The organism is Streptomyces sp. NPDC001204, assembly GCF_053598035.1.
The window spans coordinates 1-57,671 of the sequence record NZ_JBSFJL010000040.1 but is presented as its reverse complement, the minus strand read 5'-3'; the positions used below and the strand labels follow the sequence as shown (position 1 = coordinate 57,671).

Here is a 57,671-nt window from a genome sequence, read left to right as displayed (position 1 = left end):
GTTCCTCCGGCAGCTCATCGCGTGCTGTGGCGACAGCCAGCCACTGCAGCAGCGTTGTCTTCCCGCTGCCGGCGAGCCCCCGCAGAAGTACCCGTCGGCAGTCGGCCAGCGCGTTCTCCGCACGCTTCACCAGGACGGAGGGCCGGTCTGCTTCCTCGCTGCCTGCAGGCCAGCCTGTCGGCCGCTCCGCCAGTTCTAAGCTCAGGTACGCCGCGTCCAGCGGCCAGTGCGCACGTTCAGGCCTGCTCAGGTCCAGCCCTACGACGGTCAGCTGAGAATGCCGCTCTGCCACGTAGCCGAGGTACCGTTCCTCGAACGAAGGCTGCACCGTCGGCCGCCGTGGCCTGCGAACCACTCTTCTCGGAGAGTCCTCACGCGCCTGCGGTGCGCGCGCGGCTGCTTCGCGCAGGGCCAGCATGGGCTCTACATCCGCACCCAGTGCGTTCGCCAGGGCCACCAGCGTGGCTTCGGAAGGCACCACCTGGCCGTTCAGCGCTTGGCTGACCGTTGTCCGCCCCAGCCCGGTCCGCTGCTGCAACCCACCCATCTGCAGACCCCGCTGCGCCCTGAGCGTGCGCAGCCGTATCGCGAGTTCCGCCAGCGGATTCTCGTGCACGTCCCCCATGTCCTGCTTCTCCGTCCCCCGGGCGACCGTCTTCGTTCATCTTTGTTCGGGCTGAACCCCGGTGAACACCGGAACCGCGAAATTCACCGAAGTCGCTGTCGTCATTCGTCCGGGGAGAAGCCATGAACACCTCATCCATCCACCTGATGCTGCTGGTCCTGCTTTTGGCGGTCGTCGCGCTCTTCTGCACTCTTATAGGAGCAGCGGCCGGCCTACTCGCCCGCGTCGACGGAGCCACTTACGCCACCGCCCTGCTGCGCGGAGCCGTGGCCTTCGCGGGCAGTGCCACACTGTCACTGGCGTTGCTGACGTTCGTCCTCGCGGCACTGTGAGCCGAGGACACCCTTCGCACTGCCACCAGGCCAGAGTGTGACGTCCGCCGTGGCGGGTGCTGTCGGTCGTGGACGCCGAGAGCTGGCCAGTGCCAAGGAGTCGGCTGCAGGGTCTCTGTTTATCTGGGGGTGCCCTGGGTGTGGGGGACATATGGTACGCGCCTCGACCTGCAGCGGAGGGGTGTTCGGGGGAGCCCGGCACCGATGGTCTGGGTGGGAGTTACGTTCGGCACGTGGCTCCTGGCTTCTTGGCGTTCCGGTCGATTTCTGCCGATGGTGGGGTGCGGTGGGTGGTGGTCGATGCCGGCACCTACGCCCTGCACCCGCAGGCCACCGCCTATCTGGCGTCGCTGCGGTCGCGGGGTTGTTCGGTGAACACCGAGCGTGCGTATGCGGGTCGTGTGCGCTGTACCTGACCTACTCTCAACGCGATGCTCGTCGCCGAGATGGTCCAGGATCTGGTGCCCGCAGGGGTGGTCAACGTGCTGGGCGACGGCGGCGACCTCGGGCCGTACCTGAGCGCCCACAACGCAGTCGACAAGGTCTCGTTCACCGGGTCCACCGCCGCGGGCCGCAAAGTGATGGCCAGTGGCGCCGGCACCATCAAGCGAGTCGTCCTGGAGCTGGGCGGCAACGACGCAGCCGTCGTGCTCGATGACGCGGACATCCCGCAGGCCGCCAGGGGTATTTTCGAGTACGCCTTCTGGAACTCGGGCCAGGTCTGTATCAACATCAAGCGGATCTTCGTGCACGCCTCGCAGTACGACGAGTTCTGCGACGAGCTCGCCCGTCTGGCGAACAACGCCAAGATCGGCCCCGGCCTCGATCCCGGCAACGAGTTCGGCCCGCTGCAGAACGCAAGGCAGCTAGAAGCCGCCAAGAAGGCGCTCGACCTCGCAGCGCGTGACGGGAAGGTCATCGCCGGAGGGAACCTGGTCGACGCGCCCGGATACTTCGTCCAGCTCACCGTCGTCCGGGACATCGGCGACGACAGTCCGCTCGTCGCCGAGGAGACGTTCGCTCCGGTGCGCAGCGTCTTGAAGTACGAGGACCTCGACGAGGTGGTCGAGCGGGTCAACGCAACCGAGTACGGCCTCGGCAACTCGGTGTGGGGCAGCGACGTGGAGCGTGCCGCCGCTGTCGCTCAGCGCCTCGAGAGCGGGACGGTCTGGGTGAACACGCACTGCGCGGTTGCACCCGACGTCCCGTTCGGTGGGCGTAAGCAGTCGGGTCTCGGCGTCGAGTTCGGGATGGACGGGCTGCTGGAGTTCACCGACAGTTGTGTGATCCACATCGCCAAGTAGGCGGTCCGCAGCGGCCGAGCCGTGCCGGGCTGGTATCTCCGGCGACCGGGCGCCGGCCCGGCCGCGAAAGAACTCCGACAGGCAGAGGACATAGGAAAGAAGGAGGAAAGCGCAGTGATGGAACCCCCGGTCGGACCGAGGACCTGAGCGCGCCCGGGGTCACCGCGTGGGGGAGTCGCTGGACCCTCGCGTCCAGCGTCCCGTGGAGGACGTCCGAGGGACGGCTCCGGGTCCGGCGTCCGCGCTTACCGGGAGTTCCGAGCACAGGTCTTCGGCCGCCGCATCCGGATCCGTCCGGAAGCGGGCGCCGGCCTGGCCGCCGGCGCCCACGCAGGCGGAACGAACACGTCCTCGGATCCGGGTGCCCACCCAGTCCCCGGGCCTCGACGCGGGGACGCGCCGCCAGGTCTGCCGCGTAACCTCCCCACACCAAGCCGCCGACCGGCCGAGCAACAGCACATTCACCACAGAAGGACTTCTGTATGACCGCGAATGCAACTGGCCGCCACAGGCTCGCCAAGACGCTCACCTGGCGCGACGGTATGGCGCTGGCTCTGACGCTGCCCACAGGGTTGTTCGTGACCTTCGGCTATCTGCTGGGAGTCGTCGGCGCTTGGACCGCGATCACGGTCTGGTTCGTCGGGGCCGTCGTCAGTTTCCTGCAGTGCTTCGTCTTCGCCGAGATGGCGGCAATGTTTCCGCGCGACTCCGGAGGGGTCGCCCGCTATGCGATCGAGGGCTGGAAGCGGTACTTCGCGCCGCTCGGCGCGATCGCGGCATTCGGCTACTGGCTGGGGTGGTCGTTGTCGATCTCCATGGCAGCCGTCGTATTCGGCGAGCTCATCACCGCGACCTGGTTCCCGAGCAGCGATCTGGCCTTCAGCGTCTTCGGCAACCACCTCGGGCTCGAACACATCTTCGCTCTCGGTGCCATGCTGTTCGCCTGGGCGTTCAACTACTTCGGGCTGAAGTTTGGCGCGACGGTGAACAAGGTCCTCGGACTCCTCGTCATTTCCGGCCTGGCCGTGGTCACAGTGGCCTGCCTGGTCAGCCCCTCGGTCCATTGGTCTGCCGGCAACATGTCCTGGTTCGTCAAGGGAGACTGGCGAACCGTCGTCGTCGTGCTGTACGTGACCGCCTGGGCGGTCTACGCGGCAGAGATCGTTGCTTCCTTCGCACCCGAATACAAGAACACGGCCAGTGACACTTCCAAGGCGATGAAACGGATTTCGCTGTTCATGATCGTGCTCTTCGTCGTGGTTCCGACCGTACTCGCCGGCGGCCTCGGCGAGGGCGTGGTCCGCGACAACCCCGTGACCTACGTCTCGGTGGCATTCGACAAGGCATTCGGGGGCGGCGGCTGGATCGGAACCGTTGTCATTTCGTCGTCGCTACTCATAGCCATCATCTCCACGACCGCCGACGGAGGACGTGCCCTCTTCGGGCTTGCCCAGGAAGGGCTGACCATCAAGCAGCTCGACTGGGTGAACCGTTGGGGCGTGCCGGGCCGGTCCCTGACCTTGGACGTGCTCCTGAACGCGACCGTGATGGTGCTCGTAGGCGCGCCGGTGAGCATTCTGCTCGCGAGCAACCTCGGCTACCTCCTCGCGATCATCCTCGGCCTGTCGGCCTTCCTGCTGCTGCGCAAGGACCGCCCCAACTGGCCGCGGCCGATCCGGCGGGGTCGAGCATGGATCCCTGTCGTGGCCGGACTCCTGGCGTTCAACTCGTTCATCACGGTGATCGGCGTCCTGAATCCCGGCCTCATCGGCTACGGAGGTGTGCGTAACACCCTCGTGGCAGTGGCCGTGCTCCTGCTGTCCGTCGTCCTCTACGTCTACCGCCGTGTGGTCCAGGACAAGCTCCCACTGATCTGGCGACTGCCGGCTCCCGCCATGCCCGAGGGCGCCGACGCAATTGCCCTCGAGCAGGAGATGCGGCAGACGCGCTCGCAGCGCAGGCGCGGGCACGAGGTGACCCCGGTAGAGGCCGAGACGGAAATGGCCTAGCGGGTCGTAGCGGAACCCCGCGTCCGAACCCCGACCGCACCAGCAGGACTGCCCGGGTCCGGACCACCGATCAGGCTGGACCCGGCACCCCCCGGCTCGCTGTGAACGGCCCGACGGCATCCCGCCCGGGCCGCGATCCCGGCCGGCCTGCGCACAGACGCGAACCACGCTGATCTGCGAAATCTGCAATAACGCACAGCCGTTTGCAAAACCGCTGCTTGTGCGCTCTTCGTGCTCCTCTTTACGGTTCCCCCGGATCGATTGGAAAGGTGGCATTGTGGCCCGGAACGTCTCGCCCTCTTCGATTAACGGCCTCATTCCCGCGCACATTGTTCCGATGTCGACGAGCGGAGAAATCCACTGGGATGCGCTCACCACCCACCTCAGATGGCTTGCAGGAATACCAGGGGTCACGTGGCTCACCACCACCGCACACGCCTCCGAGGTTGCGACCCTCAGCCAGAGCGAGCGACTGCGCATGATCGAGCATGTCGTCTCGGTGGTCCCCGAGTCCATCGGCGTGGTAGCCGGGGTCTACGACGACGGCAGCACCCGGGCCGCCGCCGAGGCGCGGCGAGCGGTCGACTCCGGCGCCCAGGCACTGCTGGTGTTCCCCTCTGGCGTCTTCGCCGGAGGGTCGCAGATGCGCCCCGAATCGCAGCGTGCGCACTACGAAGCCGTCGCCGAGGCCGTGGACGTCCCCCTCATCGTCTTCAAGTACCCGGTCGGCAGCCCGTTGGCCCTGCCGCTTGCGACCACCCTGGAGATCTGCCGGACCGTCCCCAACGTGGCGGCCATCAAGGAGTGGTCCTACGACATCGTGGAGTACGAAGACACCTGGCGCACGATCAAGACCGAAGCCCCACAAGTCTCCGTTCTCAGCAGCTTCAGCCGATCCCTCTTCGCCTCCCTGCTGGTGGGCAGCGACGGTATCCTCAGCGGCCACGGCAGCCTGGTCGCCGACCTGCAGGGCCGGCTCCTCGCAGCGGTCCGGGCGGGCGACCTGGCCGCGGCGCGTACGGTCTGGGACCGCATCTACCCGCTCGCTGTCGCCTGCTACGCCGAACCCCTCTTCGACCAGCACAACCGGATGAAGGCCGCCCTCGGCCTCCTGGGGCGGATCCCCCGGGATACCACGCATGTACGACGCCCCTTGGTCGAGGTCGGCGCCACTGAGCTTGCCACGCTCAAGGCGGCCTGCGCCGACGCCGGGATCGGGTAACAGCGATGTCCTACCCGCACCTCTTCAGCCCGAGCGCGATCGGCGGCATCGAGGTCCGCAACCGGGTCGTACTCCCCAGCATGACCACCCGGCTGGCGGACCCATCCGGCGAGGTGACGCCGGAACTCGTCAGCTACTACCGGGAGCGCGCCCGGGGCGGCTGCGGCCTGGTGATGGTGGAGATGGCCTCCCCTCAGCGACACGGCCGGCACCGGGCCCGCGAACTGGGTATCGACGCAGACGAGTACCTGCCGGGACTGCGCACCCTTGCCGAGGCCGTCCAAGCAGAGGGTGCCCGTGCCGGCATCCAGCTGGGACACGGCGGCGCCCGGGCGCTCCCGGCAGAGCGGGGCGGGCGGCCCATGGGCGTCACGCCGGGTCCGGTGCCCGTCTACGAGGCGGGGCGCTACACGAACCACCCGGACCTCTTCGACGATCAGACGCTGGAGCAGCTGGTCGTGGACCATGTGGCAGCAGCCCGACGAGCCGAGGACGCAGGCTTCGACGTCATCGAGCTCCACGGCGCCCACGGCTATCTCCTCGCACAGCTCACCAGCGCGGACGAGAACCGGGTACTGACCGACGCAGCGGATCGGTACGCGTTCATCGCCTCGCTGGTGCGACGGGTCGTCGCCGCGGTCCGGATCCCCGTCTGCTACCGGTTCAGCGGTCAGGAGTACTACGCGCTCGGCCAATCGCTGGACGACTCGTTCGACCTGCTCCGCCAACTGGAGGACGCAGGCGTCTGCGCTGTATCGGTCACCGGGGGCCACTACAAGTCGGTCGACCCGGAGATCATGATCCCCCCGATGCCGTACCAGGACGGAGTCTTCCTCGACGCGGCGCGCGCGGTCAAGGCACGCACGCGGCTTCCCGTGATCGCGGTCGGACGACTCAACGTCCCGGACGTCGCCGAGAACGCCCTCGCCCAGGGCTGGGCGGACTTCGTCGCCGTGGGGCGCGGTCAGATCGCCGATCCGCACTGGGCGCGCAAGACCCAGCAGCACCAGCGCGTACGCGCCTGCCTGGCGTGCAACCACTGCGTGCGCACCATGCGTTCGGGTGGACAGCTCGCCTGCGCGGTGAATCCCACGGTGACCACCGCCGACAGGCCCGCTGCACGAACTGCGACGCAACGGCGGCTCGTCCTCGGCGCCGGTCCAGCCGGTCTGACCTACGCGCTGGAGTCAGCCCGTGCGGGGCACGAGGTGTACGTCGTCGCGCAGGACCGGACCTGGAGGGCGGCAGCCGCGCCCGCGTTCAACGGCTACCGCCCGGACCGGCAGCGGATGCACCGCTACTTCGACGGGCTGTGGGAGGAAGCTGTCGACGCCGGGGTCACCTTTTCCCCGCCGGGAGAGCTGGAGCCCCCAGCCGCGTGGCGCTCCGACGTGGATGTCGTGGTCGACGCCAGGGGCGCCGGCTACGTGGCCGGGCTTGGCCTCCTCTTCCGCGTCCTTATCCGTGTCCTGTCTGTCGTCCCGCTGCCGAAGCGGCTCATGAAGAGCGACAGGCTCCACCACCTCCTGCTTCATGACCTGCGTAAGCCCCGGCCCGACGATGCGTTCCGCGTCACCGGAGCGCGCACGATCCGCATCGGGGATGCGGCGCGACCGGGCGAGCTCGCGGCAGCCGTGCTCGACGCACACATTAAAGCGTGGAAGGAAGACGAAGATGACCAATGAACCGATGCGTTGCATCGTGACCGGGGGCAGTCAGGGGATCGGGCAGGCGATTGCCGAGAAGCTCCTTGAAGACGGAGGCCGTGTCGCGGTGATCGACCGGCAGGAGCCCTCGGGCCGGCTGCACGGCCGCGTTGCCTTCGTTGCGTGCGACGTGAGCGATGCCGCCGCCATGGAACAGGCAGCTCTGGCACTGGCCAAGGAGCTGGGCGGTCCGGCGGACACCGTGGTCGCCAACGCCGGCAGGTGCGTGTCCGGTCGCCTGGCAAGCGACCCGGTCGACAACCTGGTCAGCCACTTCCAGGTCAATACGGTGGGGGTCCTCAACACCTTCCGTCCGCACATCCCCCACATGCGCGCCCAGGGGCGGGGTTCGCTGATCGCGATCACGTCGAACTGCGCCCACAAGGCGCGTCTCGACCTGGGGGCCTACTGCGCCACCAAGGCAGCCACCAAGATGATGCTCGAATGTCTGGCCCTGGAACTCTCGGCCGATGGCATTCGCGTCAACGCCGTCGCTCCGGGGTCGTGTGACACCGAGATGCAGCGTCGGCAGTGGGAGGAGCTCGGTGTTCCGAACGACAGGCAGATCGTCGGCGATCTGGCGTCGTATCGATCCGGCATACCGGCGGGCAGACTTGCCGTACCCCGTGACATCGCCGAAGCGGTCGGCTTCCTGGCTTCGCCGGCCGCCGACTTCATCCGAGGCGTGACCCTGGTCGTCGACGGCGCACAGTCGCTGTAAGCGACCGCCTCTCGGAGTCGCGAGATCGGGGCCGACTGGGCGTCTCTCCACGTGAGTACGAGGGTGAGAGTCATAGTGGACGCGAACCAGGCCTTCACCGCCGCCGAGGCCGTACGTCGCGCGGCTCTCCTTGAACCGTACGACGTGGGCTGGTTCGAGGAGCCGCTGCCCGCTGGCGACGCGGCCGGGCACGAGCGCCTCGCTGCCGCGACGACCGTGCCGGTGGCGGTCGGCAAGTCCATGTACTCCTTCGGCCACTTCCGTGAAGTACCTGCAGCGCGGGGCCGCAAGGATCGTGCAGCCCGATGTGGCACGGACCGGTGGCATCACACCCTGGCTGAAGGTCACCCATCTTGCGGAGGCCTCAACGTCGACGTCTGCCCGCACTTCCTGATGGAGATCCACGTCAGCCTCACGGCGGCCATTCCCAACGCCCGCTACGTCGAGTACATCTCCCAACTGCGTGCCGTGACGGCACGTCAGCTGCGCATCGCCGACGGGCTCGAGCATGCCCCCTCCGAGCCCAGTCTCGGTATCGCCTGGGACCGCGACGCGTTCGACGACCGACGCGTCGCCTGCCCCGCGCCCAGGTCGCTTGCCTACACCCAGTACGACACCGGTCCCGTCCCGCTGTCCGTTCCAGCACTCCGAAGGACGACGATGTTCACCCTGACCACGGTCAAGCCCGTCCATACGGCGGCCGCGCACCGCCGCAGAGTCCTGTTGGCCTCGCTCGTGGGTTCCGCCCTCGAGTGGTACGACTTCTACCTCTACGGCGCCGCGGCGGCCCTCGTCTTCAACAAGATCATCTTTCCGTCGTTCGACTCCACGGCGTCGCTGCTTGCGTCGTTCGGCACGCTGGCCGTCGGCTACTTCGTGCGGCCGCTCGGTGGCGTCATCTTCGGCCGCATGGGCGACCTGTTCGGCCGTAAACGCGTCCTGGTCCTCACCCTGTTGGTGATGGGATCCTCGACCGTCGGCATGGCGCTCGTTCCGACGTACGAGCAGGTGGGCGCGCTCGCCCCGATCCTGCTGGTGGTGCTGCGCGCGATCCAGGGGCTGGGGGCCGGTGCTGAGTACGGTGGGGCCGCCGTACTGGCCGTGGAGTTCTCCGAACCGCGACGGCGCGGCCTGTTCGGCGCAGCACCCGGCGCCGGCGTCTACATCGGCATCCTCATGGCGTCGGGTGCCTTCGCGCTGGCGACGCAGCTGCCGGAAGACCAGTTCCTGGCCTGGGGATGGCGGATCCCGTTCGCGGCGAGCGTGGTGGTCATCGGCGTGGCTCTGCTCATCCGGCTGCGGCTGGCGGAGAGCCCGGCGTTCAAGGCGGCACAGGAGCGTTCAAAGACGGCGGAGGTCTCGCCGGTGCGGGACGTGGTGCGTCACGAATGGAAGGCCGGCCTGGTCGTGTTCGGTTTGCAGGCCGCGCAGTGCGTCGTCGCGTATCTGAACCTGACGTTCCTGACCGCCTACCTCACCGACACCCTGCAACTGTCCAGCTCCACGGGACCTGTGGCGGTCACGGTCGGCACGGCGGTGACGGCCGTGTCGCTGCCGCTGTTCGGTCGGCTCACCGACCGCATCGGCCGCAAGCCGGTGGCCCTGGCCGGAACCCTCTTCTCCGCCGTCTTTGCCTTCCCGTACTTCTGGGTGATCGACCACGTGCACACCTCGCTCGCCGTGACCCTGGTTGTCGTGGTGAGCATGGGCATCGGCGTGGGCTGCATGTTCGCCCCGCAGGCCGCCTACTTCAGCGAGCTGTTCACGGCGCGCTCCCGCTTCACTGGGCTTGCCCTGTACCGGGAGGTGGCCGGCGCCGTCGCGGGTGGACTGACCCCGCTCATCGCCATCGCCCTGGTCGCCGCGGCGGGAGACCGCTCCTGGGGCGTCGCGCTGTTCGTCATCGGATCCTGTGTTGTCGGCGGCGCCTCGGTGGCCCTCGGACCCGAGACACGGGGCCGCGACCTGGCCGCGACGACCGTCACCGAACTCCGTGCCTCGACCGGCACGTACCGCTGAACCAACTCTCAGGAAAGTCTTCAGCAAGGCTTTCAGGAAAGGCATCATGCGTATCGCCCGCCTCGGCTGTCCAGGCCAGGAGATTCCCGTTGTCCCCGACGGTGACCGCGTACTCGATCTGCGCGCAGCGCCCCCGGACGTGACGCCGGAGTTCCTCGAACTCGGCCTGCCCACCTTCGACGTGATCGCCCTGCCGGAGCTCCCGGACGCTGAGGGCCTGCGCTTCGGCCCGCCGGTCACCCGGCCCACCGCGGAACCGGCATGAGTGTGGATGCGGAGGACGTGCGGTACTTCCACGTCCTGGCCGAGGCGAAGACCCTGGTCCGTGCGAGTCAGGAGATCGGGGTCGACCATACGACGGTGAGCCGCCGGATCGGCCGACTGGAGAAGGCTCTCGGCGTGCGTCTCTTCAGTCGGACCAGTACGGGGTGGAGACTCACGCCGAGCGGCGAAGGCCTCTTGCCTGCTGCCCGTCTGGTGTCCCTCGGGACGGATGCGTTCGCTAAAGGCGACCCGATCGTCCCGGTCCCGGAGGAGTGGACCATCCTGGCTCCGGACGGGTTCGCCGCGGCGGTGCTGGCGCCACGGTGCGGGCGCGCGATCACCCAGGAGCGGGCCGTCCTCCGGATCGTGACCGTGGCGTCGCTGGCCAGCCGCGAGGGTGTTTCGTACGACGTCGCGGTGGTCCGGACCAGGCCCACATCGCCCCGCGTCCGATCTCAGGAGCTCGCCCGGTACGAGATCGGGCTCTACGCAACCCGTGACTACCTCCGCCGCCACCCCGAGATCAGCCGGATCGAGGACCTGCACGAGCACGTGCTGTGCTGGTACGAGGAGGACCCACTCGCCGCCGTTCCGGACTTCGAGGCCCTGAGGCCGATGCTTCCGAACGTCATTCAGTTGCAGTCCAACAACCTGCTGGTGCATGAGGAAGCCGCGCTCGCCGGGGTCGGCATCGCGGTGATGCCGTCGTTCATCGCCGGCCGACACCCCTCCCTCGTCCGGGTGCTTCCGGATGAGGTCTCGTACGCAGGCCGCTACTGGGTCGTCCTGCCGGCAGCTCAACTGCGCTGGGAAATTACGCAAAAGGTGCTGCAGTTCCTGCGGCACGCAGTCGCCGACGCCGGTCTCGCGCCCTGCTCCCGGGAACGCCGCCGGCAAGGGAGCCACGATGAAGGAAGCCACGATGAGTGAGCGACGCAGAGCCCGGACGCAGACGGCGCAGAGTGGACGGTGGGACCGATGAGAGTGGCGGTCATGGCGACCTGCCTCAACGACGCGCTGTTCCCCGACGCGGGGAAGGCGGTGGTCACCGTGCTCCGCCGCCTCGGCGTCGACGTCGACTTCCCCGCGGCGCAGACCTGCTGCGGCCAGCCGATGGTCAACACCGGGTACCTCGACGAGGCAGTGCCGGTCGTGCGGACGTTCGTCGACGCGTTCGCCGGCTACGACCACGTCGTCGTTCCCTCCGGGTCGTGCGCCGGGTCCGCGCGGCACCAGCACGCCATCGTCGCTCGCCGGTCGCGCGACGCCGGCCTGGCAGCGGCCGTCGTCGGCATCTCGCCGCGCGTGCTGGAGCTTTCGGAGTTCCTCATCGATGTCCTCGGCGTCACCGACGTCGGTGCGGTCTTCCCGCACACCGTCGCCTACCACCCCACCTGCCACTCCTTGCGGATGCTCGGCGTCGGCGACCGTCCGACGCGACTGCTGGGGGCGGTGCGGGGGCTCGAGCTCGTCGAACTCCCGCAGGCCGAAACCTGCTGCGGCTTCGGCGGCACCTTCGCGGTCAAGAACGCCGACGTCTCGGTCGCCATGGGCCTGGACAAGGTGGCCTGCGTCGAGGCGTCCGGTGCCGAGGTGCTCGTCGCTGGTGACTCCTCCTGCTTGATGCACATCGGCGGACTGCTGTCCCGCCGGGGCTCCCGGATCCGGGTGATGCATCTGGCCGAGGTCCTCGCCGCGCAGTCGATGGTGAGGGCCTCGTGACCGGGACGTTCGTCGGCATGCCGGCGTTTCCCAGCGCAGCCAAGGAGGCGCTCGCCGACGACCGGCTGCGCCGCAACCTGGCCCACGCCACCGGCACCATCCGCCGCAAGCGGGCCGACGCGGTCGCCGAGGTCGACAACTGGGAGGAGCTGAGGCTCGCGGGGGCCGTGATCAAGGATCGCGCGCTCCGCCACCTCGACGAGCACCTGCTCCGGCTGGAGGAGTCCCTCACCGCCCAAGGCGCCACGGTGCACTGGGCCCGCGATGCCGACGAGGCCTGCGCGATCGTTGCCGAGATCGCCCGCAGCCACGACATCGACGAAGTGGTCAAGGTCAAGTCGATGGCCACCCAGGAGATCGGCCTCAACGAGGCGCTGGCCGCACAAGGCATCAGCGCCTGGGAGACCGACCTGGCCGAGCTCATCGTGCAGCTCGGGCACGACCTCCCCTCCCACATCCTGGTGCCCGCGATCCACCGCAACCGCACCGAGGTCCGCGACATCTTCGCCCGCGAGATGGGCCTGGTCGGCAGGCCCGCACCCGCCGACCTGACTGACGACCCCGGCCGGCTCGCCGAGGCCGCCCGGCTGCACCTGCGCGAGAAGTTCCTCTCGGCACGCATGGCGGTGTCAGGCGCGAATTTCGCCGTCGCCGACACCGGCGCTCTCGTCGTCGTCGAGTCCGAGGGCAACGGCCGGATGTGCCTGACCCTGCCGGAAGTGCTGGTGTCCGTCGTCGGCATCGAGAAGGTGGTGCCGACCTGGTCCGATCTCGACGTCTTCCTGCGGCTGCTTCCGCGGTCGTCGACCGGGGAACGCATGAACCCCTACACCTCGATCTGGTCCGGCGTCACCCCGGGCGACGGACCGCAGCACATGCACGTCGTGCTCCTCGACAACGGGCGCAGCCGCGCGCTGGCCGACGAGCTCGGCCGCCAGGCGCTGCGCTGCATCCGCTGCTCGGCCTGCCTCAACGTGTGCCCCGTCTACGAGCGCACCGGCGGACATGCCTACGGCTCGGTCTACCCTGGGCCGATCGGCGCGATCCTCAACCCTTTGCTCAAGGGCGTCGGCGTCGACGAGCAGAGCGACTCGCTGCCGTACGCCTCCACCCTGTGCGGCGCCTGCTTCGAGGTGTGCCCGGTCCGCATCGACATCCCGTCGGTTCTGGTCGACCTGCGGGCGCAGGTCGTCGACGCCCACCGGGCCGCCCCTGCCGGGCATCGCGGCGAGTCCGCCGCCATGAAGGGCGCCGCCTGGGCCCTTGGCCGATCCGGCCGGCTGCGCCGCCTGGAACGCCTCGCGGCCATCGGCGGTCGCCTGATCGCCCGCCGAGGCCGGCTGACCGCGCAGGGCCGGCCGGCGATCACCGCAGCCCCGGGACCTGGCAGGAACTGGACGACACACCGGGACCTGCCGGCCCCCGCCGCGGAGTCGTTCCGGCGCTGGTGGAAGCGCACGAACGGAGGCCGCGCGTGAACGCCCGCGACGACATCCTCGGCGCCGTACGGCGCGCTGTCGCGGCCGGGCCCCCGGTGGGCGCGCCGCCGGCCAGAGTGCCCGGCCGACCTGCCGCGCCCGACCTGCTGGACCGATTCGTGGAGCGGGTCGAGGACTACCGCGCGACCGTGACGCGGTGCCAGGACGCCGAGGTGGCTGCGGCGATCCTGGCCGCGCTTGCCGGGGCGACCTCGACGATCCTGCCCGAAGGATTCGGCTGGCCGGTACCCGGCGCGGTGGCCGACATCGGCCAGTCCGCGTCAGGACTCGACGCTCTCGACGCGGTCGTCACCGCAGCGACAGTGGCAGTCGCCGAGACCGGCACGCTGGTGCTCACCCATGGCCCCGGAGAAGGCCGCCGTGCGCTGTCGCTCGTGCCCGACCTCCATGTCTGTGTGGTCCGTGCCGACCAGGTCGTGGCCGACGTACCCGATGCGATGGACCGACTCGACCCGCTCCGGCCACAGACCTGGATCAGCGGCCCCAGCGCCACCAGCGACATCGAGCTCAGCCGGGTCGAAGGCGTCCATGGACCACGGACCTTGCACGTGATCGTGGTCGTGCCCTGACTCTTTGAGTAGGCCGCAAACCGCGGCGAGACCGCGATCCGAGCCTTCCGCATCGCTGAGGAATCCAGTGCCCGGACCGTGGCGGTCTTCGCACGGGGAATGCAGGCATGCCCCGGGCGGCTTCCGTGTGCAGGGCCACCTGGGGAATTACGTGACCGTCCACACTCGGGACTTCGTCTCGCAGGCTGTCGTTCAAGGGATCGCCAGCCCCTACAACTCCGGCGTCAACGAGGGCCGCATCACCGACCTGGAGCTCCAGAAACACCTGATGGGAGGACGCGCCGGAGTCCCCCTCCTCCGCCACTGCGTCGCCCTGATCGCCCACCTCCGCCGTTCCGCGGATCGTTCGACCATGGGACCACCGAGATGATCTCCGGCTACGAAAATTTTGCCAGAGCCACGTTCGCGTGTACGCCGACAACTGGTCCAGCAAGCGCGAAGCCCGCCTCTACGCGTTCCGCTGGCTGCACGGCTACAACACCCGACGCCGTTACTCCCGCCTCGGGCACCGCAGCACGATCGCCTACGAGACCAGGGCTCTGTCGTTCTCGCGGTGTGTCCGGATTGGTCATGTAATCCCGAGGGTGGCCAGGGGCCGGACCATGTCTCGACCGTGGTGTCGCAGGCCCTCGGCGATGTTGTCCCACCCCGTCAGGCGGAGCGCGCTGATGGCGAGGTTCCGCAGGCTGGCCATCGCTCGCGGCGCGCTTCCGGTGCGGATGCGTGATGCATCCTCCCCGAACGTCGTATCCCTCACATAGTGCTCCCGATTCTCGATGCCCCAGTGTCCTCGAACGCGTTTGGCCAGGTCGGCGGCGGTTGCCTGATGCGCAGCCAGGCTGGTGACCGCGTAGACGCGTTCGATCGACACCTTTCCGGTGCGTACGGCTCGCCGGCGGCGGACGATCTGCAGAGCCTGGGTGGCGTGCGGGAAGGGCAGGCCGGAGACGGTAGCGGCCTTCAACCGCCGGATCTCGTCCCGCCCGTGGGCGGTCTTGCGGGTCTTGTCCATCAGTGGCACATCCCTCCAGGGCAAGCCCTTCAGCAGCGCATGCAGGGTGGGGTGGTTGGCCTTGACCACGGCGATGTAGTGCGCCTGCTTCTCCTCCACCAGAAACGTCGCGTGGTCGGTCTGGGTCAGCAGGGCGTCGAAGGTCACCACCGTGTTGGCCAGGTCCAGTGGTGCGAGCAGTGGCCGGAACGCGGTGATCTCGTTGCTTCTGGCGGCGACCTCGCGCTGAGCGAGGACCACTCCGTCGCCCCGCAGTGCAGAGATGAGGTGGACCGGGCGGCCGTTGGGGCGCACCGCGCCGCGCAGCGACTTGCCGTCCACCGCGACCGCGATGCGGGCCGGGCGGCCTTGCGATGACTCGCCCAGGTGGGCGGTGCGCAAGGCAGCGGAGCGAACAGCGAGCCAGGCGCCGATCGCCACGTCGAGCGCATCGCCGTCGACACGTTGCAGTAGGCGGCGGACGGTCGCTTCGCTCGGTGCGGACAAGGGCCGGTCCGGATCGCGCAGGGTACCGCCGCACCAAGACAGCACCTGGTCGGGAGCATCAGCGGCCCACTCAGCGATCGCGGTCAGCGACTTCGCGCCGGCCAGGACCGCGCACGCGGCCAGGGCCAGGACGAAGGCCAGGGGGTGGCGTCTGCCCTGACGGCGGCGTGGGTCAGGTAAGCGGCGGAACCGGTCCAGGAGGCCGGTCAAGTCCTTGTGACAGGCAGGGGCTGCGCCGACGAGTTGTCCCAGCCCGGCGGGGATGGGTGATGAAGGCAGAGCAGGCACGCACGGTCTTCCGTTGTGGTGATCAGGGACTTCGGCACTTCATGATCCTGGAAGCCCGTACTTGTCTCCGTGCTCCCCCAGAGTCCGCCAACCGCGAAGCGTTATCGAGCTGACGTAGAGTCGGCTCTCTGGTAGGAAACGACGCGGGGGAGAGGTGGGGGGTTATGGGTGCGGACGCCAGGGTGGTGCCGGGGTTCCCGGAGGGGGAGTTTGTCCACACCGGTGATCACAGCCGGAATTACCGCCTAGCCGTGGAGCGGCCGGAGGCCGGCCGGCCTGCGCTGCTGCACGTGGTGAAGCGCGGCGAGGGCGAGTTTGTCCTGCATGGACAGGAGAGGGGTGTCGGTGCCACCCGTAATGCGCCGCCCAACCTGTACTCCGTCCAGGAAGATTGTGAAGCGCGGCTCTTGCTGCCGGTCAACACTACGCACGTGAAGGTCCAGTCGAAGGGGGACGAGCCCTTGTCCTGGTCGATGCGGATGCTGCCGCTGGGGGAGGCAGCGGTGTTCACCGGGGAGCACCTGGGGGAGTGTTCGGACGTCCTCTACCGGTTCGACGCCGTGCCGGGCCTCTTCGAGGTGGAGGTGGACGCCGAAGACGGCTGGGACTGGCAGCTGTCGTTCGTCTGCGACCACCAGCTGGGCGGTTCTCTTTACGTCGATTCCTTGTGCTGGAAGTGCCAGGAGATCACCGTCCGGGAGGCCGAGCGGATGGGCACGGATCTCAAGGACTGGCTGGAGGGGACCGGCGAGGACGGCGGGCGCTTCTTCCTGCCCACCAGCGGGTTGATCACTTTCGTCTCGGAGGGCAATTGCCAGTGGTCGGTGCGGGCCGCGCGACTCTGAGCGCCGGGTGAGCTGCCCCGGGCGTCGGAGGGTGCCCGGGGGCTTCGTCTGCCTTCGGGCCGGCCGGCGCGCGGACCACCAAGCGGCTGCGAAACGCCACAAGTTGCCAGATCACCCAGTAACCGGGGCGTTTTACGAGAACGACGGAGCCCTGCCTACGAGACAGCGTCCGAAACAACATCAACTACGCAGGCACCAGCCGCATAACCCCTGACCAGGATTCGGGGTCAAGGCCCGGTGTTGCCGGAGCAGTGATCGCTCGCTTTCCGTCGAGTGGCGATGGCTCAGGGCGAATTTCTTGTCCAGCAGAGGGAGCCGATCGGAGCCGATAGTCCTCCAACGTATCCATCGTGATGTCCGGAGCTCGTACAGTTAGTGGCGACCCAATGGGCCGATCATGCGGTGATCGAGTCGTCTGCGGCCACATCGCGGCCGGTGGTGAGCAAAATAGATATAGGCGGCTGCAACGGCCATCGCCAACTACCCAAGCCAAGATGAGGAAGCGATTGTGACCAACGCAAAAGTGAGTGCTGACCGCAGCGTGATCGTCACCGGAGGCACCAAGGGCATCGGCCGTGCGTGCGCAGAACTGTTCGCCCGCCGGGGACACCGGGTGCTTATTTGCTCCCGCAGTGCCGCCGAGGTCGATGCAGTGGCCGCAGAACTGAGTCAGCACGACGGTCAGGTTGCTGGCACTACCGCTGATATGGCAGATCCGGACGTGGGCAACAGGGTTGTCGGTCGGTGTCTCGACTTGTTCGGCAAAGTGGACTACTTGGTAAACAATGCAGGCATCTTTGACTCCACCGCAATGATCGACATCACGGCTGAGGCATGGGACGCCACTTTGCACACCAACCTGAGGGGGGCAGCCCTCACATCCGCTGCGGCGGCGCGTTCAATGCAGTCCAACGGCGGCGGTTCGATCGTCAACATCGCCTCGATCAACGGTCTGGCTCCCGAGGCCAACTTCGCGGCCTACAACGCCTCAAAAGCCGGACTGATTTCCCTCACGCAGACAAGCGCCATCGAATGGGCCGACGCCAACATCAGAGTCAACTGCATTGCTCCCGGCTTGATCCGAACGCCGATGGCTGAGCCATGGATCGCCGGGCTATCAGATGAGGCCGTCGCACGGTGGGCACCAATGCGCCGCTTTGGTATGCCAGGCGAGATCGCAGCCGTGGTCGCTTTCCTTCTCTCCGACGAAGCAAGTTATGTCACAGGGCAGACCGTCACGGTCGATGGAGGCACCCTGGCACGCCAGCCACTGCTGGGGTGAGCCGGGCCTTACCCCGTGAAGGTGGACACGTATTCGTATGTCATGCGTCGATCGCAACGCTTAAGAGGTCGTTTTCACCTGGAATAGGGATTTATGTAGCAGTTTCTTCCGTGCCAACGTTTGCTGCTGGTGGGATCGCCGAGGTGGTGGCTGCTACGGGGACACATGATGTGACGTATGAGGCCGGAGGCAGCTTGTGCCTGTCTCATTCCAGGACGCCGCATTCATCCCGTGCTTCCACAAGGTACAACGCGCGCCTGGACGCACATGGCTGCAGCGCGGTACGCCCTGAGTCATGGCGGAACGACGTGCGCATCCGAGTGATCTGTCCGATGCTCGCTGGGAGTTGACCGAGCCGGTGCTGGCGGCCTGGCGCTTCGAGCGCCGAGGCCGGGCCCTGGACTTCGGCCGGCCGCCCGAGCACGAGCTGTGCGAGATCATGAACGCGATCTTGTATGTCGACCGCACCGGTGTGCAGTGGCGTTACCTGCCACACGACTTCCCGCCCTGGGAAACCGTCTACGGCTACTTCGCCAAGTGGCAGAAGGAAGGCATCTTCGCCTAGCTCAACGGCCTTTTGCGGGAGCGGGTGCGGCAGAGGGAGGGCCGAAGCGCACAGCCATCGGCCTGCGTGATCGACGCGCAAAGCGTCAAAACATCGACCAGCGTTCTCGCCGCGAGCCAGGGCACGGATGCGGCGAAGAAAATCGTCTGCCGAAAGCGGAGCATCATCACCGACACCCTCGGCCTCCTGCTCGCGGTGCTGGTCACTGCAGCCAGTGTCCAGGACTCCGCCGCAGGCCAGGCCCTCCTCGACCAGGTGGCCGCCGCACATCCCACGATCCGCAAGGTCTGGGTCGACGGCGGCTACCGCAAACACTTCGTCGAGCACGCCGCCACCCTCGGCATCGGCCTCGAAATCGTCCAACATACCCCTCAGGCCAAGGGGTTCACGCCGATCCCGAAACGCTGGACGGTCGAGCGAACCTACGGCTGGCTCATGCTCAACTGCCGCCTGGCCCTGGCCCTGGCCCCTGGCCCTGGCCCGTGACTACGAAACCCTCCCCACTCGCTCCGAAGCCATGATCCACCTCGCTATGACGGACCTCATGGCCCGCCGCCTTACCGGCGAGAGCACCATCTCCTGGCGCGACCCGACATCGCCGGACCAAGCCCGCATCACGGGATGAAACAACGAGAGGAAACGACCTCTTAGGAGCGCAGAGCGTCGACGGGCTCCATGCGGGAGGCTCGCAGCGACGGGTAGAGACCGGCCAGGAGTCCGACGAGGGCTCCGGCGACCGGGGCTCCCAGAGCGAGGCGGACGTCCAGGACCGGGGTCCACTCCCTGATGGCGGACACGGCCACCACGACGACCATGCCCAGGGCGGCGCCGATGACGCCGCCGAGGAGTCCGATGGTCGTCGACTCCACCAGGAACTGGCCGGCGACCTGTCGTCGTGAGGCACCGAGGGCGCGTCGCAGTCCGATCTCCCCGATCCGCTCCATGACCGTCACCAGCGTCACGTTGGCGATTCCGATGGCCCCTACCACCAGCGAGACCAGTCCGAGAACCAGGAACAGGCCGTTGACGTCGCCCTGCACTCCCTTGCGTGCCTTGGCCGGGTCGGGCGGTGCCGTGACGGTCAGGGCGTTCTCGGCTCCGGGAGCCAGTGCGATCGGTGCCTGGTGGGCAACCTGGTTCGCCGCGCCGAGCGCGGTGTTGATCAGTACCCGGGTTACCGTGCCCAGGCCCAGTCGGTCCTCGGCTGTCGTGGGCGGCAGGATCACCGCGGTGGCGAGCTGCTGTTCCCGTTCTGCTCCGCCGAGAATCCCGATCACCGTGTATGCCTGGCCCTTCAGGAAGACTGCGGGGGAGTCCTGTATCGCGCTGATGCCGAGGAGCCGTGCGGCCTGGTCGCCGAGCACCGCCACCCGGTCGTGTCCGGCGATGTCCCCGTCGTCGAAGAATCGCCCGGCGGTCATCCTGCCTCGCACCGCGGCGGGCAGCGTGGGGGACGCGGCGACGACGGCCATGGTCTGGCCGGTGACCTCGCCGGGGGCTACCACATCGTTCCCACGTACCTGAACGCTCGCGGTTGTCTGGGAGTCGGCGATCGCCGCCACCGAATCGACCCCGGCCAGCCGACGGACCGCGTTGACACTCGACCAGTCCACGAGCGGGACGGGGTCGGCCGACGGCGGCGGCGGGGGTACCACCACCGTGACCGAGGTGGCGGTGAGGGCGTCGAACCGGCCGACGATCTGATTGCCCGCCGTGGACGAGACCCCGATGGTGATGACCAGGGTGGCGATGCCCAGAACGGTGCCCAGTGTGGTCAGGGCGGAGCGCATCGGACGGGCGAGTACCCCCGCCAGCGCCTCGGTCCACAGGTCCCTGAAGTCCATCCAGGGATGCTCGATGCCCCTGGCCTTGTTGCGGCGCCGTGCACGTCCCCGGCGAGCGGTGTGCCGTCCGCCGGTTTTCCGGTCGGCGATCGGCGGGTCCACTGGGTGTGCCGGATCCACTGGGGCCGCCGGCTCCAGCACGCGTGCTCGGGCCCTCATCGGTTCTCCTCGGTGAGTCGTCCGTCGCTGATCCTTACCCGCCTGTCGGCCCGCCGGCTGACCGCCTCCTCATGGGTGATCACGACCAGGGTCATGCCCTGTTCGCTCAGTTGGTGGAAGAGGTCCAGCACCGATTCGGTGTTCTCGCTGTCGAGGTTGCCGGTGGGCTCGTCGCAGAGCAGCAGAGCAGGCTCGCTCATCAGTGCCCGGGCGATAGCGACCCGCTGTCTTTCACCACCGGAGAGCCTGTCCGGCCGGAAGCCGACGCGGTGCGCCAGGCCAACCCGTTCCAGTGCCTCCTCGGCCCTGGTGCGGCGGCCGGCACGGCCGCGCCCGGGGCGCGGCCGGCGGTAGGCCTCGGCCAGCATGACGTTCTCGTCCACCGTCCGGTAGGGCAGCAGATGGAAGGACTGGAAGACGAATCCGATCCGGCTGCCGCGCAGTGAGGTGCGCTCCAGGTCGCCGAGCGTGTTGGTCTCCACGCCGTCGAGCCAGTAGGCGCCCGAGGTGGGTCGGTCCAGCAGCCCCAGTGTGTTGAGCAGCGTCGACTTGCCGGAACCGGACGGGCCGACGATCGACAGGTGCTCGCCGCGCCGGACGGCCAGGTTCACGTTGCGCAGGGCGTGCACCGGCGGTTCGGAGTCGAAGGTCCGGTGCACGGAGATCAGCTGGATGACGGTGTCCGCGTCGGGGACGACGGACGTCGGCAGGCCGGTCATCGCCCGACCACCACGTGATCGCCCGCCTTCAGGGAGCCACCGGACGGTATGACCTCCACTTGCCCGTCCGCGGAGAGACCCGCTTTGACGGGTACATCCACCACGCTGTTGCCGCGCACGACTTGTACCTTGGCCTGCCTGTCAGCCGACGTGTGGAGCGCGGCGATGGGCACCGTCAACACGTCGCCGTCCGACGAGCCCACCGTGATGGTCACCTTCGCGGAGCCGTTGGCGTTCTCGGTCAGCTTCCCCGACGGGATGGAGATCTGCACCGGTACAGGAGCCGACGCGTCGTCGCTCCCGCCCTCCGATGTCCCCGGCGCGTCCTTGTCGTCCCCCGAATCGTTCTTTGGCACATCGTCGCCGAGTGCCACCAGTTCCCCTTCCACCTTCGTGCCGTCGGGGGTCTCCACCTGCGCTGTCATGCCCTTGTGGAGCAGCTTGGCGTCGCTGCCTGGTATCACGGCCTGCACCACGACCTTGGAGCTGGTCACCGTGCCGACCGGTCCGGACGGGGTGTCACCGATTTTCACGGACACCTTGTCCAGCCGGGCCGGCAGATCCGGCAGGAAGACCACCTCACCCGCGGGGATTTTGGTTCCGTAGCCAGCTTGGAAGGCGGCGAGCGCTGCGTTGGCCGCTTCCAACTGCTGCTGTGCCGCTTTGCGCTGCAGCCTTTCGGCCTCACCGCTGCCGGTCTCCTGGGAGTCGCTGCCCGGGTTCTGTGCCGCGAGGAGGGCCTGCTGTGCGGTGGTCACAGCCGCTTCGAGCGTTCCCATCTGTTGCTTGTCGGCGATGCTGGGCTCCTCCGCGCGGTAGCCCTTGCTCTTGTACCAGCGACTCACCGCCGCAGCGTCCGACTGCCCGTACGTCCCGGTGGCTCGACCGGGGTTGAAACCGAGCCGGGTCAGGGCCTTCTGGAGCTGCATGACATCGTCTCCGGACGCGCCGGGACCCAGCGTGCGGTACATCGGAACGGTTCCCCGCAACACCAGAACCGGTCGGCCGCTCACCTGCATCAGCACGTCGCCCTCCTTCACCTCCGACCCGGCGACCGGTGCCCTGGTGACCCGCTGGACGACGGCATCGCCGGCTCCGTAGTCCCCGGAGCCGGAATCAGGGGGGCCGACGGGCCCGGCCAGGATCACACTCTGCGGTGAGGCGAATTCCACCGAGCCCTGGGCCACCACACTTGCGGTCAGTGACCGCCGCTCGACCACGACGGTGACCGGTCCGGCCTTCGGCGGCCGGTGCGTGGCAGCGGCATCCGCAGGCGACTGCATCTGCGATCCGGCCAGCCAACCGCCCGCTCCGACCAGCCCCACCGCGGCGAGGATGAGCGCCAACTGCTTGGGACGGCTTCGCACCCGATTGCTGCGCTGCCTCACCCGACACCGCCACCGCTGGCCGGGGCCTTCAGGAACTCCGGGAAATAGGTGGCCCGGAATTCCTTGCCGCACTCCAGGTCCTGCATCGCCAAGTCGATGTCCTTGGTGAGCAGCGGCAGAGCCTCATCCTTGTTCAGGGGCGTCACCTGGTTCCCGTCGGGGCTCACCCCGACGGGGCCCGCCCCGGCGCCGGCGGGAGCGGACGCGTTCGACTGGAGCTTCACCATCTCCCCGATGCTGGTCGGTTGCGTGGTCGTGACGGGGATGCCGTGTTGCTTCAGGCACGAGGCGTACGACTGAGCCAGAGCGACCAGCTTCGGATCACCGTTGAGTGCCTGCGCGTTGGCCTGGTTCTGGCTCGCGGTTGTGGTGCTTCGCTCTTGGACCGACGCGGAGCCGTAGACCTCCTTGTTGGCCGATCCTTCGCAACCGGTCCAGTCCTTTTCACCGGTCTTCGGGTCCGGGGGACCTCCCAACGCCTTGTCGTAGGCGGCCTTCTGCTCGGGAGTGAGCGTGGCGACGTAGTCCGCGTTGGGTGAGTGGTTCGAGTCCTTCTGGGACGCCTTGCTGCCCGGTGCCTGCGGATCGTTGGGATAGACGATGCCTGAGTAGATGCCGAAGCCGTACTTCTGCCTGTACTTCTTGGTCAGGTCGTAGTCCGCCCCCTCGGTGGTCCAGGAGGCCGCGGGATCCTCGGGGGCTACGGGGGAGTAGGCGAACCCCTGCTTCTTCATGCAGGCCGCGATCGCGTTCTCCAAGAGGTACTGCTTTTTGAGCTCCGCGCCAGCGTCCGCGGGAACGTCGAGTTGTCCAGACGATCCGGCCGAGGACTTCCCTTCGCTCGCCGAGTGGGACGCCGTCTCAGAGCCGGTGCCGCAAGCTGCCAACAGCGGCAACAGACTCATTGCTACGGCCAGTTTCCGAACCGTGCGGGATTCAGACATTCTCTTCCATCCTTTCGAGAGGGGTTGTTGCCTACAAGCCGCGGAGAACCGCGGGATCGTGGGACTCCGCCCACGGCGACAGCACCGGAGCACCGGGAACTCGGCCCGGTGAGCGGCTGATGGCCTTGACGACCACGGGGTTGTCGCTGAGTTCAGAGCGGCGCCCACAGTTGATGGCCAATGGCTCAACTCATGACCAAGCCGTAACGGCCCGTTCAGTCCCCTGAGCGGCACGCTCCGGGAACGGCCGCCGGTTTACGTCACGTGCGGCCCGGAGACGAATTGACCGTTCTTGTCATAGGGCCAGGCGTTTGCGATGCATCCGTGCAGTCCCTTGATCTGCTGCATCATCACGGGGGCCAACTGCCCGGGACCCGCACAGGTCACGTGCGTGTAGCCCAGGAAGTGCCCCATCTCATGGTTGATGATCAGCGCCCGGTAGTCGTGGATCGGACCGTCGAATGTGGGCGAGCCCTCGACCCAGCGCTTGAGGTTCACCACCACCCCGTCGGGGACCTCGCAGTTGTATTCGCCTTGGGTGTCCTGGTGGATGCCAGCCCAGCAGAGGGCGTCCGCCGTTCCCGATGTCGCGATCTTCACTGTGAGGTCGTGGGGCGCTCCCGCGCTCACCAACTGGAAAGCGTAGGCCGGGTTGTGGGTCCAGCCCCGGGGAGCAGCGAGTATGTCGGCGATCTCGCTCGCCGCTTGGGTCGGCGAGATGTCGAGCCCGGTCTCGACCTCCACCACGTAACGGAGCGGACGTGGACCAAGGCCGACCTTCGTGCCACTGGCCTGCGCGGTGACGAACGTGCCGGTGCCCTTCGAGGGGGCGTCGATCTTGGAAGAAGTCGGGGGCGGGGTGGGCGTAGGGGGTGGGGTGGACGGGGGCTCGGGGGCCGGGGTGGGCTTGGGGGTTGGGGTGGGCAGAGGGGTGATCCGCGCCATGCTCCGCGGGTGAGGCGCACCATTCGACGCGTCGCTGCGTCCGACGTTCAGGTGGTACGTCGCTGAGCCGAGCAGGCCGACGGCCACCAGTGTCCCGATCAAGTAGCTCCGGCCCCGGCGGCGCGGACGTCCTCGGCGGTGGGAGGACCGGTGCTGGCCACGGCGGTGGGAGGCCGCGGCGCTGCCGGTGGGTGGTGCGGATTCCCGCTCTCGTGCCGAATGCATGGCAGGTCAATTTGGTCACTTCATGTGATCACCGCGAGCTCAAATAGTCACGAAAGGGTAACGAGTGGTTTGCCAGCGACTCCCGCCGCTTCGGACCGGATTGTCGGCAGCCCCTCGGCCCGTACGGTTGTCCGTCTGGCGCTGCGACGTCAGGGGTATGACCTTTTCGCCGCCGGAGCAGATGAAGAGGGACCGCAACAGCTCCGTCCCTTCCATCCGGGCGTCGTCATATTTGATCTCATGCTGCCGGGCATGTCCGGCCTCGACGTATGCCGACGGATGAGGGGTCATGACCAGGTGCCGATCACCATGGTGACGGCCAAGGGAAAACGATCGACGTGACCTTGGCGCTGGAAGTCGGCGCGGACAGCTACGTGGTCAAGCCTGTGATTCCGGACAGGTCCAGTGGGCGCGGCAGCGCTGTCAGGAGGCGCCGGGCAACACCGGACCGATCGCGTCGACCAGGCCGGGTGGGCCTCGGAGACGACCAACTGGACCCCGGACAGGCCGCAGGCGATGAACGAGAGTAGGAAGGCCAGCCAGCTGGCGCCGTCCTGGGTGGTGGCGACGTCTTGTGATGGGGATGCTTGAGCGGTTCGTGTCATCTGTTCGCGATCACGCATGGTGGTGCTGCGGGCGCGAGCGACGGCCGCGGCCTGCTGGGGCGGCCAAGGCTGGGCACAGGTGCACGGCCGGTATGTACGCCAGATGCATGACGTGGCCGTGGGCGGGCTCGGCGTCGTGATCGAGTTATGCCTACGCCGCTTCCGCTGTGGGAATCCCGCCTGCTCGCGGTGACGTTCGCCGAACAGATCGCCGGACTGACCACCCCGCACAGCTGGCATATCCCTTTGCTGCGCGGGGTGTTGATGCAGATCGGCCTGACCCTGGCCAGCCAGGATGGTGGCGACGGTGGGCATCTGTGTGGGCAGGGATACGTTGCTGCGTCCAATCATGGCCTTGCCCGAGCCCGATGTCGGCCACGTGGGAGTGCTGGACGTGGACGACTTCGCCTTCCGCAAATGCCGCGTCACCGCTATGCCACCGTCGTGATCGACGCCGAGACCCACGAGAGGATCGATGTCCTGCACGAGCGGAAGTCGGAGACGCTCGAAGCGTGGCTGGGCGCCCGGCCATGTGGCCCGATGGGTCGGCGCCGACCATCCGGAACGGGTACGGCGGCTCATCCTCGGATGTGCCTCGCTTCGCCCGGCGGTGTGCGCCGTGGAACGGAAGGCCTCGGTACGGCGGGTCGGTGTAGTGCCAGGTGGAGGGCAAACACCACATCCAGGTCCTGCTCTGCCTTGCCCGAAGACGGGCCGACGTGGGCACCGCAAGCGTTGCTTGATCCTCCCGGTCAGCCACGTGCTGGCCAGGGGACACGGACGGGCAGGTGCTGGCGTACTGCACCGGCGGCCTGGTCCTGGACGCGCCCGCCAAGGGCATCCCGGCCCTGGGGGACTGGACGTTCAAGGCGAACGCCTGGCCGGCGGCGCGGCTGTCCCGCTCGTCGTGCGTCCAGCGCGCCTTGCCCTTGTAAGCAGCACAGGGCTATGTCGCCGAAGAAGTAGAAGTGGTCGGTGCGTAAGTTCCGGCGGCCTGCGGCCTCGGTGGCGATGTCCAGCAGCAGCTCGTCGGAATGGAGCCCGGACGAGGGCAGGGGCTTGTGGTTGTCCAGGCCGTTGGGGTCGGCGATGGCAACCGAGAGGAGCGGGGGCATTGGGTGTTATTGCTTCGTAATGTTCCGGGCTAGGGTTGATCATATTGCGGCCCCATCGTTAACGATCATGACCGCGCACCACGTCGACGCGGAACGCCTGACAGTGGGGGCTGCAACCGGTGTATGTGCCCAGCGCACCCAACAGGCGCGAGGTTCCCCCAAGCTGCCGGTGCCGAAACCGAGCGCTGCGGCTGAGCTCTGTGCGTCCGCCTCATCTTCCGGGCCCGCCATCCCCGAAAAGGGGTTCGGGGGCCTTCGTCACCGCTGCCGGTACGAGCGCGCAGGTGGGCATGGGAGAGGCACTGCGCCATTGGGTCGATGTGGCTCGTAGCCCCGGCATATGAAACCCACAGGTTCCGTTTCCCACCCTTGTGGCGCGAAGGGTTCCCGGTACCGATGGACAACCGCGTTTGATGCATAAGGAGAAAGCTTTTGAACCGTACCCGGCGAATAGGAGTCACCGCCGTGGCCGCGCTCGCGGCCCTGGCGGGCTCACCCGGTCTTGCCCAAGCTCAACACCTCTCCCCGGCACAGCCGTTGACGGCGAGTGCCGACGGTGCGCTGCCGCCGGGCTGGCGGGTAACAGGGAAGGGCGTCGCGCGTGAGCTGGTCTGGCGGTCGGACAGGGCCGTGCCCATGGGCGACGCCCGTGTCGAGTTCTACGCGGACGGCCGGTTGATCGGCGTGCCGAAGGCGGAGAAGGATGGCCACACGTTCCGGCTCGCCCTCCGCGGAGCCGTCCCACTGAAGGGTCTTCAAGTCCGGGCGGCCGGGCGGCGATTGGACACGGTCGCCGATAGCACCGGCAGAAAACCGAAGTACTCCCCGGCTGTCGTACAGCCCCCAGCCCAACTCCCGGCGAACTCCATGGACCCGGGCGAGCCGGGCGACCACCGCACGGTCACCGACGAGTACAACCTCGACCCGGTGAAGCTGCCCGGATTTGCCCAGCCGGTGGAGATGCGCGCCGTGGTTATCGCGCCCGTAGGCCTCACAGGCAAGCGGCCGCTCGCCCTGTTCCTCCACGGCCGTCACTTTACCTGCTACAAACCGGGCGGGTCCGAGTACGACGTGTCCGCTGACTGGCCCTGCGCCGCCGGCATGCGGCCGGTGCCGAGCTACAAGGGCTACCTGAAGGACCAGAAGCTGCTGGCCTCCCAGGGCTATGTGACGGTGTCGATCTCGGCGAACGGCATCAACGCCCAGGACTGGAACGCCGAGGACGGCGGTGCGCAGGCGCGCTCCTCGCTGGTTCGGCAGCACCTCGCCAAGTGGGCCGGCTGGGCCGCCCACCCGGGCACCGCTCCGGCCGCCGTGCCCGGCGCGGCCGAGGCCGACCTGTCGCGCGTCCTACTCGTGGGTCATTCGCGCGGCGGCGACGGTGTCAACCGGGCCGCCATGGACAGCCTCTACCCGTCGCACCCCGCGCAGGACGGCTACCGAGGCCCCGTGCAGTGGAAGATCCGGGGGACGGTCCACATCGGACCGACGATCACCGGCCAGAATCCGGTCGCGGACGTGCCGTCCACGACGATCCTCCCTGGTTGTGACGGTGACGTCTCCGACCTCCAGGGCGAGGTGTATGTCGACGGAACGCGCAGGATCAGCCAGGGCACCGCCCTGCACAGCGCCGTCTACATGGTCGGGGCCAACCACAACTTCTTCAACACCGAGTGGACGCCGGGCAAGTCCGAGGCACCTTCCACCGACGACTTCTGGGACGACGCGGAACAGCGCGACCCGGTGTGCTCCATGGGCGCCCGCACCCGGCTGACCGCCGACCAGCAGCACCAGGCGGGCGCCACCTACATCGCCGCCGCGGCCAGGCTGTTCGTCGCCGGGGACGACCGGGTGCGCCCGCTGCTCGACGGCTCGGGCCGACGCGCCCCCTCGGCCGACCCGGCCCGCGTGCTCACCCACGCCGTCGGCGCCCGCCGCATAGGCGGCTTCCTGCCTGACACCCCGATGAGGGTGACCGGCGGCAGACTGTGTTCGGCGATCGACCTCGACCCGGCCACGGCATGCCTGGACCCCGACACCGCAGGGTCGTCACCGCACTTCGCGCGATGGCAGCTGGACAAAGAGGCCGGCCGCAGCGCGGTCGCACTGAGGTGGTCGGCGCCGGGCACGGCGACAACGGTCCGCCCCGCCACTTCGGTGTCCCTCTCCGGCGCCAGTAGCCTGGCGCTGCGTGTCTTCGTGCCACCGAACACGACCGGCACCAAGCTGGACGTGGCCGTGACCGACTCCTCCGGCCACCGCGCCGAGCTCGGCCCGGTCCAGATCGACGGGCTCCCGGGCACCGAACGCACCGCCTCGTACTGGGCGCGCGAGCTGCGCGTCCCGCTGACCGCCGCCACCCGTGCCGGCCTCGACCTGGGGCAGGTCAGGTCCCTTGAACTGACACCGCGTTCACAGTCCGGGCAGGCTTGGCTGATGGACGCCTGGGGCTGGGCCCCCGGCACCCCGGCGGTTACGGCAGCGGCACTGCCACGCGTCGACATCGGCCGGCTCACCGTCAACGAGGGCGACGAGGGAACCGTCACCTACCACATCCCGGTCCAGGTCTCCGGGCAAGGCAGCGGCAAGGTCCGCTTCTCCATCATCGACCCGGACACCGGGCAGGCCGAGGACAAGCTGGTCACGGTACGGGCGGGCAGAAACCCCATCGACGTTCCCGTGGTGGTGAAGGGCAACACGCGCTTCGGCCGCGACGAGCAGCACGACCTCCTCGCGAAGGCGGTGCGCGGCGCCGTCGTCGGCTCGTACGTGGGCGGGGTCACCGTGCTGAACGACGACCCCGCGCCCTCGGTCACCCTGACGCCGGTCACGGACCGGGTAGTCGAGGGAGGGACGCTGAGGTGGCGGATCTCCCTGTCCGAGCCCGCTGACGTGGACATCTGGCAGCCTGTCCGGGTGCTTCCGGTCACCGAGGGCACCGAGCTGTCCACCAAGGACGTGGATCCGCAGTGGCTGATGGACCTTATAGGGGGGAGCAACCCGAGCCCTGTGCCAAGCGGCCCCGAACCGTCCGGCCAGTCCGGTGACCTCCCCGACCCGGAACGCCCGCTCTCCGAGGCGAACCTGTGGGTGTGGATGCGCATCCCGGCTGGTGCCCCCACCGCCGACTTCATCGTGCCGACGGTGAAGAACGAACTGACCAAACCGCCTAAGTATGTACGCATCGCGCTGACCGGTGATGACGCCGAGCCGCTTCCCGGCCACCCCGTGCTGACGGGCACGGTGGTGGACGCGCTGTAATCCGCCCTCGACAGGGCATGGACAGGACGGTCCATGCTTCCTACGGCCGGCGGCGACGGGGCAGGGGCTGAGCGGCTTCGGCGCCAGGGCCCTGGCGCCATCGACTAGCACAGTTACCCAGGGCTCCTCGTAGATCTCCCGGTGGTCTGCGTCGGTGGCGATCAGCAACGACAGGTCGACGGTGCGGCCATGGATCCGGCTGTGCCGCGACTCTGAGGGGCGCGGTACAGCCGCTTCAGGACGTCGTAGGCGGCTTCGCCGCTGCCCTCGCGGGTCAGCAGCCAATGTTGATCAGGGGTATGAGGACATCACGGCGGTGCCGCTTGTGAGGTGTTCGGTGTCGGCGAAGACCTGGTGCGGCAGCCAGCACAGGTCGGCTGCCAGGTCGGGTACCCCGACGTCAGAGGCGATCAACGCGGCGTAGTTGAGGACCCCGCTGGCGCGGCGGTCAGCCCCGTGAGATTGGCGACGCGCTCGTCCAGCGGTAGCGCAGGAGCCTTTGGGCCAGCGGGGTGCGGCTGGCTACCAGGGGATCATCGGCTCAGCCCTTGCGCGGCCAGTCGACGACGAGACGGCCGTGGGGCTTGTCGGATGACGAAGCGCGGCTCGATGGCCGTCAGTTGGTCGCGGGCGTCGCCGACGGCCATGCGGAAGCCGAGTGCTGGCGCGCTGTTGCCTCAGCCCTGGTCCCACTCGCGGATCGCACCCGCGACCTGGCTCGGCAAGCTCGGCGGCGCGCGAGCCATGGCCGATAACGCCGATCTCCCAGAACCTGCCTTTGTCGTCCTCGCCTTCGCGCACGGTCAGGTAGGCCAGGGCGTCGCCGTCGAGCGCCGCCACGGAGTCCCAGCCGAAGTCGGCGCTCGGCCGTGGTACTCGGTTGCGGCGCCGTTGGCTTGGGAAGGGAACGTTGCGCTTGTTGGGTGGGCCCGGCACGGACGCCGGATTCGCCCCCGCTGTGGGATGTCACACGTCGAACGACGGCCACGCCGCTACCGTGCAACGGACGGACACGAGAGCAACCAACGGGAGCAGGCCTCCGCTCAGGTGCCTCTTCCCGCTCCGCTTGGCACGTCCCCTCCTGTGCCGCTTCCCGCTCCGCGCGGCGTGTGCGGAGCCTTTCGGGCGCCGATGGGAGTGGAGGGGTTTTCCCTGGTGCGCAGTCACGATCACTCATCGTGGGATCGCAATGTGATCGAATCCGGCCAGGAGGATAACGAAGCGATAACGGTCAATTCTGACCGTGCCTATATGATTAACCGGTAACAGTTTTCCGCCCGAGCCGACGGATTTCGGATACTGGGCCCATGTCACGTGTACTGCTGATCGAAGACGACCGCGCTGTCCGCGAGGGCGTCACCCTGGCTCTGCGCAGGCAGAGTCACGACGTTGTCGCCGCGGGGACGGGGGAGGAGGGGATGGGGCGACTGCCGTCCTTCCGGCCGGACATCGTCGTCCTCGATCTGATGCTGCCCGGTATGACGGGGCTCGAGGTGTGTCGTGCCATACGGGCCGTCGACCAGACGCTGCCGATCATCATGGCGACCGCGCGGGGCGACGAGGTGGACATCGTTGTCGGCCTGGAGGCGGGTGCCGACGACTACGTGGTCAAGCCCGTGCTGGCCAGGGTGCTCAACGCGCGCATCCGTGCTGTCCTGCGCCGTGCCGGCGGGACGTCCACCGACGCCATGCTGCCGAAGATCGACACCTACGGGGATCTCGCCATCGACCGGGCCGGTCTGACCGTCATGCTGAACGGCGGGCCGATAGAACTCGCCCCCTCCGAGCGACGGCTCCTGCTCACTCTGTCCGCCTCGCCCGGCCAGGTCTTCAGCAGGCAGCAACTGCTGGAGGCGGTCTGGGAGCACGACTACCACGGCGACGCCCGCCTGGTGGACGCGTGTGTCAAACGGCTGCGCACGAAGTTGGACGAGCCGCCTCGTGCACCCCGCTACGTCCACACCGTGCGCGGTTTCGGCTACCGCTTCGCCGCCCGGTGAGGGCGCGTCGGCTGCGCGGCCTGCGCGCACGCCTGGTGGTGGCCTTTGGGCTCGTCGCCACCGTAGCCGCGGCCACGACGGGTGCGCTGACCTTCAGGGAGGCGCGGACCGGAGTGCTCCAGCAGAGCCAGGACGCGGTGATCAGGCAACTGCGGACCCAGGTCAGCCAGCGGGCCAACGAACTCGGCTTTCCTCCCGACCAGTCGGCGTTGCAGCGGTTCGCGTCCGATGTGGCGGCCACCGAGTCGCAGGGCCACTGGCGCGTGTTGGCGGCGTTCCGGAAATTGAGCGCCGCCTCCGTCCCCGGCGATGGATTCGAAGAGCTGACGCCGGGCGTGCGGGAAGCCGTCGGATCCAGACGGGCCACCGTCTTCCAGCGGGTGCACAGGGACGGGCGCACCTCACTTGTCGTCGGCATGCCGGTCACCTTTAGCACCCTGGACGGAGAGCAGACGCCCTCCGGGGTTCAGGTGTTTCTCGTCGTTCCGCAGACCGCCGAGCAGGCGTATGTCGACGCCCTGGTCACCGCCGTCGAGCGCGCCATGGTGCCGGCACTCGTACTCGCCGTGGTGCTCGCCCTGCTGGCCGCCCGCGGAGTGCTGCTGCCGGTGCGGGCGCTGCGGCACGCCACCCGCAACATCGCCGAGGGCCGCCTGGACACACGGCTCGCGGTCACCGGCACCGACGAACTCGCCGATCTGTCACACACGTTCAACGAGACGGCCGCCGCGCTGGAGACGTCGGTGGCAGAGTTGCGGGAGATGGAGGCCCGGGCCCGTCGCTTCGCCGCCGACGTCTCGCACGAACTGCGCACCCCGCTGGCCGCGATGTCGGCGGTCACGGACGTCCTGGACGAGGACGCCGCCCGGCTGGATCCGGACACGGCCACCGCAGTACGGCTGATCAGCGAGGAGACCGTGAAACTCGCTCGCCTCGTGGACGACTTGATGGAGATCTCCCGCTTCGACGCGGGTGCTGCCGTCCTGCACCTGGACGAGATCGACCTCGCCGAGTCGATCCGGCGTACGCTCGCCTCCCGCGGCTGGTCCGGCTCCGTGGAGACGCACCTGCCGGCGCCCGATGAGCTGCGTGGACGCGTTGACCCGCGCCGCCTCGACGTGGTCGTCGCCAATCTGGTCGGCAACGCCCTGCGACACGGCACCCGTCCCGTGCGGGTGTCCCTTCACGTGCGTCGCTCTGCCGGGACCGAGCACCTTGCGGTCATCGAGGTGCAGGACAGCGGACCGGGCATTCCCGACGACGCGCTGCCGCATGTCTTCGAGCGGTTCTACAAGTCGGACACCGCCAGGACCCGCTCGGAGGGCAGCGGGCTGGGTCTTTCGATCACCGCCGAGAACGTCCGGATGCACGGCGGCACAGTCCGTGCGGCGAACCATCCGGCGGGAGGCGCCCTCTTCACAGTGGAACTTCCGCTTCGGCGAGACGACCTGCCCCAGGAGAACCGGTCATGAAAGCCGCCCACCGAGTCTGGATGCTGATCGCGCCGGCGTTCTTCGCTCTCTCCGCCTGCGGGATTCCTACGACCGGGGTGGTGGAGGCCGGCGGTCCCGCGAGCGGGATCAAGCCGACCACGCCGGTCTACTTCGTCCGGGACGGGGCGCTCGTCGCGGTGCCCCGCACGACCGACAAGCCCGGGGACGCCGGGGCAGCCCTGCAGATGCTCCTCATCGGCCCGACGTCGACGGAAGTAGACGAGCACCTCTCCACCGAAGTGCCCGGAAAACCGGCTGAAATGCCCCAAGCACTGGCCACCGCAGCTCCCGAGCCGGCCCCCGCCTCCCCAACACCCGAGCGGACCTCACCGGACGGCCCGACCGTATCGCTGCACGACAACGCACTCTCAATCCGACTGCCTCCCGGCTTCGGCGCGTTGTCCCGCCTCGCGACGGAACAGTTGATCTGCACGGCCGCCGCCGCGCACCGCATGGGGGATTTGTCAAGCAACGCGATGACGGTGACCGTGTCCGACGGCGGCGGATGGCACGCCGAGGAGACGGACGAGAACTGTCCCGAATCGTGAGCGCAGATCCGTTGCCGCCGCGACACCCACGTTCCTTCGACTCCCGGACCACCTGCTCGGTCACGCGAAGCCATCTTCGATGTGGTCGGTGCCGCGAAGGGGCCAATGATGTTATGAGAGTGCCCGCGCGTGGCGTGGAAATGGTGCCCTTCGCCAGACGAGGCGTGAATGACGCCATGAAAGGTCGCGCAGGCCTACGCGGACTACGCCCGCCCGGTGGGCACATCTCGGCATAGTCCACCGTCCAGGCCTGGCTCGACCCTTGGACCAGCCTCCAACGATGCTGGCGAACCTGGACGAATGCACCCCCACCACCGGAACTCCAAGCCCTGATTAACGCCGTCGGCGCAGGCCACCCGCTTGATCTCTACTCCGCGGCTTAACAAACCACCGCTAGCTTCTCCTGGACGACCTCCCACGGCGGCAGCTGCTCGGACCAGTCGGCGTACTCCTCCGAGCCGACCACCGCGATGTCGTCGGTGCGCAGAGCCTCGGCCTGGGCTGCGAAGACCATCGCCTCGAAGTGCTTGCGGACGAACTGTCCGGTGCGGGTCTTGTCCACCTCGGCCTTGCGCCAGTTCCGCGGCGAAGGAGATGTCCACCTCCTTGCCCTCCTCGTCGAAGGCGGTGATGTACTCGCTGCGGGCTCTCTGGTGCCGCTGGGCGTGTGCGAGCACGTCGAGCACCCGCCTGTCCTTGGACGTCGCGGTGAACTGAAGCTTGTCGGCCAGGTCGAACAGCACCGGAACCACCCGGACCACCGGACTGCCGCGCTCCGCCGAAAGTCTCGCGTACCGCAACTTTGGTCGCCCCTTGCGCCGGAACGTCCGGAACCCACGCCTGACCTGGGTAGTTTCGTCGTATGGCGCGTACGGAGCGTCCCTGGTTGCTGCCCTCGGCGATGGCCGACCCAGAGCTGCCCGGTGACCCCGTCCCCACCTGACCTCACCCCGTCCCTACGTCCCCCGCCCTTCGATCCAGGCGCCCGGAGTCCGAGAGCGCCGCCCAGGAGAAACCACATGCACAAAACGTTGTCCCTCAGCCTCACCGCCGCCGTGATGGTGGTGGTCGCGGTCCCTGGGTGCTCGGCGGCAGAGGCGCAGAGCGTGAAGACGCAGAGCACCGTGCAATGGGGTGACTGTCCCAAGGACGCCGCCCTGCCGGGGCTGGAGTGCTCGACCCTCAAGGTCCCGCTTGACTACCGGCACCCGGAGGGGAAGAAGATCGAGGTCGCGATCTCCCGCCTGGCGAGCACGAAGCCGGAAAAGCGCCGGGGCGTGCTGTTCACCAATCCGGGCGGCCCCGGCGGGGCCGGACTCAACTACCCGGCCCTGCTCAAGCTAAGCGGTCTGCCGCAGAGCGTCCTGGACACCTACGACGTGATCGGGTTCGACCCGCGCGGCATCGGCCACAGCACCCCCGTGACCTGCGACCTGACGCCGGAGCAGCAGGCCCGGGGCAACTTCCCGAAGCAGCCGGACACCCTCGCCGACGTTGCGAAGGAGGCGACCTACGCGAAGACCGTCGCCAAGCAGTGCGCCACCTCGAAGACGGCATCGCTGCTGCCGTACACCACCACCGCGAACACCGCGCGAGACATGAACCGTATCCGGGTCGCGCTGGGCGAACCGAAGATCTCGTACGACGGAACGTCCTATGGCACCTACCTCGGCGCCGTGTACACGACGATGTTCCCGCAGCACAGCGACCGGATCGTGCTCGACAGCAACCTGGGCCCTGGCGGCTACGACGCGACCGCCACGCGGATGTTCGCCCGCGGCCTCCAGGACCGCTTCCCGGACTTCGCGAAGTTCGCCGCCGAGCGCCCCGAGTACGGCTTGGGCACCACCCCCGCGCAGGTGACCGCGAAGTACTACGAGCTTGCCGCGCGCCTGGACAAGAAGCCGGTCCGGGAGGTCAACGGCACCCTCTTCCGGGGTGCCACCTTCGGCTCCCTCTACACCGAGGCGGGCATGACCGAGCTAGCCAAGCTGTGGAAGGCCGTCGACACGGACACACCGCTGCCGGCCACGCCTCCCGCGCTGCCCTGGGAGAACCTGGAGAACTCCTCCTCCGGCCGTCTCGCCGTGATCTGCGGCGACTCGCGCTGGCCGCGCTCGATTCTGTCCTACCAGGCGCACGTCGCCATCGACCGGCTCCGCTACCCGATGCTGGGCGCGATGACCGCCAACATCGGCCCGTGCGCGTACTGGCCGACCAACCCGGTCGAGCCGCAGGTGCGCATCAGCGACCGGGGCCCGTCGAACGTCCTCATGGTGCAGAACGAGCGCGACCCCGGTACGCCGCTGGTCGCTGCCCGCAAGCTGCGGCAGGCATTTGGCAAGCGGGCCACGATGGTCACGGCCGACCAGGGCGGTCACGGCGTCTACCCGTTCGGCAAGAACGAGTGCGCGAACGACGCGGTGACCAGCTTCCTGACCACGGGCGAGCGGCCCTCGCACGACCGCGCCTGCGCGGCGGAGACCCACTGATCACCTCTCCCTGACCGCGCCCCACTGACCGCGCCTCTCCCCGCGCCGACGCACGGCATTCGCCGCCGTCGCGGGGAGACGGGGTGGTCAGTGGGCTGCTGTCGTCCGGGCGCGGTCATGTTCGGCTTCCTCTTCGTCTGCGTCGTAGAGACCGTGGCCCTGCTGATCCCCTGACCCGTCGTACACGCCGTCACACTCGTCCTGGACGTCTGGGGCTGCTACTTCGCCTCGCCCTGCATACCTTCTGCGTGGTGCGCCCGCATGTGATCGGGGCCGACGGCTGACTGCGCCTGCGTTACGGCGCTCTACTGGACATCCGCAACCCCGGCCAACTGCATCGCCTCCGTCCGCCCGGACCGGAAGTTCCCGGAGAGCAAGTTGGCGGCCGTGGACGAGAACGGCGTCGCCGTCGAGGTGACCGAGCCGGTGCGGTACGTAGGCACCCTGGGCACACCCGCCGAGGCCCGTGCCTTCCGCTTCTACGCCGACGACGTCGCGCAGACCGTGGCCGAGCTGCGGGCGGGCGGCCCGTCCGCCAGTCCGAACCGGATCGGCGACACCCCCAGCTCTGCCGCGGTCGACCACGCCCACAACCGGTGACCACTGCCACGAGCGCTCACCGACAACCCCGCCCGGGCGGCGTGGCAGCCGTGCCGGGCGGGGTCGGGGCAGCAAGTGGCCGGTTACGGAGTGGTGCGATAGGCGCGTTCGATCGTCTCGGTCAGTGTGTTGCCGTCACGGTCGGTCAGGCTGGCGCGCAGCGACACTGAGCCCGCCTTCGCCGGGTGCTTCAGCGACAGGTGTGTGGAGCCGACGGTCTCGGCGGGCCGCCAGGTGGCCCCCTCGTCGTACGAGACCTCGAAGGCGAGCTTCGAGGGCCGTTGTCCGGCGGCCGCTCCCTCGATGATGAAGGGCACGTCGAACCGCTTCCCCGCCTTCGCCGTGCTGGACAGGGTCAGGTCCGGGGAGAAGCGGATCACCGATAGAGGCAGCGCAGTCGGCTCTTCAGTTGGAGTTTCGGCCGAACGGAAGGTCCACTCCGCCCTGATCCTGGTGCTGACCGAATACACCGCAGGATCACGGGATGTATCCAGGGTCAGCTCGTACGCGCTGTCCCGGGCGGGGACGGTGTACTCGGTGGCGCCGTCGGTCGGCGGGATTCCGTACTGGTCGGGGATCTCCTTGCCGTCGGCCCGCAGTGAGCTGTGCACCGCGGTGTAGCCGCTTTCCCCCCAGTGCCCGGAGCCGTCGCCGAACAGGGGCAGATAGGCCCTGATGACGTTGCCGTACCGCACGGCACCGGGGAATCCCATGGTCGGCCCCTCGGTGTTGTTCAGCGTCGGGCCGAAGACGCCGACGTTGAACCGCTCGGTGTAGCTGTGGCCGGCCTTCCAGGTCCGGGGCATCCGCATGAGGAAGGACTCGGGGCGCCAGTCGTCCCCCTCGCCGCTGATTTGCCACATGCGGATGGACCATGTGACGCCGTTGTCGAGGATGTAGTGGGTGATGTTCAGGGGCAGGGCGTCATCCAGGGTGTAGCCGTTGACGAAGCTGCCGTCCCGCAGGTGGGGGGACATTGCGACCTGGACACTTCTGCCTTCGACGGGGGCCCCGGCCTGGACGGTGACCTTGGCGAGCCGGTTCCGCTCGACGTTGGCGGTGAAGCCGCCCAGCTGGCCGGTGCGCTCCCAGGACAGGTGGTAGGCGACGGGTCGGCCCGCGTCGTCCCGGCGTGTCCAGGCTCCGGAGTACTGGGCGAACGCCTCGTCCGCGGGCAGCTCAGGGCCGAGTTGCCCGAAGCTCGTGCCCTGGAAGGTCGGGAGCATGTACCGCCATCTGGCCGCGGCCAGGTCCCCGGCCCGGTCGAAGCCGACCGCGAACGTGGCGTCGGTGTTCTCGGCCACCGGGTCGGGCACGTTGATCTGCACCGGCCGTGCCCGGCGGGCGTCGACGGTGACGGTAGTGTCCGCGTCCAGCCGCAGTCTCGGCTGCACCAGAATGGCGTGGGTGGGGGACGTGGCGGAGGGATGGATCACACCGTTGAGGCTGTATTCGCCCTTGGGTAGCCGCACCGAGACCTCGCCGTCATGCTCAGCGGCATAGCGGGAGTAGAAGTCCCTGTCGTAGCCCATGACCTGGGTGGCGGCATCGCCGGTCGGCCTGCCGTTCTCATCGATGTGCTTCAGCGTCAGGTTGTACGACTCGACTTCGCGCTCCACCCCGACGGCGGTGCGTACCTGCACCGTGCCGTCGGCTGAGACGGCCGAGACGGAGCCGCCGAACGTGCCGTCGACGGTGCCGGCGCGGGTGTCCGCCGTGACGTCGGCGCTCGCTTCGCCGCCTGCGGGGACGGTGAGCCGCCGCGGGGAGACGGTGAACATGCCCTCGGCGGTGGGCTTGCCGTCCACTGAGAAGGCGTCGACGGACAGGTCCAGGGTGACCGCTACGGTGCCGAGGTTGCGGTACGTGACCTGCTTAGTCACCGGTTCGTCGTCGTTGTGCGGCCACTGCTGGATGCCGAAGCTGAGCGGGCCCCGCTCGGTGACCACCTTCTGGTTCAGCGCCCGGGCCAGGTCGGTGCGTCCCGTGCCTTGCTGGAAGGAACTGTACGAGCCAGGGTTGGCGGAGCCGGTGAGCGCTGCCTTCAGGCGCTCACCGCTCCAGTCGGGGTGCTGCTGGGCGAGGAGCGCGGCGGCGCCCGCGACGTGTGGGGTTGCCATGGAGGTGCCGCTGAGGGTGACGTATCCGGGGGAGTCGGAGGGGTACGAACCCTCGAAGCTACTGCCCGAGGCCGCGGCGGCGGTGATGGCGACGCCGGGCGCCGTCAGGTCGGGCTTGACGCCGCTGTCCCCGACGCGCGGACCCCGGCTGGAGAAGTCGGCGAGCCGGTCGGCCTTGTCGACCGCGCCGACGGTGAGCGCGGCATCGGCGCTGCCCGGCGAGGCGACCGTCCGCTCACCCGCCTCGCCCGAGTTTCCGGCCGCGATGACGAACAGCGTTCCCGTCTCGGCGGACAGCCGGTTGACGGTTTCCTCCATCGGGTCGATGCCGGGCGTGTCCTCGCCGCCGAGGCTGAGGTTGACGATGTCGGCGTGCTCGGCCACCGCCCATTCCATGCCGGCCATGATGTCGGAGTCCGTACCGAAGCCGCCGTCGTCCAGGACCTTGCCGTTGAGGATCGCCGCTCCCGGTGCGACCCCCTTGTACCTGCCGCCCGACTTGGCTCCCGTGCCGGCCGCGATGGATGCCACATGGGTACCGTGGCCGACCTTGTCGCCGGGGCTGGCGGAGTCGGCGAAGACTTTCTCCGCGGTCACCTTGCCCGCCAGGTCGGGGTGGGTCGTGTCCACTCCGGTGTCCAGTACGGCGATCTTGACACCGGTGCCGTCGTAACCGGCGGCCCACGCGGTCGGCGCGCCGATCTGCGGGACGCTTTTGTCAAGGGCGGCCCGGCGCCTGCCGTCCAGCCACACCTTCGCCACTCTGGTCGAGTCGGTGAACTCCGTCACTCCCTGGGCGCTGTGGCCCGCGGCCTTGGTGCGGGCGGCGCCGGTCACGGCGTTCCAGAACTCGGCGGCACGCTTCTTCACCGGGCGCATCGCCCTGCCGTTGACGACGGACAGGTGACGGCCCATCCGCGCCCCGACCGCGGTGAAGGGAGTCATCGAGGGCGTCTTCCGGTCCTGGAACGTGACGATCAACGGCAGGTCGGAACGGTTCGAGTCGTCGTAGCCATCCGCGACCAGTTGGGTCACGTCGAACAGCCGCTGGTCCAACTTGCCATCGGCAAGGAGAAGTTCGGCATCGCCAGGGACGACAAGGGTGTGCCCGGCAGTCTCCCGCACCGAGAACGACACACCATCCCGGCCCTGCGCACGCTTCACCCCGGCAACTCGGCCAGCACCGTCCACCAGGACCCGGTCACCGGTGATCAGCGTCACCGTCTTCACCGAAGTGGACGCAGGGACGCCGTTGTGGGCCGCCGCCCCGGAACGTCCGCCGGCCGGTTCACCGGGAAGTGCGGCCTGGGCCGCCCCGCCCGGGAGCCCGCTCAGTACAAGGACCGCGGAGGCGACTCCCGCCGCCGCGGCCGCACGTCTGGATCGTGCTCGTAACTCCACTTGAACTCCTCAGGATTCAGATTCGGAACGGGAGATCCGCGACCGTAGGGCCGACCGGTCGCGCAATGGCGTCCACGGGTGGCCCGCGGATGCGCCGGCGGCGGTGTGCGTGCCGTCTGGGGTGGGGTCCGCGGCGAAGCGAGCAGCACTCGCCTTGGGCGGGGCTGCGGTCCTGGGCTCTGGCGGGCGGAGCATGCGACACCGTGGCGCTCACGGGACGGCGGGGCCGGTGATCAGGTTCCCGTCGGTGTCGTACGGCCAGACGTTGGGGACGCAGCCGTGCATGCCCTTGATTCGCTGCATCATCGCGGGGCCGTTTTCCCCTTGCCGGGCAGGTGACGTGGCCGTGGCAGAGGAAGTGGCCCACCTCGTGGTTGATGACGAGTGTCCGGTAGGCGGTGACGTCTTTCGCGTAGACGGAGGTCGCCTGTTCCCAGCGTCTGAGGTTGACCATGAGGTTGCGGTCGACGCTGCAGTTGACCTTGCCGCCGGTGTCGAGGCCGTACTGTCCGCAGATGTCGTCGACGGTTCCTGGTGCGGCGATCCGGATCACGAAGTCGGTGGCCCCGCTGGATACCGGCTGGAACGCCGAGTGGCCGTCGGCCGTCCAGCCGCGCGGATCGCTCAGCACGCGCTCCACTTCCTTGGCGGTGCCCGTGGCGGACAGTGCGATGCCGTTCTCCACCTCGACCCGGCAGCGCAGTACCTTCCCTTGGCCCGCCTTTACGCTCGTGCCGGGCGCGGTGACGAACGTTTCCGGACCCGTCAGAGGTATGGAGAGTCCGCCGCTCTGTGCGGGTGTCGGCCCCGGCGACTCGCTGGTCGGCCGCGCCGGTCGGGTGGGCTCGGCGCGTGGGCCCGATCCGGCCGCCGCCGGGGACCGTTTCGCGTCGGGTGGTGACCACGCCGCCACCGCGCAATCGAACGCTCCGGGGGCGGCCAACGCGGCCAAGCCTCCCAGTAGTTGGTTCTTCCTGCTCTGTGAGGTGGCGTGTGCGGCGTCCCTTCCGGAGGCGGGGACTGGAGAACCTTGCTTCGTTCACTGTCACAGCCATTTAGGTTGTGACTGGCATGTGATCGGACATGGCCCAACTGGTAACGAATAAATAACGCCTCTCGGACCCTCGCCCATGTGATCATCCAGTGAAATTCCGCCCGTCTGGCGAGCGCCATACGACACTGAGCCCATTCCACGTGTACTGCTGATCGAAGACGACCGTGTCGTCCGTGAGGGCGTCGCCCTGGCCCTGCGCCGTCAGAGCCATGACGTCGCCGCCGGGACCGGGGAGGAGGAGATGGACCGGCTGCGGTCCTTCCGGCCGGACGTCGTGGTCCTCGATCTCGTCGTGGTCAAGTCCGTGCAGGGCCGGGTGCTCGACGCGCGCATCCGCGCCGGTCTGCCGAAGACCTGGACGTCGCCCTGGCGGTCGCACTCAGCGGGGACTGCCTCGCGGACGTCGCGATGCTGCGGTGTGAGCCGGCTGTCTTCGGCCCGGCCTGATCGACGCCCTCGCCGCCTCCGGCGAGACGGCGCGGGCCGCCGGAGCGGGAGTTTTCGGTTGATGAGGTCGTCGATCAGGCTTTGGCGTATCGACCGATCGCCTTGTGAGGCCGGGACTCAGCTCCGAAGCAGATACCAGGGCTTCGGTGGTGGCGGTGCCCAGGAAGACGTAGCCGCGCTTGTCTTACCGAGTGGCCACGGTGCGTTACTGCTTGAGCTTGTTGATGGCTCGTTCGACCCGCGCCTGGAGGTCCCCCGCCGCGGCTGCGCAGCCCGATGCCGTCGTCGACGGCGGTCTCCGCCTCCTCCAGCTGGCGGGCCGCAAAGACCAAGGGACACGGGCTGCGCCACTCGGTGGCGTTCGCCGTTCTGCGCGCCTACGTGGACCTGAAGACCGCTCGGCCTGCCCGGCCCGACAGTACCCAGCAGCAGCCCTTCCTGTCCGGTTGTCCCGAACATCCGCAGCAGTGCTTCACACGCCGTAGTCTTCCCCGAGCCGTTGTCGCCAGTGAACGCGGTCATGGGCGAGCTTCTCGATGAAGCCACTGCACCGAAAGTCCACAGTGATGCGACTTTGGTTTGCGATCCCTTGCGCGGCGCGTCCCCGGCGGTCTGCCGCGCGTAGATTTGTCGATCGTGAGTACTAACGAGCCGATGGGGACGCCTCAGGGACTGGGGGGGCGTCGGTGGCTGTTCCCGTCCGCGCTGGTCCACGAGCTGGACCCGGATGCCCGCACCCCCGGCCGGCGGGCGGGGCGCACCGTGCGCGACTGGGTCGTCGACTTCTCCTGCTTCCTGCTGGCTGTCGTCCTCGGCCTGGTGGCCGCGCACTCCCTGCCCGACGATCCAGGCCTGTCACATCTCCTCGCGGTCCTTGACCAGACGCTCGGCGCGCTTGCCTGTGCGGCGGTCTGGCTGCGGCGCCGGTGGCCGGTCGGCCTTGCCATCGCGCTGCTCCCGGTCGGTCTGCTGTCCATCACCTCGGGTGGGGCGGCGATGGTGGCCGTTTTCACGCTCGCTGTGCACCGACCCTTCCGCTACGTGGCCTGGATCGGTGGCGTCTACCTCGCGCTGGTCCCGCTCCTTTACTGGCTGCGACCCGACCCCCGCATGCCGTACACCGCAGTCGTCGTGTTCACCGCGCTGCTCACCGTGTCGATCATCGGCTGGGGCATGCTCGTCCGTTCCAAACGGATGCTGATGCTGAGCCTCAGGGACCGGGCGCACCGGGCGGAGACCGAGGCGCGGCTGCGTGCCGAGCAGGCCCAGCGGCTGGCCCGCGAGGCCATCGCCCGCGAGATGCACGACGTCCTCGCACACCGGCTCACTTTGCTGAGTGTGCACGCGGGTGCCCTAGAGTTCCGGCCGGACGCGCCGCGTGAGGAGGTCGTGCGGGCTGCCGGCGTCATTCGGGAGAGTGCCCACGAGGCGTTGCAGGACCTGCGGGAGATCATCGGCGTGCTCCGGGCCGGTGATTCCGACGAGGCTGGCGGTGGTCGGCCGCAGCCCACGCTTGCCGCGCTGGAGACTCTGGTCGCCGAGTCCCGTGAGGCGGGTATGAAGGTCGTCCTCGACCGCCGCGTCGCCGACCCGGCCGCCGTTCCCGCCTCCGTCGGCCGCACCGCCTACCGCATCGCTCAGGAAGCCCTGACCAACGCCCGCAAACACGCCCCTGGCACCGAGGTAAGGGTCCGCCTCGTCGGCACTCCCGGTGACGGCCTGACCCTCACAGTCACCAACCCGGCCCCGCCCTCAGAGGTGCCACCGGTCCCCGGTTCAGGCCAGGGCCTGATTGGCCTCACCGAACGCGCGATCCTCACAGGCGGCCGCCTGGAACACGGCACCACGACCGCCGGGGGCTTCGAGGTGCGGGCCTGGCTGCCGTGGGGGGAGTCCTGAGGAGCCCGCCCAGGGACCCTGGCCCCTGGGCGGCCCGACCGCCGGCCGGGAGTGCTTGGTGCACGATGGCCACCCCCGCCTCCGCCCACCGGCCTTCGTCCGCCACAATTGACGATCGCCCGCCCACGACCATCCGCCCTCCTTCGCCCGCCCGTGATTGCGTAACCCATGACTGTGACGCCGATCAGACTTCTCCTCGTCGACGACGACCCGCTCGTACGGGCTGGGCTCGCCCTGATGATGGGCGGGGCCGAGGACATCGAGATCGTCGGGCAAGCCGCCGACGGCGCGGAGGCCGAGACGCTCGTGCAGCGCACCCGGCCGCACGTCGTCCTGATGGACATCCGCATGCCGTCCGTGGACGGGCTCACGGCCACCGAGCGGCTGCGCGCGCGGGCCGACGCGCCACAGGTCGTGATGCTCACCACCTTCCACGCGGACGAGCAGGTGCTGCACGCCCTGCGCGCCGGCGCCGCCGGATTCGTCCTCAAGGACACCCCGCCCGCCGAGATCGTGGCCGCCGTACGCCGGGTCGCGGCGGGCGACCCGGTCCTGTCGCCCGCCGTCACCCGGCAGTTGATGCGACATGCGGCCGGCACCGCGGCCGACGCCCGGCACGCACGCGTGCGTGACCGGCTCGCCGTGCTCAACGACCGCGAGCGTGAGGTCGCCGTGGCCATCGGCCGCGGACTCGCCAACGCCCAGATCGCCACCGAACTGTTCATGAGCTTGGCCACCGTGAAGACCCACGTCTCCCGCATCCTCGCCAAACTCGACCTCGACAACCGGGTGCAAATCGCCCTGCTGGCCTACGACGCCGCGCTGCTGGAGGACGGCCCCGGCGACGGGCACCAGTAGGGCCATTTGTCCCCCGGGCGGAGGCGCCGGCGGCGCAGCGCGTTGGTGTAGGCCTGCCCGAACTTCAGGCACCACCACCGGATGGTCTCGTGGGAGACGACCACGCCGGGCTCCAGCATCAACTCTTCGACCTCGCGGAAGCTGAGCGGGAAGCGGAAGTACAGCCACACGCAGTGCGAGATGATCTCCACCGGGTACGGGTGGCCTTGTACGACGGCAACGCGGATGACGCGAGCAAACCCCTCCCCGGCACGACCAACCACAAGATCATCCCAGGCGTCGGCCAGCCAAAGGGACAACGCCCACCCGGCACACCGTCAGGCACTCACACACTCAACGACGTGACAGCGCCAACCAGGCTCCGCCCGGAGCAGGCCGCGTACGCCGACGGCCTGTACAAGGCCGACGGCCTGTACAAGGCGGACCACTACCGCTACTGACAGGCCCTGGCCCGTGTCCGGTCATTGATCTCGCGGTGGACCGAGAGTTGACGGACGCAGCGGGGGGAGCGGACGGAGAATGCGTCGGCGGCGGGCGGGTGGCGTACTGCCATCCGGTCCGGGGCCGCCACCCGTCGCCACGGCTGCGTCACCTGCTCCCCCTCAAGTGCCACCCGCTCCCCCCTCGGGAAGCGGGATTCGGTTCCTCGGAGGGTGGCTCGTCGGTCGAGCAATGCTCGGAACCTGTGGTCGGCGAGGGGTGTACCTTCCCGATGATCCTGTGATGGTCTCCGCATTCGCAGCGCGGGTTGGGAAGGCACGTCCGTGCTCAGCGTAGTCACCGACGACGGCTCCACCCAGTTCGGCTCCTGATCGACGAGATCAAAAACGACCCAGACGGGCTGCGAGTAGTTGCTGGCCGACCGTTGGAGCCTGCTCGGACGAGTTCTCGCTGCCCGCCTCTCCTGCTGCCTCCGTTCCGTGCTCCGCGGAGGTGGTCTGCGACGTCGGTGAGCCGGATGAGCCGGTCGAGGACTGCTCTCCCTTCCCGGTCGTGCTCTTGCCCGCCACCGTGTTCTGTTCGTCGGTGGCTCGCTCCGTGCCAGTCGATGGAACTGGTCCGATGACGGTTTCCCCGGGTCCGGGCTGTCGGCCGATGTCACAGGGCACTTTCTCGTTCCCGGCAATATCACCGCCGCACATCAACCGGTGGATCCGGGATCAGCGTGTCCACCACCCAGAGGGAGGCCCCTTCGCGTGTCCGCCCCACCAGCACCACGACTGCGCTTTCTGCTAAGCCCATGCCGTCACGGTTCCATAGGGTGCGCAGGAGGGTGATCGAAATCACCCTCCTGCGCACTCAAATTTCCTTTCGGTTGCGTATGGCCAGATGTGACCAGCGTCAACGGGCGTGGGTGCCCCGGGTTTCTCGTACTAGAGATCCGCCCTCGCCGATCACTATCTGGCGGAAAATGCACACGCAACCATCATGCGACTTTTATTCAATTACGATGTAGAAGGCATTCGGCGGGCGGTTCGGGAACGAGGTGTCCGTCCACTTGGGGAAGAATACCCAACTGCCATTCGCGTCGTTAATCCAGACATTATTGTTTCCCGTCTGGATTCTGTCGATCCATGCGTTATACCTTATTGCCCCCGCGTTCGCCCAGCAATACTCCCCGCTTCTGCCGCCGAGTGAGCTACCGTGTGCCCAGACACGCAGGTAATCTGTTCCGGTATAGCATTTGACGCTGTCTGCGGCCGAAGCGGCTGTAGCCGGACCGAGTACGGTGAAGGCTGCGGCCGCGGCGCCCGCAGCGGCCAAGGTTGACATCAACTTCTTCTTCATTAAGAAGACTACTCTCTTTGAGTCGAATCGATCCCGCACTTGGCACTCGCCTATGGATGAGTACGGGAAGCGGCGCTAAAGGCTGTCCCGTAAAAGGTCTTTGACGCGCTGGATGACCTGGTTTTGCCCGTTATCCGGCGAAGGCGAGGTTGTGCAGGCGTGTGATGCCGAGCATCGCGTGGTGGACACCGTCGCTTTCAGGCGGCAGTCACGCAGGCGACTCCCGGGGGTGTGGCAAGTGGCGGTGCCGGTCGGGGACGGCCACTGGAAGCGTCGCCGTCCCCGAGATCGCTGGTGGATCAGAGAATTCTGATCTTATCCAGGCGGACCCCACCCGGGTGGTTCGGCCAGGAGAAGACGGTCCACTTGCCGATCGGCTGATCGGGCTGCCACCTGCCGTCCCCATACCACTGGACGCGGTTGTTGCCTGTCGAGATCTGGTCAACCCAGACGGTCCCCGACCTGACGAAGTCAGACTCTCCGGCGTTGGCGAAACACGAGTTGTACGGGCCGCTCCAACTATACTGGTTGTATAGGTGGTATTTCACGTTCAGGTAGTCGCTCGGACCGCACGTGACCTTATCGATCGCGGACGCCGGGGATGTGGTGGCGAGGGTGAGTGAGGCCGCCGCCGTGAGGGTCGTCAGGGCGGCCACGACCGCCCGTTTGACGTTTCGGTTCATGGAGGTTCTGCTTTCTTGTGTTGTTGGGGGCCGGACGGTGGTGGCGTCCGGAGTCGTGGGGTGCGGGTGTGGTTTAGGTCGTGGCAGTGGCGGCAAGGAGGCGTGTCGCCTGGTCGATCTGCTCCTGGACCTGTTTCCGGTAGCCGGTCAGGACTTTGGTGTTGGCAGATATGAGCTGCCGCTGGTATCCGGCCAGGACGGCGAAGTAGACGGCGGCCAGACGTGATGACCGTGTGCAGGACTCATCGGCCATGGCCGCGGCGATCTCGTTCGCGGTCGGCTTGTCAGAGTCCCAGGGACCGTTGGCCAGCTTCTCGGGAGCGCCGGCCGGGTGCCCTGCCGCGTTCATACAGGCCGACCAGCGTTCACGCGCGGCACCGACCCGGCTGTCTGAGCCCGTCTGCTGGAACGACTGGGTGAACAGGTCGTGGGTGAGCTTGCCGCCCTGGGTGCCGGCGAGAGACGGCAGCTGCTTGTCCGCCTCGTCGAAGCAGGCGTTGTAGTCTTTCAGTGCCTGGCCAGTCGGGCCTTTGGTGGCTGAGAGCGGCACTGCCACGTGGAAACCGATGCGCTTCGCGGTTGCACTGCCGATGTAGCCCCAGGCGCCAGCCGGGTGGATCGCTTCTTTTTCCTCTTTCGTCTTCGCGGCGGGCCGAGTCGTGTTCTGGCTTGAATAGCTTGCGTGTCCCCGGCCTTTCATGCAGCGGGTGATCAGCGCCTCGTTTGTCCGGTACAGCAGGACGTCGTCTTGCTCGGAGGTGCCGTACGCAGACAGCGGCAGCTGTATCAGTCCGTCGTATCCGGTAGCGGGCGCTGTCGGTGTGGCCGCGATGGCTGGCTGCGTCACGTTCGCAGCGCTTCCGGTGAGACCTGCGGAGCAGCCGGTGGCCAGCAGGCCGGCGGCGATCGCCGCGGCACAAACCACGCCGGCGGCAGGCTGTATGCCGTGCCTCGTGGCGGGTGTGACTCGGGCTGATGCCATGTTGGGCTTGCCTTCCTCGGAGCAGGGGCGAGGTCCTACCCCAGGGGGAGGGACCGAAGATCATCGTGGGTAACGGCGGCTGACGGCTGCGCGGGCTGGACGTGCCTTCCCGGGAGTAAGCGAAGCAGCGTGACGGGATGCTCTAGCGAACCGGACTTGGCCGACCGTCAGGTTCCTTCGACGGACAGGACGCCGCGATTGGCTGACTCAGCGTCAACCATCCCAGAGTAAAGAACACAATCACATCGGCAAGAATTACGTAGTCGGGATGACTACGTATGACCACGCAATGAATAACGCTCCTTTTCTGAAGATATGGAACAAATTGCCGGATGGAGTGGCAGGCTGACTCGCGAGTCGAGCTGCGGCGGCGATCGACGCCGAGTGCAGCTGCGCCCCGACCTGCTGTTGCTGGACGTGATGATGCCGAAGGTCGACGGCCACGACGTTTGCCGGATCCTGCGTCAGGAGTCGATCATGCGGATCCTGATGCTGACCACGTGGTCCGACGAGGACGACCTGCTGTTCGGTCTCGACCTCGGCGCCGACGACTACGTGACCAAGCCCTACAGTCCGCGCGAGCTGATGGCCAGAATCCGTACGCTGCTGCGCCGGGTGGAACACTCGGCACTGCCGGACGACGGCGTTCTGCGGGTGGGCCCCCTGACGGTGGACACGCTCCAGCACGAGGTGCTGGCCCCCTCGGGCCGCCCGGTGGTCTGTACTCGCGGGAGAGTTTGTGGTGCTGGCAGCCATGGCCGCAGAACCCGGCCGCGTCTTCACCCGCAGGCAACTCCTCGAACGGACCCAGGGATGGGACACCTCCTCGTCCGAACGAACCATCGACATGTATGTGATGCAGCTGAGGAAGAAGCTGGAACCGGACCCGGCGCCGGCAGCTTGGCGGAAGTCGCGCCTGTTGGATGCGCTCGGCACGTACGCCGGCACCGGGCCCGGGCAGGTGGAGACGGTGTCCGTGACAGGCTCAAGCGCTTGGCGGACCGGGGCTGGCTGCACTGCACTCCCGCCGGCCGCTTCACCGTCCTGCCGCATCCGCCCGCCTGAGACACGCCGGCGGCCGGATTCCGGGGTAACACGTAGGCTACCGACGGGAGTTGGGGTGTCCGTGCGAATGAACAACCGCCCCGCCGAGGGCTCTGAAGGGCTTGTCTACCAATGCCGCTCGCCGAGTTGGGCCGCTGTCGCAGGCGAGGCAGAACGAACTTCTCGATCAGGTGCCTGGCGAAGCCGCGACCCGCTTTGACTGGATGGGGCCGAACGGCGATCGGCTTCCGTAGCGCGGTGACGACGGAGGACGGACACCTTCGCCGTCTTAGCTGTCTTGGTCGACGGGGATGAAGTTCGCGTACTCCTCGATGCGGGTGATCAGTCCGGCGTCGTCGAAGCCGAAGTAGACCGCGGCGTGTACCTCGCCGCGCATACCGTTCTTTGTGGCCACGTGTACCACGTGCTGCTGGAGGACTTCGCCCGGCTGGGAGAGCTGGCGGATGATGTCGTAGCGCATCGATTCGATGGAGTCGATCTGCCCCTTCATCCCCTCGACGTTCTTCACGATCGTCTCCTCGCCCTTGCCGTCGTTGTGCCAGACGGTGGCTGTCTCTGCGCAGAGGGTGCGGGCTGTCTCCCAGTCGCGCTTCTCAAGGGCGCGGAGATAGGTGACGGCCTTGTCCTTGAGGTCCTGGCTCATGGTGGTCTTCCTTACTATGCGAGCTGTGGGTTACTGGCAGGGGTGGGTCTGGTTGGTGGTGTCGTGGATCAGGGCGCGCTCGCCGGCCTCGACGCGCATCGGCAGGTGGTTGCCGGGCGGGGAGAGGGGGCAGACGAAGACGGCCGGGTTCAGGTGGTGATGGGAGAGCGTGGCCTGGTTGAAGTCGACGGTCAGTGTGGTGCCGGGCTCCAGCAGGGGCAGCACAAGCCAGCGGCCGATCTCCGGTGTTTCGGCGCCGTTGGTCTCGTCGGTGAAGATCACCAGGCGCTGGCCGGGAAAGTCCTGGAGGACGGCCATCACGTATTTGGTGCCGTTGATTGTCACGACCAGGTCGACAGGGGCAAGGATGGCCTCCGTGCTGCGCGGGGTGGTCAGCCGTCCCACTTCGATGCGGCGGCCCTCGGGCGCTGCCCGGTAGTGGCCTTCGAAGACCCAGGAGGGGTCGTAGGGGAAGGTGTCGATACCGCTGAGGCCGGAGCGCTCGACAGCGCCGTGGTCCATGACGACCAGGCCGTAGGAGCCGTCGGCGCCGCCGGCGAACCCGACCATGTCCTTGGGAAACGCCAGGGAGCAGCCGGAGGGAACTTCCGCCGTTCCGTCGACTGTCGTGCCGTCGACCGTCACGCCGTCCGCGGCCGTGGCCGTCACGGTCAGGGCGCCGGCTTCGGTGGTGCTCCACTCGCCGGGGACGCCGGAGAGTGTGTGGGGGGTGCGGTCGGTGATCTTGCCGTTGGCGACGACCTTGGCCTTGCCGTTCGCTCCGGCGACCTCTTCCCATCGGCCTTGGCGCCAGGCTTCGTATTCGGCAGGCACGCTATTCGAGGCGCTGTTGTCGGCCGTCGCCTGCTTGTCTGAGGGGGGCTGAGGTGCAGCCATGGGAACGCTCCTTTCCTCTCCACCGCGAACGCACTGTGCTGAATGGTTCGCTGCGGCGGTGCTGCGCAGGGGCCTGCGCTGGCTCTGCCGTTCAACCTACGAGGTGTATGCCTGAGCAGCATCATGGATTGCGTATCACGCAAGACATTGGGCACTGGAGCTGCCCGGCGGGCAACTTTGGATGCTGAGGATCAGGTGCGGCGTGCGGCCCAGACAGTGCGTTCGGTGCGCACGGCGAGGTCGTCGCGGCGCAGAATGCTGTGTGGGCCGTCGGTGTCGAGGAGCCGGTCGAGCGCGGCGAGGTCCTCGAGGGAGAGCACCCCGGCCGCGGTGCCGCGGAGGCGTTGCAGGCTGCCGAGGGCGTAGCGGCCGATCGCTCCACTGTGGGAGTCCTCGATGTTCACGGCGATGGTGCGTTCGCCTTCTACCGTGAATCCGGCGGCGGTCAGCATCGGCCCCCAGTCGGCGCCGCGGTGGGGCACGTGCTCGACGTGGAAGCGGTCGGTCGCGGCGTGGCAGCGCTCTTCCAGGCCGGGCCGGTCCTTGGGGGCGTTTTCGGGCAGGAAGCGTGGGAAGCCGGCCAGTTCGACGACGGCGAACAGGCCGCCGGGCGCGAGCATGTCGTGGACGTTGCGCAGGGTGCGGCCGGGGTGGGTCATGTGGTGTATCGAGGCCGAGGCCCACGCCAGGTCCGGTGAGCCGAGGTCGGGCCAGGTCGGGTTGTCGAGGTCGGCCTGCACGGTGCGTACGCGCTCCTCCACTCTGCGGGCGCATGCCTTTTCGCGCAGGTGCTGGAGGTGTCCGGCGGATGCGTCGACGGCGGTGACGCGCGCGTCGGGGAAGCGGTCGAGGAGGGCGAAGGTGCCCGCACCCGTGCCGCAGCCCAGATCCACGATCTGGCGCGGGCCGGTCTTCAGGGGCAGCCATGCGGTGATGGAGGCTATGTGCTCGGCGAGGACCTCGGCGTCCAGATCGAGGATCTCCGCGTGCTCCTGGTCGTGGCCGTGCGGAGCGCCGTGGTGGGGGGCGTGCGGGTGCGCTTGGGTCATGCCGTCACATTAAGACGATCATGCGCTTGCGGCACGATTGCTTTCCGTTAACGCAAGGCAATGGCCGTATGTGCTGCCCGACGCGCAAATTCGCGAGCCCATGGCGGGGCCCGGGACATGTCACTCGCAGGTGCTCTGAGCATCGCAGCCGCCGCCGTCGCGTTGGTGGCCGCGGCGGGCGTCGCGGTCGAAGATGCCCAGGATCTCGCACGGGCCGCCCTCGGCGCCGATCGCGTGCGGCATCATCGTAGGGAACTCGGCGGCTTGATTGGTCTCAATGCGGAAGCGGCGGTGGCCGAGCATGAGGATTGCGGTGCCGGACAGGACGACGAGCCATTCGCGGCCGGGGTGGGCGCGCATGCGCGAGGGATTGTCCGGCGGCGGTTCGGTCATCCGCTGACGCACGACGCTCATGCCGGGGTCGCCTTTTATGGGCCAGCGCATCAGACCGTGGGTGCCGTCGATCATCGGGCTGGTGACGACGTCGTCGGCGGCGGTCTCAACGAGCTGGTCGAGCGTGGTGTCCAGGGCGCGGGCGAGGATGACGAGCTGATCCAGTGCGAGGCGGCGCTGGCCGTTCTCGATGCGGCTCAGCGAGGACTGGCTGAGCCGGGCGCGGGTGGCCAGTTCTTCCAGGGACCAGCCCTGTGCGACCCGCAGGGCGCGGATTCGCTTGCGTACGAGGCTGTCCAGGTCACCATCTTCTTGCGCCATGGGCAACATCGTATGCCCTGAATGCAATGCACGGTTAGCGTCGTGTCCAGATGGTCCGCAACAGCTGGGGCCACGCACGATGAAAGGGCACGACATGTCTGTGCGGACTTCCCGCTACGCGAGCGATGCACTGCCTGATGAGACCGTGGATGCTGTGGTGATCGGTGGCGGCGCTGCGGGCTTGAACGGTGGGTTGATGCTCGCCCGCTCCCGTCGCTCGGTCGTCGTGATCGACAGCGGCACCCCACGCAACGCACCGGCCGAAGCCATGCACGGCTTCATCGTGCTGGACGGCACGCCGCCTCCCGACATCCTGAAGCGGGGCCGGGAGCAGGTGCGCCAGTACGGCGGCCGAGTCGTTTTCGGCGAGGTGGCCTCGGCCGAACCGGCCGCCCCGGCCGCCGACGGTGACCTGCGGTTCACCATCACCCTGGCCGATGGTGGCACCGTGACTGCGCGCCGCGTGCTGGTGGCCACCGGCCTGCGCGATGTGCTGCCGGACGTGCCCGGCCTCGCCGAACACTGGGGGCACGGCGTGGTGCACTGCCCCTACTGCCACGGCTGGGAAGTACGCGACGAGCCGATCGGCATCCTCGCCACCGGACCCGCCTCGCTCCACCACACACTGCTGTTCCGTCAACTGACCGACGACCTCGTCTACTTCACCCGCGGCACCGATCTCGACGAGGAGACCCGAGCGCGCTTCACCGCCCGCCGCATCCGCATCGTCGACACCCCGGTGCAGGACGTCGTGACCGGCGAGGACGGTGGCATCGCAGGCGTGCGCCTGAGTGACGGCACGTTCGTGGCGCGCCGTGTCCTGGCGGTCGCCACCGGGATGCAGGCCCGCACCGACGGCCTGGACGGCCTGAAGCTGCCAATGGAAGACCTGCCCGACAACATGGGGCGCCACTTCGCCTCGGGCACGGCCGGCACCACCGAGGTACCGGGTGTGTGGGTGGCCGGCAACGCCACCGACCTAACGGCCCAGGTGGGTGCTTCCGCCGCAGCGGGCGCTCTGGCCGGCTCCCACATCAACGCCCTCCTGGCCGCCGCAGACACCGACGCGGCCCTCGCCGCCGCCCAGGGCACCACCGCCTGACGCCAGAGCTCCTACCGGCCCGAGCGCCCGCGATCAGCCACGCGCAGGACCGGGCCCCACCCCATCCACTTCGGCGACCGGTCCTGCTCCGGCGCGCTGACTCCGCATGCCCTTTTTGAGAGGAATCCATGAGTACGAACCAGCCTCCCCAGGTGACGGCCGCAGAGGGGAGCGGCGAGGGCGCACCGGATACGCGTCAGCTGCGCGCCATCCTGATTGCCGTCTCCATCGCGCTGATGGCCGTCATCGCGTCAGTGTCCGGGCTGAACGTCGCCCAGACGCATATGGCCGTCGAGTTCGGTGCCTCGCAAAGCACCATTTTGTGGATCATCAACATCTACACCCTCGCCCTGGCCGCGTTGCTGCTGCCGCTCGGCGCCATCGGTGACCGCCTGGGCCGCAAGCCCATGCTGATCGCCGGACTGGGCATCTTCGGCATCGCCAGCGTCGCGGCGGGCCTCGCCCCGACGGCCGAGGTCATGTTGGCCGCGCGTGTGGCCAGCGGTATCGGAGCCGCGATGATCATGCCGATCACCCTCGCCGTCATCACCTCCACCTTCCCCAAGGAACAGCGCGGCAAGGCGATCGGCGTGTGGACCGGAGTCGCCGGAGGCGGCGGCATCCTGGGCATGTTCCTCTCCGCGCTCCTCGTCGACATCGCCGACTGGCGCTGGCTGTTCGTCCTGCCCGTCATCCTGGTCGTCGTGGCCCTGGCCATGACGCTGAAGTCGGTCCCCGACTCCCGCGAGAGCTCCGCCCACAGCTTCGACACCGTCGGCGCGCTGGTCTCCACGGTCGCGGTGGTCGGGCTCATCTTCGTCCTGCAGGAAGGGCCAGACCGTGGCTGGAGCGCGCCCGCGACTCTGATCAGCCTTGCTGTCGGTCTCATCGCCGCCATCGGCTTCGTGGCCTGGGAGCTGCACCGCAGGGACGCATCGCTGCTGGACGTGCGTCTCTTCCGTGAGCGTGGCCTGGCCGGCGGCTCGATCACGCTGCTGGTGGTCTTCGGCGTCCAGGCCGGCATCGCCGTGGTCCTCTTCCCCTTCTTCCAGGCCGTGCTCGGCTGGTCGGGCCTGCTGTCCACCCTGGCAATGATGCCCATGGCCATCATGATGATGATGACGTCCGGCCTGGCCCCCAAACTGGCCGCACGCATCGGCTCCCGCTCGACCATGGCCACAGGCATCGCGCTGGCCGGCGCCGGACTGGCGCTGATGGCCCTCATTGTCTCCGCCGATGGAGGCTACCTGACCATCCTGCCCGGAATGCTCGCCATGGGCATCGGCATGGGCCTGTCCATGACGCCCTCCACCGAGACCATCACCAGCTCCCTGCCGCGCGAGAAGCAGGGCGTCGCCTCCGCCCTCAACGACGTCACCCGCGAATTCGGCACCGCCCTCGGCGTCGCCCTGCTTGGCGCGCTTCTGTCCGCCGGATACCGCAACGCCATCGACGACCGCCTGCACGGCATCCCCCAGGGGGCCGCGGACACCGCACGCGAAGGCATCGCCAACGCCGTCGAGGTCGCGGGCAGCACCGGCTCGCACGCGCAGGACCTCATCCACGCCGCACAGCAGTCCTTCGTCGACGGCTGGCAGCAGGCCATGTGGGCAGGCGTTGCCGTCATGGGCGCCCTGTTCGTCTACATCGCTCTTCGCGGACCGAAGAACGCAGCCCCCACTGCTGCGGACGAGGAAGAAGCCACCGAGGCCGTCGCCGCCCGATGACCGCGTAAGAACTGAACGGATGGCATGTGCAAACCATTCGTGGAATGGCAGGGCGTCAGGCACCGCGATCTCGGAACGCCTGACGCCCGCCCAGACCAGCCCCGCAGCACCAACTACTCAGACCACAAGCAGGAGCACCACTGATGAGCACCATCGAGCTGACCGCAGACAACTTCAACGAGGTCGTCTCCGGCAACGACTTCGTTGTGATCGATTTCTGGGCCGAATGGTGCGGCCCCTGCCGCAAGTTCGGGCCAATCTTCGAGCGAGTCTCGGAAAAGCACGACGATCTCGTCTTCGCCAAGGTCGACACCGAGGCCCAGCGCGAACTAGCCCAGACATTCGAGATCACATCGATCCCCACCCTCATGATCGTGCGCGAGAACATCGCAGTGTTCCGGCAAGCCGGCGCACTGCCGGAGGCGGCCTTCGACGACCTCATCAAGCAGGCGCGCAGCCTCGACATGGAGGAAGTACGCGCTTCCATCGCCGAAGCGCAGGAGAGCGAGTAGTTCGGGCACCGCTGCGCCTTCCGTTGGGCTCCGGCTCGCTCATGCTTAGTGGGCCTCCCTACCTGTTCCCCGCACCCGCCGCAGGCCATAGTGCCGTATCAGGCAATGAGCCCTTTCCATCTTCACTCTGAGCTGGTCAGATGAAGGGTGAGGACGGCCTGGACGAGGCTGGTGATCCGGGTGGTCGAGCACCGCAGTTTGCGGAGGAGTCGCCAGGATTTGAGGGTGGCGACGGCCTGCTCGACGAGGGCCCGGATCTTTGCGTGGGATCGGTTCACGGCCTTCTGGCCTGCGGAGAGGGTGTCCCGCCGGCCCCAGCACGGGATGCGGACCGTGCCGCCGGCACCCCGGTAACCCTTGTCGGCCCAGCACTTGATGCCGGCCTCGGCGAGGGCGTCGACGATGCCGTGTTCGCGGGCCGCGCGGACGTCGTGGACGGCGCCGGGCAGGGCCGGTGAGGCCCACAGCAGTCGACCGAAGGGGTCGGCGATGACCTGCACGTTCATCCCGTGCTTCTTGTGTTTGCCGGAGTGGAACGGCCGGTCCGCGGCAATGCGGTCGATCGGCAGCAGCGTGCCGTCCAGGATCACGAACGCCTTCACCGACGCGGTCCGCACCGCGTCGGCCAGGCTGGGGGCGAGGGCGGCCAGGAGCTCGACAGCCTCGGTGACATAGCGGTAGGCCGTGGTGGTTCCGACGCCGAACCCGGCTGCGAGTTGGGCATACGTGTGTCCCACTCGCAGATGGGCGAGTGTCAGCAGGGCCTGACGGCCGGCGCTCAGGCGCCGCCAACGGGAGCCGATCGTACGGCGGTGTCGCCGCAACTGCTGGGTGAGGAAGCGGAGGGCAGAGCTGGACACGTCGACGCCCGACGGGTAAACAAGCACGTGAAGCCTCTGGTGGAGACGGTTCTCTTGGTCGAAAACCCATCTACCAGGGGCTTCACCACGTTGTCATCCCAACTGCCGTATGTCAGAGGCAGGTTGGAAAGGGCTCAATGTTTGCCGTGTTCACGACCCCGGTTCGTCGGTGGCGTGCTTGTTCCGCCAGACATCCGATGTGGTTGATCTGTCAAGCGGCCTCAGCGAAGCCGGGTGCTTTTGGGGTGAGGAAGGCGATCGCCTCGTCGTAGCCAGTGCGGACGATGAGGCAGTGGTGCAGGCACCCGAGCATGCGGTTGAAGAGGTTTCTCTGGGCTGCGGTTGTGCCGGTCGCTGGCCTCTCTGCGACGGTCGTAGTGGGCGCGGGCGCCGGGTGAGGCGGTCAGGGAGGCGAAGGCCCAGACGGCGAGTAGCCGAGGTACAGGAAAGTCCGGTGAGATCGATCATGGTCGCTGAGAGGCACCTACGTCAGCCCGCCAAAGCGGCCTGAGACTTGATCAACGGGCGTTGTCACTGGTCACTGGCCTGGAGCCGGTTCCGGGAGCCGTAACAGCGCCCGCGTTGACAGGTTTGGCTATTGAGATTAGCTTTTAGCTAACTAGGTTAGCCAGGATCTGAGGGGTGTCATGACTGAGTACCTTGCCGTCGACGGCGGCACGATCGCTTACGACGTGGCGGGGTCCGGCCCGCTGATCGTTCTCGCGCACGGCATGGGCGACAGCCGTGCCGCGTACGATCCCGTGATCCCGCAGCTGGTGGCGGCGGGCTATCGGGTCGCCGCGGTCGATCTGCGCGGCTGCGGCGAGTCCAGCGTCGGCTGGCCGGACTGGAGCCGCACCGCCATCGCCGACGACCTGCTCGCCGTGATCCGCCACCTGGGCGGCCCGGCCGTGCTCGTCGGACACTCGATCTCCGGCGGCGCCGCCACCATCGCCGCAGCGCAGGGGCCCTCGCTGATCACCGCGGTTGTCGAGTTGGCGCCGTTCACCCGCAAGCAGTCGATCCGCCTCGGCGACCTGCGGGTGAAGCGCTTCCGGCGGG

General features: G+C 68.2%; 48 protein-coding genes and 7 pseudogenes (1 of these 55 running past the window's edge). 33 read left to right on the top strand and 22 right to left on the bottom strand.

Annotated features, from left to right (window positions below):
- On the bottom strand, window positions 1–625 hold the start of the coding sequence (locus tag ACWC91_RS36300) for an NACHT domain-containing protein (RefSeq protein ID WP_450640720.1). Its footprint begins 2,285 nt before the window's first position; 625 of the gene's 2,910 nt are visible here — the first part of the coding sequence; its start codon is at window positions 623–625; the stop codon falls past the left edge of the window.
- A 122-nt stretch (window positions 626–747) separates the two neighbouring features.
- Between ACWC91_RS36300 and ACWC91_RS36295 the strand changes: the two genes are divergently transcribed.
- From ACWC91_RS36295 to ACWC91_RS36235, 13 genes are all read left to right on the top strand, one after another.
- The gene (locus ACWC91_RS36295; RefSeq protein ID WP_450640719.1) at window positions 748–957 is read left to right on the top strand and encodes a hypothetical protein; all 210 of its coding nucleotides are present in this window, start codon (window positions 748–750) and stop codon (window positions 955–957) included.
- 431 nt (window positions 958–1,388) lie between these two features.
- Window positions 1,389–2,261, top strand: a complete 873-nt coding sequence (locus tag ACWC91_RS36290; RefSeq protein ID WP_450640717.1) for an aldehyde dehydrogenase family protein — start codon at window positions 1,389–1,391, stop codon at window positions 2,259–2,261.
- A gap of 482 nt (window positions 2,262–2,743) precedes the next feature.
- The gene (locus ACWC91_RS36285) at window positions 2,744–4,270 is read left to right on the top strand and encodes an APC family permease (RefSeq protein WP_450640716.1); all 1,527 of its coding nucleotides are present in this window, start codon (window positions 2,744–2,746) and stop codon (window positions 4,268–4,270) included.
- Window positions 4,271–4,490: 220 nt separating this feature from the next.
- Window positions 4,491–5,492, top strand: coding sequence for a dihydrodipicolinate synthase family protein (locus ACWC91_RS36280; protein ID WP_450640714.1), 1,002 nt, complete (start codon window positions 4,491–4,493; stop codon window positions 5,490–5,492).
- A gap of 5 nt (window positions 5,493–5,497) precedes the next feature.
- Window positions 5,498–7,177, top strand: a complete 1,680-nt coding sequence (locus tag ACWC91_RS36275) for an NADH:flavin oxidoreductase (RefSeq protein ID WP_281155365.1) — start codon at window positions 5,498–5,500, stop codon at window positions 7,175–7,177.
- The gene (locus ACWC91_RS36270; protein ID WP_281155366.1) at window positions 7,167–7,919 is read left to right on the top strand and encodes an SDR family oxidoreductase; all 753 of its coding nucleotides are present in this window, start codon (window positions 7,167–7,169) and stop codon (window positions 7,917–7,919) included. The genes ACWC91_RS36275 and ACWC91_RS36270 overlap by 11 nt, the downstream gene beginning before the upstream one ends.
- A 51-nt stretch (window positions 7,920–7,970) precedes the next feature.
- On the top strand, window positions 7,971–9,938 hold the full coding sequence (locus tag ACWC91_RS36265) for an MFS transporter (protein WP_450640713.1): 1,968 nt from the start codon (window positions 7,971–7,973) through the stop codon (window positions 9,936–9,938).
- Between the two features lie 46 nt (window positions 9,939–9,984).
- Window positions 9,985–10,203 (top strand): hypothetical protein, encoded by a 219-nt coding sequence (locus ACWC91_RS36260; protein WP_281155368.1) that lies wholly within the window; start codon window positions 9,985–9,987, stop codon window positions 10,201–10,203.
- Entirely contained in the window at window positions 10,200–11,132 is a 933-nt protein-coding gene (locus tag ACWC91_RS36255; RefSeq protein WP_281155369.1) for a LysR family transcriptional regulator, read from the top strand. The genes ACWC91_RS36260 and ACWC91_RS36255 overlap by 4 nt, the downstream gene beginning before the upstream one ends.
- Window positions 11,133–11,180: 48 nt before the next feature.
- On the top strand, window positions 11,181–11,924 hold the full coding sequence (locus ACWC91_RS36250; protein ID WP_281155370.1) for a (Fe-S)-binding protein: 744 nt from the start codon (window positions 11,181–11,183) through the stop codon (window positions 11,922–11,924).
- Complete coding sequence (locus ACWC91_RS36245) at window positions 11,921–13,402, top strand: lactate utilization protein B (protein ID WP_281155371.1); 1,482 nt, start codon at window positions 11,921–11,923, stop codon at window positions 13,400–13,402. The genes ACWC91_RS36250 and ACWC91_RS36245 overlap by 4 nt, the downstream gene beginning before the upstream one ends.
- A complete protein-coding gene (locus ACWC91_RS36240) occupies window positions 13,399–13,992 on the top strand; it encodes a LutC/YkgG family protein (RefSeq protein WP_281155372.1) in 594 nt (197 codons plus the stop codon). The genes ACWC91_RS36245 and ACWC91_RS36240 overlap by 4 nt, the downstream gene beginning before the upstream one ends.
- Before the next feature lie 151 nt (window positions 13,993–14,143).
- On the top strand, window positions 14,144–14,362 hold the full coding sequence (locus ACWC91_RS36235) for a hypothetical protein (RefSeq protein ID WP_281155373.1): 219 nt from the start codon (window positions 14,144–14,146) through the stop codon (window positions 14,360–14,362).
- Between the two features lie 198 nt (window positions 14,363–14,560).
- On the opposite strand, the gene ACWC91_RS36230 is transcribed toward ACWC91_RS36235, so the two are convergent.
- Entirely contained in the window at window positions 14,561–15,700 is a 1,140-nt protein-coding gene (locus tag ACWC91_RS36230; protein ID WP_281155374.1) for an ISAs1 family transposase, read from the bottom strand.
- 242 nt (window positions 15,701–15,942) lie between these two features.
- On the opposite strand from ACWC91_RS36230, the gene ACWC91_RS36225 reads away from it, so the two are divergent.
- From ACWC91_RS36225 to ACWC91_RS36215, 3 genes and pseudogenes are all read left to right on the top strand, one after another.
- Window positions 15,943–16,623 carry a hypothetical protein gene (locus ACWC91_RS36225; RefSeq protein WP_281155375.1) on the top strand — a complete coding sequence of 227 codons (681 nt, stop codon included), beginning with the start codon at window positions 15,943–15,945 and terminating at the stop codon, window positions 16,621–16,623.
- A 508-nt stretch (window positions 16,624–17,131) separates the two neighbouring features.
- Window positions 17,132–17,905 (top strand): SDR family NAD(P)-dependent oxidoreductase, encoded by a 774-nt coding sequence (locus ACWC91_RS36220; protein WP_281155376.1) that lies wholly within the window; start codon window positions 17,132–17,134, stop codon window positions 17,903–17,905.
- A 295-nt stretch (window positions 17,906–18,200) separates the two neighbouring features.
- Window positions 18,201–19,095: pseudogene (locus tag ACWC91_RS36215) on the top strand (IS5 family transposase).
- Between the two features lie 22 nt (window positions 19,096–19,117).
- Here ACWC91_RS36215 and ACWC91_RS36210 read toward each other — a convergent pair.
- The 5 genes from ACWC91_RS36210 to ACWC91_RS36190 form a co-directional block, all read right to left on the bottom strand.
- A complete protein-coding gene (locus tag ACWC91_RS36210) occupies window positions 19,118–20,314 on the bottom strand; it encodes an ABC transporter permease (protein WP_281155377.1) in 1,197 nt (398 codons plus the stop codon).
- Between the two features lie 155 nt (window positions 20,315–20,469).
- Window positions 20,470–21,192: an ABC transporter ATP-binding protein gene (locus ACWC91_RS36205; RefSeq protein ID WP_281155378.1), complete on the bottom strand. Its 723-nt coding sequence runs from the start codon at window positions 21,190–21,192 to the stop codon at window positions 20,470–20,472.
- Window positions 21,189–22,412, bottom strand: coding sequence for a peptidoglycan-binding protein (locus tag ACWC91_RS36200; protein WP_450726224.1), 1,224 nt, complete (start codon window positions 22,410–22,412; stop codon window positions 21,189–21,191). The genes ACWC91_RS36205 and ACWC91_RS36200 overlap by 4 nt, the downstream gene beginning before the upstream one ends.
- 164 nt (window positions 22,413–22,576) lie before the next feature.
- Window positions 22,577–23,338 (bottom strand): hypothetical protein, encoded by a 762-nt coding sequence (locus tag ACWC91_RS36195; protein WP_281155380.1) that lies wholly within the window; start codon window positions 23,336–23,338, stop codon window positions 22,577–22,579.
- A gap of 441 nt (window positions 23,339–23,779) precedes the next feature.
- Complete coding sequence (locus ACWC91_RS36190; protein ID WP_450640750.1) at window positions 23,780–24,556, bottom strand: DUF3152 domain-containing protein; 777 nt, start codon at window positions 24,554–24,556, stop codon at window positions 23,780–23,782.
- A gap of 132 nt (window positions 24,557–24,688) precedes the next feature.
- On the opposite strand from ACWC91_RS36190, the gene ACWC91_RS36185 reads away from it, so the two are divergent.
- Entirely contained in the window at window positions 24,689–25,036 is a 348-nt protein-coding gene (locus ACWC91_RS36185; RefSeq protein ID WP_450640748.1) for a response regulator, read from the top strand.
- Between the two features lie 84 nt (window positions 25,037–25,120).
- Here the strand turns inward: ACWC91_RS36185 and ACWC91_RS36180 are convergent.
- A pseudogene (locus ACWC91_RS36180) lies at window positions 25,121–25,266 on the bottom strand (transposase); the annotation flags it as partial.
- Between the two features lie 821 nt (window positions 25,267–26,087).
- Between ACWC91_RS36180 and ACWC91_RS36175 the strand changes: the two are divergent.
- The 5 genes from ACWC91_RS36175 to ACWC91_RS36155 all read left to right on the top strand — a co-directional run bounded on the left by ACWC91_RS36175 (window position 26,088) and on the right by ACWC91_RS36155 (window position 33,716).
- The gene (locus ACWC91_RS36175; protein ID WP_450640709.1) at window positions 26,088–26,234 is read left to right on the top strand and encodes a hypothetical protein; all 147 of its coding nucleotides are present in this window, start codon (window positions 26,088–26,090) and stop codon (window positions 26,232–26,234) included.
- Window positions 26,235–26,846: 612 nt separating this feature from the next.
- On the top strand, window positions 26,847–29,675 hold the full coding sequence (locus ACWC91_RS36170) for a hypothetical protein (RefSeq protein WP_450640707.1): 2,829 nt from the start codon (window positions 26,847–26,849) through the stop codon (window positions 29,673–29,675).
- Between the two features lie 1,307 nt (window positions 29,676–30,982).
- Window positions 30,983–31,675 carry a response regulator gene (locus tag ACWC91_RS36165; protein ID WP_450640705.1) on the top strand — a complete coding sequence of 231 codons (693 nt, stop codon included), beginning with the start codon at window positions 30,983–30,985 and terminating at the stop codon, window positions 31,673–31,675.
- Complete coding sequence (locus ACWC91_RS36160; protein ID WP_281155386.1) at window positions 31,672–33,147, top strand: sensor histidine kinase; 1,476 nt, start codon at window positions 31,672–31,674, stop codon at window positions 33,145–33,147. The genes ACWC91_RS36165 and ACWC91_RS36160 overlap by 4 nt, the downstream gene beginning before the upstream one ends.
- A gap of 20 nt (window positions 33,148–33,167) precedes the next feature.
- A complete protein-coding gene (locus tag ACWC91_RS36155; RefSeq protein WP_450726222.1) occupies window positions 33,168–33,716 on the top strand; it encodes a hypothetical protein in 549 nt (182 codons plus the stop codon).
- 379 nt (window positions 33,717–34,095) lie between these two features.
- Here the strand turns inward: ACWC91_RS36155 and ACWC91_RS36150 are convergent, their stop codons facing one another.
- Window positions 34,096–34,278 (bottom strand): hypothetical protein, encoded by a 183-nt coding sequence (locus ACWC91_RS36150; RefSeq protein ID WP_450640701.1) that lies wholly within the window; start codon window positions 34,276–34,278, stop codon window positions 34,096–34,098.
- Window positions 34,279–34,310: 32 nt separating this feature from the next.
- Between ACWC91_RS36150 and ACWC91_RS36145 the strand changes: the two genes are divergently transcribed.
- The 3 genes from ACWC91_RS36145 (at window position 34,311) to ACWC91_RS36135 (ending at window position 36,808) form a co-directional block, all read left to right on the top strand.
- Entirely contained in the window at window positions 34,311–34,433 is a 123-nt protein-coding gene (locus ACWC91_RS36145) for a hypothetical protein (RefSeq protein WP_450640700.1), read from the top strand.
- A 302-nt stretch (window positions 34,434–34,735) separates the two neighbouring features.
- On the top strand, window positions 34,736–36,208 hold the full coding sequence (locus ACWC91_RS36140) for an alpha/beta hydrolase (RefSeq protein WP_281155389.1): 1,473 nt from the start codon (window positions 34,736–34,738) through the stop codon (window positions 36,206–36,208).
- Window positions 36,209–36,595: 387 nt separating this feature from the next.
- Window positions 36,596–36,808 (top strand): hypothetical protein, encoded by a 213-nt coding sequence (locus tag ACWC91_RS36135; protein WP_281155390.1) that lies wholly within the window; start codon window positions 36,596–36,598, stop codon window positions 36,806–36,808.
- 83 nt (window positions 36,809–36,891) lie between these two features.
- Here ACWC91_RS36135 and ACWC91_RS36130 read toward each other — a convergent pair whose 3' ends face one another.
- Window positions 36,892–40,329 carry a S8 family serine peptidase gene (locus tag ACWC91_RS36130; RefSeq protein WP_450640698.1) on the bottom strand — a complete coding sequence of 1,146 codons (3,438 nt, stop codon included), beginning with the start codon at window positions 40,327–40,329 and terminating at the stop codon, window positions 36,892–36,894.
- A gap of 16 nt (window positions 40,330–40,345) precedes the next feature.
- A complete protein-coding gene (locus tag ACWC91_RS36125; RefSeq protein ID WP_450640747.1) occupies window positions 40,346–41,242 on the bottom strand; it encodes a DUF3152 domain-containing protein in 897 nt (298 codons plus the stop codon).
- 274 nt (window positions 41,243–41,516) lie between these two features.
- Here ACWC91_RS36125 and ACWC91_RS36120 point away from each other — a divergent pair.
- The 3 genes and pseudogenes from ACWC91_RS36120 to ACWC91_RS36110 form a co-directional block, all read left to right on the top strand.
- Window positions 41,517–41,678, top strand: a pseudogene (locus ACWC91_RS36120) (DNA-binding response regulator); the annotation flags it as partial.
- 806 nt (window positions 41,679–42,484) lie between these two features.
- Window positions 42,485–43,729, top strand: a complete 1,245-nt coding sequence (locus ACWC91_RS36115; protein ID WP_281155392.1) for a sensor histidine kinase — start codon at window positions 42,485–42,487, stop codon at window positions 43,727–43,729.
- A gap of 174 nt (window positions 43,730–43,903) precedes the next feature.
- Window positions 43,904–44,587 carry a response regulator gene (locus ACWC91_RS36110; RefSeq protein WP_281155402.1) on the top strand — a complete coding sequence of 228 codons (684 nt, stop codon included), beginning with the start codon at window positions 43,904–43,906 and terminating at the stop codon, window positions 44,585–44,587.
- A gap of 2 nt (window positions 44,588–44,589) precedes the next feature.
- On the opposite strand, the pseudogene ACWC91_RS36105 reads toward ACWC91_RS36110, so the two are convergent.
- The 5 genes and pseudogenes from ACWC91_RS36105 to ACWC91_RS36085 all read right to left on the bottom strand — a co-directional run.
- Window positions 44,590–44,858: pseudogene (locus tag ACWC91_RS36105) on the bottom strand (hypothetical protein); the annotation flags it as partial.
- Window positions 44,859–46,024: 1,166 nt separating this feature from the next.
- Window positions 46,025–46,375: a beta/gamma crystallin domain-containing protein gene (locus tag ACWC91_RS36100; protein WP_281155393.1), complete on the bottom strand. Its 351-nt coding sequence runs from the start codon at window positions 46,373–46,375 to the stop codon at window positions 46,025–46,027.
- A 130-nt stretch (window positions 46,376–46,505) separates the two neighbouring features.
- Window positions 46,506–46,591: pseudogene (locus tag ACWC91_RS36095) on the bottom strand (IS5/IS1182 family transposase); the annotation flags it as partial.
- An 83-nt stretch (window positions 46,592–46,674) separates the two neighbouring features.
- Complete coding sequence (locus ACWC91_RS36090) at window positions 46,675–47,058, bottom strand: beta/gamma crystallin domain-containing protein (RefSeq protein ID WP_281155394.1); 384 nt, start codon at window positions 47,056–47,058, stop codon at window positions 46,675–46,677.
- Window positions 47,059–47,131: 73 nt separating this feature from the next.
- The gene (locus ACWC91_RS36085) at window positions 47,132–48,040 is read right to left on the bottom strand and encodes a hypothetical protein (RefSeq protein WP_450640696.1); all 909 of its coding nucleotides are present in this window, start codon (window positions 48,038–48,040) and stop codon (window positions 47,132–47,134) included.
- Between the two features lie 396 nt (window positions 48,041–48,436).
- On the opposite strand from ACWC91_RS36085, the pseudogene ACWC91_RS36080 reads away from it, so the two are divergent.
- A pseudogene (locus tag ACWC91_RS36080) lies at window positions 48,437–48,995 on the top strand (response regulator transcription factor); the annotation flags it as partial.
- A gap of 378 nt (window positions 48,996–49,373) precedes the next feature.
- Here the strand turns inward: ACWC91_RS36080 and ACWC91_RS36075 are convergent.
- The 4 genes from ACWC91_RS36075 to ACWC91_RS36060 all read right to left on the bottom strand — a co-directional run bounded on the left by ACWC91_RS36075 (window position 49,374) and on the right by ACWC91_RS36060 (window position 52,408).
- Window positions 49,374–49,748 carry a nuclear transport factor 2 family protein gene (locus ACWC91_RS36075; protein WP_281155396.1) on the bottom strand — a complete coding sequence of 125 codons (375 nt, stop codon included), beginning with the start codon at window positions 49,746–49,748 and terminating at the stop codon, window positions 49,374–49,376.
- A 30-nt stretch (window positions 49,749–49,778) separates the two neighbouring features.
- Window positions 49,779–50,645, bottom strand: a complete 867-nt coding sequence (locus ACWC91_RS36070) for a DUF1684 domain-containing protein (RefSeq protein WP_450640694.1) — start codon at window positions 50,643–50,645, stop codon at window positions 49,779–49,781.
- Window positions 50,646–50,836: 191 nt separating this feature from the next.
- Window positions 50,837–51,694: a class I SAM-dependent methyltransferase gene (locus ACWC91_RS36065; RefSeq protein WP_450640693.1), complete on the bottom strand. Its 858-nt coding sequence runs from the start codon at window positions 51,692–51,694 to the stop codon at window positions 50,837–50,839.
- Window positions 51,695–51,814: 120 nt separating this feature from the next.
- Window positions 51,815–52,408: a helix-turn-helix domain-containing protein gene (locus tag ACWC91_RS36060; protein ID WP_450640691.1), complete on the bottom strand. Its 594-nt coding sequence runs from the start codon at window positions 52,406–52,408 to the stop codon at window positions 51,815–51,817.
- A gap of 94 nt (window positions 52,409–52,502) precedes the next feature.
- Between ACWC91_RS36060 and ACWC91_RS36055 the strand changes: the two genes are divergently transcribed.
- From ACWC91_RS36055 to trxA, 3 genes are all read left to right on the top strand, one after another.
- A complete protein-coding gene (locus ACWC91_RS36055; protein ID WP_450640745.1) occupies window positions 52,503–53,510 on the top strand; it encodes an NAD(P)/FAD-dependent oxidoreductase in 1,008 nt (335 codons plus the stop codon).
- A 128-nt stretch (window positions 53,511–53,638) separates the two neighbouring features.
- Window positions 53,639–55,237, top strand: coding sequence for an MFS transporter (locus tag ACWC91_RS36050; RefSeq protein ID WP_281155400.1), 1,599 nt, complete (start codon window positions 53,639–53,641; stop codon window positions 55,235–55,237).
- A gap of 143 nt (window positions 55,238–55,380) precedes the next feature.
- The gene (gene trxA, locus ACWC91_RS36045; RefSeq protein WP_450640689.1) at window positions 55,381–55,749 is read left to right on the top strand and encodes a thioredoxin; all 369 of its coding nucleotides are present in this window, start codon (window positions 55,381–55,383) and stop codon (window positions 55,747–55,749) included.
- Between the two features lie 122 nt (window positions 55,750–55,871).
- On the opposite strand, the gene ACWC91_RS36040 is transcribed toward trxA, so the two are convergent.
- Complete coding sequence (locus ACWC91_RS36040) at window positions 55,872–56,636, bottom strand: IS5 family transposase (RefSeq protein WP_450726220.1); 765 nt, start codon at window positions 56,634–56,636, stop codon at window positions 55,872–55,874.
- A gap of 184 nt (window positions 56,637–56,820) precedes the next feature.
- Window positions 56,821–57,031 (bottom strand): annotated as a pseudogene (locus ACWC91_RS36035) (IS110 family transposase); the annotation flags it as partial.
- Window positions 57,032–57,256: 225 nt separating this feature from the next.
- On the opposite strand from ACWC91_RS36035, the gene ACWC91_RS36030 reads away from it, so the two are divergent.
- The coding region (locus tag ACWC91_RS36030; protein WP_450726218.1) for an alpha/beta fold hydrolase at window positions 57,257–57,671 on the top strand (415 nt) is incomplete at its 3' end.

Excerpts from the sequence above, each read along its gene's own strand:
- ACWC91_RS36205 (WP_281155378.1), bottom strand. The coding sequence starts at position 21,192 with ATGACCGGCCTGCCGACGTCCGTCGTCCCCGACGCGGACACCGTCATC.
- ACWC91_RS36060 (WP_450640691.1), bottom strand. The coding sequence starts at position 52,408 with ATGGCGCAAGAAGATGGTGACCTGGACAGCCTCGTACGCAAGCGAATC.
- ACWC91_RS36270 (WP_281155366.1), top strand. The coding sequence starts at position 7,167 with ATGACCAATGAACCGATGCGTTGCATCGTGACCGGGGGCAGTCAGGGG.
- ACWC91_RS36275 (WP_281155365.1), top strand. The coding sequence starts at position 5,498 with ATGTCCTACCCGCACCTCTTCAGCCCGAGCGCGATCGGCGGCATCGAG.
- ACWC91_RS36255 (WP_281155369.1), top strand. The coding sequence starts at position 10,200 with ATGAGTGTGGATGCGGAGGACGTGCGGTACTTCCACGTCCTGGCCGAG.
- ACWC91_RS36225 (WP_281155375.1), top strand. The coding sequence starts at position 15,943 with ATGGGTGCGGACGCCAGGGTGGTGCCGGGGTTCCCGGAGGGGGAGTTT.
- ACWC91_RS36145 (WP_450640700.1), top strand. The coding sequence starts at position 34,311 with ATGTCCACCTCCTTGCCCTCCTCGTCGAAGGCGGTGATGTACTCGCTG.
- ACWC91_RS36295 (WP_450640719.1), top strand. The coding sequence starts at position 748 with ATGAACACCTCATCCATCCACCTGATGCTGCTGGTCCTGCTTTTGGCG.
- ACWC91_RS36055 (WP_450640745.1), top strand. The coding sequence starts at position 52,503 with ATGTCTGTGCGGACTTCCCGCTACGCGAGCGATGCACTGCCTGATGAG.
- ACWC91_RS36100 (WP_281155393.1), bottom strand. The coding sequence starts at position 46,375 with ATGAAGAAGAAGTTGATGTCAACCTTGGCCGCTGCGGGCGCCGCGGCC.
- ACWC91_RS36185 (WP_450640748.1), top strand. The coding sequence starts at position 24,689 with ATGCATGGCAGGTCAATTTGGTCACTTCATGTGATCACCGCGAGCTCA.
- ACWC91_RS36115 (WP_281155392.1), top strand. The coding sequence starts at position 42,485 with ATGGGGACGCCTCAGGGACTGGGGGGGCGTCGGTGGCTGTTCCCGTCC.
- ACWC91_RS36065 (WP_450640693.1), bottom strand. The coding sequence starts at position 51,694 with ATGACCCAAGCGCACCCGCACGCCCCCCACCACGGCGCTCCGCACGGC.
- ACWC91_RS36155 (WP_450726222.1), top strand. The coding sequence starts at position 33,168 with ATGCTGATCGCGCCGGCGTTCTTCGCTCTCTCCGCCTGCGGGATTCCT.
- ACWC91_RS36210 (WP_281155377.1), bottom strand. The coding sequence starts at position 20,314 with ATGGACTTCAGGGACCTGTGGACCGAGGCGCTGGCGGGGGTACTCGCC.
- ACWC91_RS36165 (WP_450640705.1), top strand. The coding sequence starts at position 30,983 with ATGTCACGTGTACTGCTGATCGAAGACGACCGCGCTGTCCGCGAGGGC.
- ACWC91_RS36090 (WP_281155394.1), bottom strand. The coding sequence starts at position 47,058 with ATGAACCGAAACGTCAAACGGGCGGTCGTGGCCGCCCTGACGACCCTC.
- ACWC91_RS36250 (WP_281155370.1), top strand. The coding sequence starts at position 11,181 with ATGAGAGTGGCGGTCATGGCGACCTGCCTCAACGACGCGCTGTTCCCC.
- ACWC91_RS36290 (WP_450640717.1), top strand. The coding sequence starts at position 1,389 with ATGCTCGTCGCCGAGATGGTCCAGGATCTGGTGCCCGCAGGGGTGGTC.
- ACWC91_RS36070 (WP_450640694.1), bottom strand. The coding sequence starts at position 50,645 with ATGGCTGCACCTCAGCCCCCCTCAGACAAGCAGGCGACGGCCGACAAC.
- ACWC91_RS36075 (WP_281155396.1), bottom strand. The coding sequence starts at position 49,748 with ATGAGCCAGGACCTCAAGGACAAGGCCGTCACCTATCTCCGCGCCCTT.
- ACWC91_RS36140 (WP_281155389.1), top strand. The coding sequence starts at position 34,736 with ATGCACAAAACGTTGTCCCTCAGCCTCACCGCCGCCGTGATGGTGGTG.
- ACWC91_RS36260 (WP_281155368.1), top strand. The coding sequence starts at position 9,985 with ATGCGTATCGCCCGCCTCGGCTGTCCAGGCCAGGAGATTCCCGTTGTC.
- ACWC91_RS36285 (WP_450640716.1), top strand. The coding sequence starts at position 2,744 with ATGACCGCGAATGCAACTGGCCGCCACAGGCTCGCCAAGACGCTCACC.
- ACWC91_RS36085 (WP_450640696.1), bottom strand. The coding sequence starts at position 48,040 with ATGGCATCAGCCCGAGTCACACCCGCCACGAGGCACGGCATACAGCCT.
- ACWC91_RS36050 (WP_281155400.1), top strand. The coding sequence starts at position 53,639 with ATGAGTACGAACCAGCCTCCCCAGGTGACGGCCGCAGAGGGGAGCGGC.
- trxA (WP_450640689.1), top strand. The coding sequence starts at position 55,381 with ATGAGCACCATCGAGCTGACCGCAGACAACTTCAACGAGGTCGTCTCC.